The sequence below is a fragment of the Streptomyces sp. NPDC093598 genome (assembly GCF_044764825.1).
Classification (GTDB): Bacteria; Actinomycetota; Actinomycetes; order Streptomycetales; family Streptomycetaceae; genus Streptomyces.
Genome location: NZ_JBIWIV010000002.1, coordinates 115,344 through 172,029, shown reverse-complemented (window position 1 = coordinate 172,029; position 56,686 = coordinate 115,344). Strand labels below are relative to the sequence as shown.

Sequence of the window (56,686 nt, the reverse complement as noted above, 5' to 3'; positions counted from 1 at the left end):
GAAGGGGGTGATCTCGACTCGGATAGCCTAGGGTTACTGACGGCCTACCAGGGGGCTGTGATAGCGCAGTTGTGGAGATTCGAGTCAAGTGGCAAGCCGTAGGATTCCCTCAGGTGTCTGGATATCCGTGCTCATGCTCGGAGCGTTGGCAGTGGTGGTCGCATTGGGGCTACAAGCGCAGGGCAGCGTGCCTGAAGGCGGCTTGGCGGCAAGCTCACCCAAGCCGACTGCGAAGCCCTCTCCGACAAGGACTCCCGAACAGGGGAACCCTATTCCAGCCGATTCGGGGACAGGGCGCCGCATTGTCTATTCAGTGGAAGGCCGACGCGTCTGGCTCGTGAGTGAAGGAGAGACCGCCCTCCGGACATTCACGGCCTGGCCGGGAACGATCGCTCCCGCTCTCGGTGCTCACAAAGTGACCTTCAAGCGGGAGCAAGGCGTGGGGTCAGACGGTGTACAAGTCGAAAATGTGGTCTATTTCGGAAAGATTTGGGCCTTCTCGAACGCGTCCGACGGGGCGTCTCCGTCACCGAACCCCGATCTCCAGACCGGTGCAATACGGCAGCGCATCGATGACGGAGCCGCCATGTGGAAGTTTGCGGAGGTCGGAACGAGTGTCAACGTAGTGAAGTAGCCGTCAATCGCCTTCCATCACGACCTTTCGAGAATGCCGCGTACGGTCGCGTCACGTTCCTCGAGCCTCATTCGTATCCCCTCCAGGGCCTTCTTCCTCTTGGTGAGCTCTTTGTTTTGAATTTCAACTTCCCCTTGGAACCAGACTTGGGCGACGTTGAATTTCTGCTTGCACTGTGCGTCCCTGATGGCGACAGATACTTCAGATTTACTGGGACCGGCTGATTTCCAGTCCCACCGGGGGTCCCGCATTGCATCCATCGGCGTCTTGTACGTGAATCCGACGCTGGACATGCAATCTGACCATTTGCCGAACACTGACGACACCTCAGGCAGCTTCATCGACTCAACATAACTGAATTGCTTGATCTGGTCAGTCAGGCCGTTGTCCGTGAACGAGGGGACTTCCTCCGATGCCTTCCTTGAGCAGTTTCCGACCACTGCCTTCTCCTTTTCCAGAGGCGCCTCTGCTGAAGCTCCTCCGTCTCCCAGCGCCATCATGAAGTGGTAGCCATAGCGAGACTGTGCGTCGTTGGTCGGCCCATATCGGCCGGCCATCAGCGACGGCAGGCTCACCCTCTCCGAGGAGGGCATCCTGTACTTCGCCCGTTTCGATTTCAGGCACGCGTTGATGAGTGTCTGCCGGGCTTGCGAGACTCTTCGGCGCTGCGACTCGGTCTCCATGTACTCCTGGACTGGGAGGACGAGGTCAGGAAGAGGGTCCAAGAGGCTTTGTTGGTTGATTCGGGGAGCGGGGGAGGGGGAAATCTCTTCACGCGCGTCCGCCGGCTGCGGCCCCAGGGAACATGCTGAAGTCATGAAACTCAACGCCGAGCCCAGCAGGGCGGCTGCAACGTGGCTGTGCCTGGGCATTTTGATGCACCTTCACTGTCTTATCTGCGGTAGGCATAGAGAAGTGCCCGTCAGCATGGAGCGTGACGGGCACTTGGAAGACGTGTTCTAGATGTAGAAGCTCTGCCAGGAGGCGTTCTGGTTGTACGTGTTGACAAGCTGCTTGTTGGTGTTCGACGTGATCTGGTCGTAGTTGCCCAGGAAGCCCGAGTTGAAGTAGACGCGGACGAAGTCGCTTGTGCAGACGCAGCCGCCAGCCATGCTGTATGAGGCGGAAGCTGAATTATTCTTCACGGCCTGACCAGCACCAGCGCCGCTCCCGTTGTTCGGGTAGACGTAGCCCGCCAGATCGGAGACCCGGCCAGTGTTGCCGTTCCATCTGTAGTAGGAACCCGCTTGGTTCGAGTTGTAGTAGAGACAGAACCCGATACCCGTAGAGGAGTCTGTGGGGCACTTTCCTGTCGCTGCCTGCGCCGGTGTCAGAAAAGTGAAAATCGAGGCCATGGCGGCAATGAAGACGCCGAACGCGTACCCTGCCTTGCGCATTCTTTACTACCCTTCAGTACGAAAATGAACGCGTTCAGCCTAGCCGCAAGCGAGGTGAAGATCAACTTCATTCCAGCCACATTTTTCGAAATGACATATTGTCTATTATGTAAATTTGCAGCATTCGAGCCCGAATCGACCCATTGGGTTGCAGTATCGACTGGCGAGTTCCCTTTTGCGGCCATTAGGACATCTCGGTTACAGCTGGGCCCGCTGATCCGGACGGCGCATTTTGGGCTGACCTCGACGTCCGAGCGCCGTACGCCGAGGAATCATGTGGGCCGGAAAGGCCGGAGGACGGACGTCCTGCTCCTGATCGGTGGTGAGTGGCTGGCCTCGGATCGGGCTTGGTGGCGGCGTCGCCAGGCGGACCGGTTGGACGACCAGGTCGATGAAAGGCGTTGGATCTCGTTGCAGGTGAGCGGTATGAGGGCGTCTCGTGCAGAACGGCGGGCGTGCTCGTCTGCTCGGACGATGGCGAGGAAGGCGTGCGCGAGCATGCCCAGGGTGGCCCAGCGGGACAGGACGCGTAGCGGCGGACCTGATGCTCGTCCAGGGCGGCCAGGCCCTTTCCGGATTGGAAGAACTCCTCTACTCGCCATCTTGATCCAGCGACTGGCACCAGCGTGGTCGGCGGCACCGGTGTGGGCGAGTAGCAGCGGTAGTAGGCGAGTTCGCCGGTGCTGCGGTTGCGGCGGATCAGCAGTTGGCGACTGCCGGGCCTTGGGTCGGCGAGGTCGATGACGGCCCAGTCGTAGAAGCGATGGCCCTTGGTTCCGGCCCCGGCGGAGAGCTTCTGCCAGGCCCGTTTGGGCACCTTCCTGGCCAGCGTGTCCGCACGGAACTTCCCCGCGACGGTGGTGACTTCGTGCGAGCAGGCCACCGCGAGGATGTAGCGGGTGCCGCGTTTCTCCAGCGCGTCTCGCAGCTTGGGGTTGCCGCCGTAGACCTCGACGCCCGCGACCCATGCGGCCTGATGGCCGGCGTCGGCAGGTCCGACAGCAGCCCGAGCACCAACTGCCTCGCTCGACGCCGGGGTTCGACCCGCGCAAACCGCCCCGCTATCCGGCTCATCAGGCCCTCGAACGCCTCCTGCCAGCGGGCAGGGTCTACGCTGTGACCTGCGGCCACCGCATGATCTTCAGTCTTCACACACCGATGATCAACGGTGGCCGCACCGTCTCCACAGCGCGTCAGGGTCGCGCAGCGTCCGCCTGCCGTCCCGTGTCAGGAGGACATGTGCAACGTGGCGAAGTCTGGTGGGTCGAGTTCGACGAGCGGCGGTTGGTCGTACTGCTGTCGGGAGACGACGCGTCCGGGATCCGGGTGATGCAGGTCGTCGCTCCGGCGGGCGTCGACATCAGCGGTCTGGGCGTCGAAGTGGTAGTAGGCGCCATGGAGGGACTGCCCTTCGAAGGCGTGCTGCGGTTCGCGTTCCCGCGTCCAGGCTTTACCCCTTGCACGTGGCTGACCACCGTGTCCCGAGACGACCTGATCGAGCGGGCGGGCGCCCTGTCCTCAGCGAAGCTCAGCGAGATCGAGGATGCCCTCCGACTCGGTGAACAGGAGAAGGAGTGGACCCCGGCGACGACCGCGAAGCTCAGCGAGATGAGGGACGCCCTCCGTCTCGGCGGACTCGCCTAGGCCGAGAAGGAACGGACGCCCCCGATGGCGTGGCCGATCTCGTCCGGACGATCGACGCTGGCCACCTGTCTCCTCGGCGCCCCTCACCATCGAGATCACGATCTACGGCTGGAGTACTAGCGGCCAGCCGTCCATCGGCGCCAAGGTGACCTCGCCGTGTAGGGGCGTGCATTGCGCGCAGGGCGGTTCGTTGCGCGCCCTGCGGCAGCCGTAGCCGCCGACGCCGCCGTGTGGGAAGGGCCCTTGCGGTGGGCGGCGAGCCGGTAGAGGCCGTCGGATACGAGCTCGGTGCGCAGTTCAAGGTCGTCGGCTCAGAAGTCACCGGATGCCAAACGGTCGAGGGCGAGCGCCTTGCCCGAGGCGCTCACAGGTGCCCGAGGCCGTCACAGGTGCCCGTCCGGTCCTGGGCCGGCCGTGAACGCCTCCTCGATGGGGCGTTCGTCGACGAGGACGCGGCCTTTCGGCGGTCCGTCCAGCACCGCGCGGACGGCGGTGAGCAGGTCCGGCGCGACGTGGTCGGCCCGCGTGGTCTCCTCGGGGCGAGTGCGCCCGTTCGGGATGAGGATGCCGTGGGCGCCCGCCCGGCGCGCGGCCTCCGCGTCGGCGGCGGTCGCGCCGACGACGACGAGTTCGGCGGGCCCGGTGCAGATCCGCCCGCCCGCCCAGAGCAGCATGCCGGGGTTCGGCCTGCGGCAGCCGCAGCCGTCGTCGGGGCCGTGCGAGCAGACCGCGAACACGTCGAAGGGGCCGAGGAGTTCGTCGACACGGCGGTTGACGCGGCGGACGTCGGCGTCGGTGAGCAGTCCGCCGGCGACGCCGGGCTGGTCGGTGACGACGCCGGTGCGGATGCCGTGCTCGCGCAGCAGGGCGAGCGCCTCGCGGGCGCCGTCCACGGGGCGTACGCGGTCGGGGTCGGCGTTGTGCGGGACGTCGTCGACGAGTGTGCCGTCTCGGTCGAACAGCACGGCCTTGACCGGGCTCACGGGGTGGCCTCCTCCTGCCAGACGGGCGTGTGTCGGTGGCGCCGGGCACCTGCCGGCCGGTGCCAGGTCGCGGTGGGCGGGATGAGCGCACGGGAGGCGAGCGTCGTCGTCACCTCGTGGCGGGTCCGCGGGCCGGGGGCGATCCGGGCGCGGGCGAACTCCGCGGTGCCGGCCGCCCAGCCGAGGGCGCAGGCCGTCTCGGCCCGTCCGTGGCCGGTGGCGGCGAGGGCGCAGGCGGCGATCCCCGCGGTCGTGATGACCGCGTGGGTCAGCCCGGTGGTGCGGACGGCGGCGGGCCCACGACCGCCGCCGCCCAGCACGGTGGTCCGCTCCCGCAGGTCGCCGAGGACGCTCAACGGGTGCCGCAGCGGGCCGGGTTCGGGGTCGGTGCGGTCGTCGACGAGGACGATCTCCGCGGGGCGCGGCCCTGTCGCGGCGGCGAGCGCGGCGAGACAGTCGGCGAGGGTGTCCGGTACGAGGGTGGGGATCACGACGGCGTACGAGGTCATGCGTGCGGCCCTCCCTCCGGCGGCGTGCGGACTACCGTGCTGGCGAGTGCCGCGGTACGGCTCCCTCAAACACCAGGTCAGGCCCGTCGGGGCACGCCTCGGAGACTATAAATGGCGCGTATACACGCGATGTATAGTCCCGGCATGCCTTCTCCGACCAAGAAGATGAAGAAAACGGGGACCGCGTTCCGAACGGCCGGAACGCTCGCGGCGACCGCCGCCCTCACCCTCGCCCTGAGCGGCTGCACGGGGTCCGACACCACGGCTCCCAGCGCCGTGCGGGCCCGCCCGGCCTCGGACATGGAAGCGGTCCGCTTCGGCGCCGTCGACTGCCGCGAGGTCAAGTGCATCGCGCTCACCTTCGACGCCGGGCCGAGCGAGCACTCCGCCCGGCTGCTGGACATCCTGAAGGAGAAGCAGGTCCCGGCGACCTTCTTCCTCCTTGGCGAGCGGCACATCGAGAAGTACCCGGAGCTGGTGCGGCGCATGGCCGACGAGGGCCACGAGGTGGCCAGCCACACCTGGGACCACAAGATCCTGACCGAGCTGAGACCCGAGGAGATACGCGAGGAGCTGGAACGCCCCAACGAGGAGATAGAGCGCCTCACCGGCCGGCGCCCGACCCTGATGCGACCGCCGCAGGGCCGCACCGACGACACCGTGCACGCCATCTGCCGCGAACTCGGCCTCTCCGAGGTCCTGTGGAGCGTGACGGCCAAGGACTACCGTACGACCGACTCCGACCTGATCACCCGCCGCGTCCTCGACCAGTCCTCCCGGGACGGGATCATCCTCCTGCACGACCTCTACGACGGCACGGTGCCGGCCGTGCCGGGCATCATCGACGCGCTGAAGGAACGCGGGTACGTCTTCGTGACGGTGCCTCAGCTCCTCGCACCGGGGAAGGCGGAGCCGGGCGAGGTGTACCGGTGACGCCCCATGCGTTCCCTACGATCGGGGGGTGGCGAACTTCCTGCTCGAACGCACCGTCCCGCTCCCCCTCGACGAGGCGTGGCGGCGGATCACCCGGTGGCAGCGGCACGGTGACGCGGTGCCGCTGACCGTGGTCAGGGTCGTGCCGCCCGGTCCGACACGCGAGGGCACGCTCGTCGTGGCCCGCTCGGGGGTCGGGATGCTGGCCTTCGACGACCCGATGGAGGTGACGGTATGGCAGCCGCCGCGGGACGGGGCCACGGGGTTGTGCCGACTGGAGAAGCGGGGGCGGGTCGTCCTCGGGTGGGCGGAGCTGGAGGTGCGGCCGGGGCCGGGAGGGCGGTCCCGCGTGGTGTGGCGGGAGGAGATCAGGGTCCGGTTCGCGCCGTCGGTCTTCGACGGCGTGGTGCGGCGCTCCTCGCGGTACGTGTTCGGGCGGGCCCTGAACCGCCTGCTCAGACAGCCCTGACGCGCCGGCGCCGGTGGGGCGTTTCCCGACCGGGCCTCAGGCCACCGAGCCGATCCGCCCCACCGACTTCGCCTCCGGCTCATGGTGGATCGGCGTGTGCGCCCCGGTCAGGGAGAGGCCGCTGCCGCCACGCCGTCCGGCGACGATCTCCGACGCGATCGACAGGGCCGTCTCCTCGGGTGTACGGGCCCCGAGGTCCAGGCCGATCGGCGAGTGCAGCCGGCTCAACTCCAGCTCCGTGACACCGACTTCGCGCAGGCGGGTGTTGCGGTCCAGGTGGGTGCGCCGGGAGCCCATGGCACCGACGTACGCCACCGGCAGACGCAGCGCCAGCTTCAGCAGCGGCACGTCGAACTTGGCGTCGTGGGTCAGCACGCACAGGACCGTACGGGCGTCGACGTCCGTGCGCTCCAGGTAGCGGTGGGGCCAGTCGACGACGATCTCGTCGGCGTCCGGGAAGCGGGTCCGGGTCGCGAAGACGGGGCGCGCGTCGCACACGGTGACGTGGTAGCCGAGGAACTTGCCCATGCGGACCAGGGCGGAGGCGAAGTCGATCGCGCCGAACACGATCATGCGGGGTGCGGGGACCGAGGACTCGACCAGGACCGTGAGAGGTGTCCCGCAGCGGGAGCCCTGTTCGCCGATCTCCAGGGTGCCGGTGCGGCCGGCGTCGAGGAAGGCGCCGGCCTCGGCGGCGACCGTGCGGTCCAGTTCCGGATGGGCGCCGAAGCCGCCGTCGTACGACCCGTCGGGGCGGACCAGCAGGGCCCGGCCCGTCAGTTCGGGCGGACCCGACACGATCCGCGCCACCGCCGCCGCCTCCCCTCGGGCGGCGGCGGTGAGCGCGGACGCGACCACCGGGCGGACCGGATCGGCGGCCCGTACCGGGGTGACCAGGATGTCGATGACGCCGCCGCAGGTCAGGCCCACGGCGAAGGCGTCGTCGTCGCTGTACCCGAAGCGCTCCAGGACGGTTTCGCCGTCCCGCAACGCCTGCTCGCACAGGTCGTAGACCGCGCCCTCCACGCAGCCGCCGGAGACCGAGCCGATCGCCGTGCCGTCGGTGTCCACCGCGAGCGCGGCGCCGGGCATGCGGGGCGCGCTGCCGCCGACGGCCACCACGGTGGCCACCGCGAAGTCACGGCCCTGCTCGACCCACCGGTTCAGCTCCTCGGCGATGTCCAGCATCTGTCTCGGTCTCCTTGGGGTTGCGGCGGGCGGGGCGTCAGTGGACGCCCAGCCAGCTCTCGATCGGGTTGAGGGCGAAGTAGACGAGGAACACCGCCGTGAGGATCCACATGAAGGCGCCGATCTCGCGCACCTTGCCCTGGGCGGTCTTGATGGCGACGTAGGAGATGACGCCCGCGGCGACACCGGTGGTGATGGTGTACGTGAACGGCATCAGCACGACCGTGAGGAACACCGGGACGGCGGTGGCCCGGTCGGCCCAGTCCACGTGCCGGGCGTTCATCAGCATCATCGCGCCGATGACGACGAGGGCGGCGGACGCGACCTCCTGCGGCACGATCGCGGTGAGCGGGGTGAAGAACAGGCAGGCCGCGAAGAACAGGCCGGTGACCACGGAGGCCAGGCCGGTGCGGGCGCCTTCGCCGACACCCGTCGCCGACTCGATGAACACCGTCTGGCCGGAGCCACCGGACACGCCTCCGATCGCGCCGCCGGCCCCGTCGATGAACAGCGCCTTGGACAGGCCCGGCATGCGGCCCTTGTCGTCGGCGAGCTTGGCCTCGGTGCCGACGCCGATGATGGTGGCCATCGCGTCGAAGAACCCGGCGAGCACCAGGGTGAAGACGATCATGCCGACCGTCATCGCGCCGACCTCGCCCCAGCCGCCGAACCGCACGTCCCCGAAGAGCGAGAAGTCCGGCATGGAGACGGCGCCGCCGTGCAGTTCGGGTGCTCCGCCCGCCCACTGCCTGGGGTCGATGACGCCGGCGGCGTTCAGGATCGCCGCGACGACCGTGCCGCTGACGATGCCGATGAGGATGGCGCCCGGGATGTGCCGGGCCTGGAGCATGAAGATCAGCAGCAGGGTTCCGGCGAAGAGCAGCACGGGCCAGCCGGCCAGTTCGCCCGCCGGGCCGAGCGCGAGGGGCGTGGCCTTGCCCTGGTGCACGAAGCCGGACTTGTAGAAGCCGATGAGGGCGATGAACAGGCCGATGCCCATGGTGATGCCGTGTTTGAGCGCGAGCGGGATCGCGTTCATGATCATCTCGCGCAGGCCGGTGACGACCAGCAGCATGATGACCACGCCGTACATCACGCACATGCCCATCGCCTGCGGCCAGGTCATCTCGGGTGCGACCTGGGAGGCGAGGACTCCGGAGACGGACAGGCCGGCGGCGAGGGCCAGGGGCACCTTGCCGACGAAGCCCATCAGCAGGGTGGTGAAGGCCGCCGCGAACGCGGTCGCGGTGATCAGGGCCGGCTGGGCGAGCGTGTCCCCGGCCGCGTCCTTGCCGGACAGGATCAGGGGGTTGAGCAGGAGGATGTAGGCCATCGCCATGAAGGTCGTGATGCCGCCGCGCACTTCACGGGCGACCGTGGACCCTCTGTGGGATATGTGGAAGTACCGGTCGAGCCAGGACCGTCCGGCCGGGACGCGGGTGCCTTCACCCGCGTCTTCGGCTGTGGTCCTCGGCTCGGTCGACTGCTGGGTCATGGGTGCCGTCTCCCAAGTTTCAAAGGGGGTTGGGATGTTCACGACCCGGGGGACGGCCCGAGACGAACAAGGGACCTGGGGGACGAAGCCCCCAGGGGATCGTGACTGCTCAGCCTTCGGAGAGCTGCGTACCCGTCAGGTGCTCGGGCCTCACCGGGGTCCGGTTCAGCTCGAGACCGGTCGCGTTCCGGATCGCCGCGAGGACGGCCGGGGTCGACGACAGCGTGGGTGCCTCGCCGATGCCGCGCAGCCCGTACGGGGCGTGCTCGTCGGCGAGTTCGAGCACGTCGACCGGGATGGTCGGCGTGTCGAGGATGGTCGGGATCAGGTAGTCGGTGAAGGAGGGGTTCTTGACCTTCGCCGTCTTCGGGTCGACGACGATCTCCTCCATCACCGCCACGCCCAGGCCCTGGGTGGTGCCGCCCTGGATCTGGCCGAGCACCGACAGCGGGTTGAGCGCCTTGCCGACGTCCTGGGCGCAGGCCAGCTCGACGACCTTGACCAGACCGAGCTCGGTGTCGACCTCGACGACGGCCCGGTGCGCGGCGAAGGAGTACTGCACGTGTCCGTTGCCCTGTCCGGTGCGCAGGTCGAAGGGCTCGGTCGGCCGGTGCCGCCATTCCGCCTCGACCTCCACGGTCTCGCCCTCCAGGACGTCGACCAGGTCGCCGAGGACCTCGCCGCCGTCGGTGACGACTTTGCCGCCCTCCAGGAGCAGCTCGGCCGTCGCCCAGGCGGGGTGGTAGGAGCCGAACTTGCGGCGCCCGATCTCCAGGACCTTCTCGCGGACCAGCTCGCAGGAGTTCTTCACCGCGCCGCCGGTGACGTACGTCTGCCGCGAGGCCGACGTCGAACCTGCGCTGCCCACCTGGGTGTCGGCCGGGTGGATGGTCACCTGGGTGACGCCCAGCTCGGTGCGGGCGATCTGCGCGTGGACGGTGACGCCGCCCTGGCCGACCTCCGCCATGGCGGTGTGCACGGTGGCGACGGGCTCGCCGGCGACGACCTCCATGCGCACCTTGGCGGTCGAGTAGTCGTCGAACCCTTCGGAGAAGCCCACGTTCTTGATGCCGACGGCGTAGCCGACCCCGCGGACGACGCCCTCGCCGTGCGTGGTGTTGGACAGGCCGCCCGGCAGCTGCCGTACGTCGGCGCCCTCGCTGGACTCCCACTGGCGCTCCGGCGGCATCGGCATCGCCTTGACGCGGCGCAGCAGTTCGGCGACGGGGGCCGGGGAGTCGACGGGCTGCCCGGTCGGCAGGAGCGTGCCCTGCTCCATGGCGTTGAGCCGGCGGAATTCCACCGGGTCCATGCCGAGTTTCGCGGCGAGCTTGTCCATCTGCGCCTCGTAGGCGAAGCAGGCCTGGACCGCGCCGAAGCCGCGCATGGCGCCGCAGGGCGGGTTGTTGGTGTAGAGGGCGATGGCCTCGATGTCCACGTCATCCACCACGTACGGGCCGACGGACAGGGAGGAGGCGTTGCCGACGACGGCCGGGGAGGCGGAGGCGTAGGCGCCGCCGTCCAGGACGATCCGGCACTTCAGGTGGGTGAGCTTGCCGTCCTTGGTGGCCCCGTGCTCGTAGTGGAGCTTGGCGGGGTGGCGGTGGACGTGCCCGAAGAACGACTCGAACCGGTTGTAGACGATCTTGACGGGCTTGCCGGTGCGCAGGGCCAGCAGGCAGGCGTGGATCTGCATCGACAGGTCCTCGCGGCCGCCGAACGCGCCGCCGACGCCGGAGAGCGTCATCCGCACCTTCTCCTCGGGCAGGCCGAGCACGGGGGCGATCTGGCGCAGGTCGCTGTGCAGCCACTGGGTGGCGATGTAGAGGTGGACGCCGCCGTCCTCCTCCGGCACGGCGAGGCCGGACTCGGGGCCGAGGAAGGCCTGGTCCTGCATGCCGAAGGTGTACTCGCCCTCGACGATGACGTCGGCGCGCTCGCGGGCGGCCGCGACGTCACCGCGGATGATCGGCTGGCGGTGCACGATGTTGGGGTGCGGGACATGGCCGGCGTGGTGGTCGTCGCGGTTCTCGTGGACGAGGAGCGCGTCCGGGGCGGTGGCGGAGGCCTCGTCGGTGATGACGGGCAGCTCGCGGTAGTCCACCTTGATCTTCGCGGCGGCCCGGCGGGCGGTCTCCGGGTGGTCGGCGGCGACCAGGGCGACCGGCTCGCCGTGGTGACGGACCTTGCCGTGGGCGAGGACCGGGGTGTCCTGGATCTCCAGCCCGTAGTGCTTCACGTCGGTGGGCAGGTCGTCGTACGTCAGCACGGCGTAGACGCCCGGCATGGCCAGCGCCTCGCTCGTGTCGATGGACACGATCTCGGCGTGCGCGACGGTCGAGCGGAGGATCTGCCCCCACAGCATGTCCTCGTGCCACATGTCGGACGAGTACGCGAACTCGCCGGTGACCTTGAGGGTGCCGTCGGGGCGGAGCGTGGACTCGCCGATGCCGCCCTTGGTCCGGGAGCCCTGGGTGATCTTCGTGGGGGTTCCGCTGGGGGAAGCCATGATCAGACCGCCTCTGACTGCCGGGCGGCCGCGAGGCGGACCGCGTCCATGATCTTCTCGTAGCCGGTGCAGCGGCACAGGTTGCCCGACAGTGCCTCGCGGATGTCCGCGTCGGTCGGGGTCGGGTTGCGCTCCAGCATCTCGTCGGCGGCGACCAGCAGACCGGGCGTGCAGAAGCCGCACTGGACGGCGCCGGCGTCGATGAACGCCTGCTGGATCGGAGAGAGCTCGGTGCCCTCACCGGTCTGCGAGTCGGTTCCCTTGGCTTCCCAGTGCTGGGCGTTCTGAAGGGACGTACCGCAGGTGCCGGACGCGCAGCCGCCCTCGGCGCGCTGCTTGGCGTAGTCGGCGAGGCCCTCGACGGTGACGACCTCGCGGCCCTCGACCTGTCCGGCGGCGACCAGGCACGAGCACACCGGCACACCGTCCAGACGGACCGTGCACGAGCCGCACTCGCCCTGCTCGCAGGCGTTCTTCGATCCCGGCAGCCCGAGCCGCTCCCTCAGCACGTACAGCAGGGACTCGCCCTCCCACACGTCGTCGGCCTCCTGCGGCCGGCCGTTGACCGTGAAGTTGACGCGCATCAGGCAGCTCCCTCGGTGGTGCGGCGGGCGCCGCGGTAGGACTCCCAGGTCCAGGTCAGCGTGCGGCGGGCCATGACGCCGACCGCGTGGCGGCGGTAGCTCGCGGTGCCCCGGACATCGTCGATCGGGTTGCAGGCGGCGGAGCACAGGTCCGCGAACTGCTTGGCGACCGACGGGGTGATGATCTCCCCGTTGTCCCAGAAGCCGCCCTCCTCCAGCGCGGCGTTCAGGAACTCCTCGGCGGCCTTGGCCCGGACGGGTGTCGGAGCGGCCGACCCGATGCCGGTCCGCACGGTCCGCGTCCGCGGGTGCAGGGCCAGCCCGAAGGCGCACACGGCGATGACCATCGCGTTGCGGGTCCCCACCTTGGAGAACTGCTGCGGCCCGTCCGCCTTTTTCACGTGCACGGCGCGGATCAGCTCGTCGGCCGCCAGCGCGTTGCGCTTCACGCCCGTGTAGAACTCGTCGATCGGGATGCGGCGTGAGCCGCGTACCGACTCGACCTCCACCTCGGCGCCCGCGGCGAGCAGGGCGGGGTGGGCGTCACCGGCCGGGGAGGCGGTGCCGAGGTTGCCGCCGACGCCGCCGCGGTTGCGGATCTGCGGGGAGGCGACCGTGTGCGAGGCGAGGGCGAGACCCGGCAGCTCCGCGCGCAGGTTCTCCATGATCTTCGTGTACGGCACGGAGGCACCCAGCCGCACGCTCTCCTCGCCGACCTCCCACTCGGAGAGGTCGCCGATGCGGTTCAGGTCCAAGAGGTACTCGGGCCGGCGGTGGTCGAAGTTGATCTCGACCATCACGTCGGTGCCACCCGCAATCGGCACAGCTGTGGGGTGCTCGGCTTTCGCGGCGAGCGCCTCCTCCCAGCTGGCGGGGCGAAGGAAGTCCATGACCGGCTCTCTTCTTCGTCTTCTCGTGGGGCGTTCAGATTGAGCCAATCCGTGTGCGGCGGTCCCGGCTCGTTCATGTGCTGTTGACGCGTAGTGGACTCAGTACACAGCGCGCTACGCCGAGCGAGTCAGTCACGGAAACCATGAAGGGTTTGGCTGGCCAGGACAGGCATCTTGTAGATTCGTATGAACGGAGGCCCTCAGAAACCTCCTCGTTCTCCTGTGGAAACGCGCGACACAGCCGCGTGACCTGGGACACGACCGGGACATGGTCCGCGGGCCGGCGAGCATCGCTCACCAGCCCACCGAACAGGCGTTCCTCGCATACCCCTCCAAGATCCACCATAGATTTCGAGACAAAGAACGGCGGCGACGAGAATGCGGCTGCGCGCACTGCTGGACACCGACGCGCTGGGCCTCAAGCTGCTCGGCGGCGAGGACGAGCTGGACCGCACCGTGCGGGGTGTGATGACCACCGACCTCCGCGACCCCAGCCGCTACCTCGCGGGCGGCGAACTGGTGCTCACGGGCCTGGCCTGGCGCCGCGACGCCGACGACTCGGAGCCGTTTGTCCGGATCCTGGTGCAGGCGGGCGTGACGGCACTCGCCGCGGGCGAGGCCGAGCTCGGGGACGTGCCGCAGGACCTGGTGGTGGCCTGTGCCCGCCACCGCCTCCCGCTCTTCGCCGTGCACGAGTCGGTGGCGTTCGCGACGATCACCGAGCACGTCGTGCGGCAGGTCTCCGGTGAGCGCGCCGGAGACCTGGCGGCGGTCGTCGACCGCCACCGCCGGATGATGACCTCCGGCCCCGCGGGCGGCGGCCCCGACGTGGTCCTGGACCTGCTCGGCACGGACCTGGACCTGCGGGCCTGGGTCCTCTCCCCCACCGGCCGCCTGATCGCGGGCTCGAAGGCGGCGGGCCCCGCCCTGCCGACCGGGACGTGCGCCCGGCTCGCGGGCGAACACCTGGCCGCCACCCGCACCGGCCGCCGCGGCCCCCACCGCGCCGTCCTGGGCGCCACGACGTACTCCCTGTTCCCGGTCCGCTCCACGGGCCGCTCCCCGCAGCCGGCCCGGGACGTGCGCGAGACCGTGCTGTCGGACTGGCTGCTGGCCGTGGAGGCGGACGCCGGGGACTGGCCCGAGGAGCGCCTGGACCTGCTCTACGGCGTCACCCAGCTGATCGCGGTCGAGCGGGACCGCCGCGACGCGGCCCGCACGGTCCGCCGCCGCCTCGCCCAGGAGGTCCTGGAACTGGTCCAGACGGGCGCGGCGCCCGCCGAGATCGCCGCTCGTCTGCGCGTCGCGGCGCCGGTGCTGCTGCCCGGCCTGGGCGCCGCGCCGCACTGGCAGGTGGTCGTGGCCCGCGTCGACTGGGACGGCGAGGAGATCGAGGGCGGGCCGGTGGCGCAGGCCCTGCTGGAAGAGGTCCTCGTCGACCCCGCGGCCGCCGGGCCGGAGCACTCCGACCGCATCGCCGTGGCCCACACGGGCGGCGAGGCCATCGCCCTGGTCCCCCTGCCCGCCGTCTCGACGGAGCACGACGGCTCGGAGGCGGGCGTCCTCGCGGACGCGCTCCAAGAATCGGTACGGGACCCCCTCACGGCGGGACTCGACGACGACGGCCGGCTCACCCTCGGCGTCAGCGCGGCCGTCCACTCGGCGGAGGGCCTGCGCGGCGCGCTGGAGGAGGCCCGCCACGCCCGGCGCGTCGCCGCGGCCCGTCCCGGCCGGGTCTGCGCGGCGGGCCACCAGGAACTGGCCTCGCACGTCCTGCTGCTGCCGTTCGTCCCGGACGACGTCCGCCGGGCCTTCACGGCCCGCCTGCTGGACCCCCTGCGCGACTACGACCGCCGCCACCGCGCCGAGCTGATCCCCACCCTGGAAGCCTTCCTCGACTGCGACGGCTCCTGGACCCGCTGCGCCTCCCGCCTGCACCTGCACGTCAACACGCTGCGCTACCGGGTCGGCCGGATCGAGCAGTTGACGAGTCGTGACCTGTCGCGCCTCGAGGACAAGCTGGACTTCTTCCTGGCACTGCGCATGAGCTGATACGCGGGGTGTCCCGGTGGCAAACCCGGGACACCCCCGAGTCCCACGACTTTGTGAAATCCTTCACCCACCCTCTTGGCCCGGCCCGCCGATTCGTGCTGAGATGCCGCCACCACTCAACAGCTCGATGGCGTGCTCGGGGAGGGCAACGTGGCGCATACCGCCATGTCTGGTAACGGAACGACCGCCGGTGACGATCCCCTCCAGACCGCGGTATGGCGGCTGCGCTCCCGCGGATGCTGGGCCGACGCGGCCGCCCTGCTGCTGCCGGCCACACCGGCGGCGGCGCTCCAACGCGCGTCGTTGCTGGTGGAACGGTGTCTGTACACCGAGCAGGGCTGGGAGGAGGCCGAGGACGCGCTGCGCACGGCCGAGGCGATGGCCCACAGCGACGACGAACGGGGCGCGGCCGCTTGTGAACGCGGGTACTTGGCCTACGCGGCGACCCTGCTCGGGGTGCGGGACCGGGCCGACGAGGCGCGGGCCGCGCTCGGGCGGGCGGCGGCGCTGGTCCCTCCCGGGGCTCCGGCGCGCGCGCTGCTCGACTTCCGTCGCGGACTCCTGGCGGAGAACCTGACGAGCGCGCCCCAGGCCGCCCGCGCCGCGTACCGCCGGGCCCACGCGGGCGCGACGGCGCACTCCGACCCGCTGCTGCTGTCCTTCACGTGGCGTCATCTGGCGGGACTCGCCCTGCGGGACGGGGAGTTGGCCGAGGCACGGCACGGCTTCGCGGAGTCGCTGCGGATCCGGGAGGAGCTGGGCTATCTCGTCGGCACGGCGCCCGCGCTGGTCTCCCTCGCCGACACCGAGACGGAACCGGAGGCGTCCCGGCTGCGCGAGGAGGCCCGGCGGTTGTTCCGGCTGCTCGGGGGCGTACCGACGTGGCTGTCCCGCCAGCTGGCTCCGCCGGTACCGCCGGCTGCGACGGCCTGAGGGGGGCGTGGGGTACTCGGCGGTGTCGCTGGAGGCGGGGCGTTCCGCAACCCGGCGGTGCGGGGTGCCGCTGCGCCCACCCGTGCCGCCCTTAGCGGCACGCATGCCCGCAGCGGGGGCGCTGCCGCCGTACGACGCAAGGGGCCGTGCCGGGGGGCGTCCGACCCCATCGCGCCGTTCCGAGGACGGACACCCCCCGGCGCGGCCCCGACCCACCACCCGGCGTCAGGCGCCGGCCGCAGCCGCCCCCGCGAAGTGCTCGCCCACCAGCGCCCGGACCACGTCCAGGTCCCGGGCGATCAGCGCGTCCAGCAACGCCGTGTGCTCGTGCGCGTCGGCCACCAGGTCGGCCCGCCCCCGGCCCCCCGGCCCACCCCCGACCAGCGGCCACTGGGCCCTGCGGTGCAGATCCTCCGCGATCTGGACCAGCTGCCCGTTGCCCGAGAGGGACAGCAGGGCCCGGTGGAACCCGCGGTCGGACTCCGCGTAGGTCGCGCGGCAGCCGGAGGACGCCGCGCGGACCGTGGCCTCGGCGAGAGGGCGCAGCTCGGCCCAGCGTTCGGCGGGGACGGTACGGGCCAGCCGCAGCATCACCGGCACCTCGATCAGCGCCCGGACCTCGGCCAGTTCGGCCAGTTCCCGCACGCCCCGTTCGACCACCCGGAACCCACGGTTCGGCACGACCTCGACGGCCCCCTCGAGGGCCAGTTGCTGCATGGCCTCGCGGACCGGCGTCGCCGAGACCCCGAACCGCTCCCCGAGCGCCGGCGCCGAGTACACCTCACCCGGCCGGAGATCCCCCGCCACCAGCGCGGCACGCAGCGCGTCCAGGATCTGCCCCCGCACGGAGGCCCGCTGGACCACCGGCCGAACCCGCGGAACGACCGGGACGGGCGGCTCACTGTGGGTGTGCTCCCCCCGCACCGCCCCGGACTGCTGTGGCACGCGCGCCTGCCCGGCCGGCACACCCGCCGGTCCGGCCGAACCCGCCGCCCGCCACGGAGTCCCCGTTTCCGCGGAGCCCTGCGCTCCCTGCTTCACGGGTCCTCCTCCGGACGTATCGGTACTTGGGGTCATTACGGCGGGTTGTTACTCGTCCGTCAAGCACCATAAGCGCCCCGGCCCCCAGTTCAAATCCCAGTTCCATGTCCGGAGATCTTGAGTAAGGTTAGGCTTACCTTCAAAGCCCCGTTTCACCCCGACGGATCGGTGATCACATGCCCGCGCTCCTTTCGGCCGTCTCCGGCGCCTACACCCGCCTGGCCGAGATCCTGCCGGGGCTCGCCGTCACCGAACTGAACACCGAGGACGAAGTACCCCAGGGCGGTGGCTGGACCGCGGCGGCCGACCTCGCGGCCGCCGGTCCCGCCCTGGACCGCTTCCTGGCGTGGGACGTGGACCAGATCGAGCGGGACTACGGCCGACAGGCCCGCCCCGACGTCGTCGCGAGCTTCGGTCTGCACCGCTACGCCTGGCCCGCCTGCCTCCTGATCACCGTGCCGTGGTTCCTGCACCGCCGGGTCCCCCGCTATCCCGTGACACACGTCTCCTACGACCGCACGGCCCCCGGCCACGCCATCGGGCACCTGGCCGTGCGCCCCGCCGGCTTCGCCTGCCTGCCCGGCGACGAGGCGGCCGTGCTGCCCGGCGCCCGGGTCGTTCCCGACGAGGAGGCGCTGCGGGCGGAGGTGCGGTCGGCGGTCGCCGAGCACCTGGAACCGGTCCTGGCCGGTTTCGGCCCCCGGATGCGGCGCCGCGGACGCGCTCTGTGGGGTATGGCGACCGACGAGATCGTCGAAGGCCTCTGGTACGTCGCCCAATTGCTCGGGGAGACCGAGGAGCGGCGCGCGATGCGCGAGCTGGAGCTGCTGCTGCCGGGCGCGACCAAGCCGTACGTGGGCACGGCGGCGTTCCGGGAGCTGACCGGCCCCGGCGGCGAGCCGCTGCTCACCCGGGACCGCGCGAGCTGCTGCATGTTCTACACACTGCGCCCGGAGGACACCTGCGCCACCTGCCCGCGCACCTGCGACACGGACCGGGTCACCAAGCTGCTGGCCACGGCCAGTTGACGTACTCGCGGGGTCGATCACTCCGATCGTCCCGTAAGATCATCGCGGAACCGGACACCCACACGTCCACAGGCGATTCACACCTTCCTCACGCGCCACGGGAACTTTCCGGAGAACCACTCGTGTGGGTAGTCTTGTTCGAACTCAACTCCCGCCCCTCAAGCGGCAGTTCGAGCAGAACGCCGCCCTGGGCATTCCCTTGCACTTCCTTGGCGGCCTCTTGCCCCGAAACCCCCTGAGGGCCGATGGGATTGGGCCACTATGGCGGGCGTTACGCCCTATCCCAATGCAAGGGACCACCCAGATGAGACTGACCGACATATCGCTGAACTGGCTGCTTCCGGGCGCCGTGCTTCTCCTGGGCATGCTGGCGGCGGTGGCGGTGCTCGCGCGCGGCAAGCGCTCCTCGGTCAAGGACACGAGCGCGGACGACTCCTGGGAGCGCAGCGAGGAACGCCGCAGACGCAAGGAAGCCGTCTACGGCACCCTCTCCTATCTCCTCCTCTTCTGCTGTGCGGCCGTCGCCGCCCTGCTCTCCTTCCACGGCCTGGTCGGCTTCGGCGAGCAGAACCTCGGGCTGTCCGGCGGCTGGCAGTACCTCGTCCCGTTCGGCCTGGACGGCGCGGCGATGTTCTGCTCCGTCCTCGCGGTGCGCGAGGCCAGTCACGGTGACGCCGCTCTCGGCTCCCGGATACTGGTCTGGACGTTCGCCTTCGCCGCGGCCTGGTTCAACTGGGTGCACGCACCCCGGGGCATCGGCCACGCGGGTGCCCCCCACTTCTTCGCGGGCATGTCCCTGTCGGCGGCGGTGCTCTTCGACCGCGCGCTGAAGCAGACCCGCCGGGCCGCCCTGCGGGAGCAGGGCCTGGTGCCCCGCCCGCTGCCGCAGATCCGTATGGTGCGCTGGCTGCGGGCCCCCCGGGAGACCTACCGCGCCTGGTCGCTGATGCTCCTCGAGGGTGTGCGCAGCCTGGACGAGGCGGTCGACGAGGTGCGCGACGACAAGCGCAAGAAGGAAGAGGCCCGGCAGCGCAGGCGCGATCAGCAGCGCGTGGAGCGGGCCCAGTTGAAGGCGATCAGCCGTGGTCACCGCGGCCACTTCGGCCGTGGCGGCGGACGGCAGGTGGAGGTGCAGGTGGAGCGCGGCTCCTCGCAGGTCTCCGCGGAGCCTGCCATATCCGCGCCGGAGCCCCTGCCCGCCCGCTCGCGTCCCTCCCTTCAGCCGGTACGCAAAGGAGCTGACCCGGTGACCGTGGACCTCACCGCGGAGGACGACACCATGGCACTGCCGCGTCTCGACTCCCTGGAGCGCAAGCTCAAGGACCTCGAGCAGCAGTTCGGTTAGCCGAGCCGCAGCGCGACATCGAGGGGGCGTGGCCTGCGGGCCGCGCCCCTTCGGCGTTCACGCCGCCTCGGCCTCCAGCTCGAACCAGACGGCCTTGCCCACGCCGTGCGGCCGGACCCCCCAGGCGTCCGCGAGGGACTGCACCAGGAACAGACCCCTGCCGTTCGTACCGTCGTCGGCGACCGGTACCCGCACCCGAGGCCTGCGCGCCACGAAGTCCCGTACCTCCACCCGCAGCCCGCGGGGTCCGACGGTGGCCGTGAGGACCGCGTCGTGGTCGGTGTGGACGATCGCGTTGGTGACGAGCTCGCTGGTGAGCAGTTCCGCCACGTCCGACTGCCCCTGCTTCCCCCACTGTCCGAGCAGTTCCCGCAGGGCCCTGCGGGCCTCCGGGACGGCCCGCAGGTCCGCCCTCCCGAGTCTGCGCCTCAACTGCGGCGCCGGCGCCCGCTCCCTGACCTCGTCGGTCCTGTCCTTCACCGTCTTCGCCGAGAAGCCCCCGATCGCTATGGGACCGCCTCGTCGTGCCTGCCTCTCCATGACCCCCGCCCGCGCGCCGATGTCGGTTCCCCTCCTGCTCGAACATGTTCACGGGGATCCATGCCCCATCGGGAACGCGGCAGTCATGTCGAATCGTCGACGTCGGGTGTTCGGCCACCGGAACGGCGCGGGCGGCCCGGGCGGCAGGCCGCCGAGCGGTACGACGATGGAGAGGAAGGGGACAAGAGGGTAGCCGGTCATCGTCCCCCGGACGGATCCTGACCGCCGGAGATCGGACGATGGGCCGACGGCCGGCTGTCGATCCCTGCGTACGCGGTGCAGGGCCGGGGCTGCGGGCCGGAGTGCGCGGCGCTGCGGTGAAGTTGGCCGAAGTACGACGGTCTTGACGGGCGCCGAGACGAGTAGGGGCCGTCCTCCCCCACCCCCGTGGCGGGAGGACGGCCCCCGGTCTTCCGTCGGGCGCGGTCAGTACAGCTTGTTGACGGCGGTGGTCGTCGTCTTCTTGAAGGCGCCGACGGGGGCGTCCCCGAAGTCGCCCATCTGGCCCCACCCCACGACCGTGACCGTCCTGCCGTCGCGCCCGACGGACAGCAGCGAGATGTCCGTGGCGCCCCAGGACGTCTCGGTGTGCAGGCCGCGGACGCGGGCGCCCTCCTCGACCGGCAGCGAACCGTAGTCCCGGCCCTCCGCCTCGACGTCCGGGTCGTTCTTCTCGATTCGGTCGGCACAGCTGCGGATCAGGTCGTCGTAGTGCTTCGCCAGGGCCTTGGCCAGGGCGGCGGTGTCCGCCACGACGGTCAGCTGCACGGCGCTGGTGTCCAGGTCGGTCCGGAACTCCCGGTGCCGGTAGTCGTAGGAGGGCACGCCCTCCGTGCTCACGCAGGTGCCGAGCCCCTCCGGGAACCCTTCGGTGACCGGGCCGGCCGTCCAGGCGGAGGTCGGGTGCGGCGGCAGCTGGGACGCCGACAGGAACTTCGGAGCGGCGGCCTTCGGCGCGGCACCGGCGACCGGTGCCGTGAGGACCGTGCCCGCCGCGAGGGCGGCGACGGTGAGTGCGGTGAGCGCGCTCGCTCGGATGTGCTTGGGCATGGGTGTCCCCCGTGGGTGAATGCGTGGATGGTCGATGCCGCGGCGAGGCCGGCTGGTCGGCCCGGACCTGCTCGGTGCGACACCAAAAGCATCAGCGGTCACACCGGGCGGATGCAACAGCCCGCATCCGATCCGGCACGGTGGAACCATCCCAGCCCGTCTGACGTGCAGGTACATGGGGTGCCTGGGATGCCGTTCCGGGCCGGGTCGGACCGTGAGGACGGGGGAACGGTGTCGGCACAGAAGGACGTCGACGACGTCGGGGAGTTCGCGGCGCTGCTGAGGATGCTGAAGGAGCGCACGGACCGCAGTTACGGTTCACTGGCCCGGCGCCTGGCCATGAACACCTCGACCCTGCACCGCTACTGCGCGGGCGAGGCGGTCCCGGTCGACTTCGCCCCCGTGGAGCGTTTCGCGGCCCTGTGCGGGGCGTCCCCGGAGGAACGCCTGGAACTCCACCGCCGCTGGCTCCTGGCGGTGGCGGCGCGGCAGCGGCCCCGCACGGCGAGCCCTGCCGGTACGGCGGAGGCGGACACGGATACGGACGCCGCCACGGTGGACGGCCCTGTCGAAAGGCCTGCGGAAGCTGACCCGCTCCCCCGCCGCCCCTGGTACCTCCGCGGACGCGTCGCGGTCGGACTGGCGGCCGCTTGCGCGGTGCTCGCGGCACTCGGGAGCCTCGCCGCACTGCCGGACGGGCGGCGTGCGTCCGCCGACGTCCGTGTCCCGTCGGCGGGCCCGGCCCCGTCCGGTACGGCGGGGTCAGACGCCCCGGACCGCGAGAGCGCCTCCCCCGCTCCGAGCGGCGGCTCTCCTACGGCCAAGCCGCGCTCGCCCTCCGCCCCTCCGAAGAAGAAGCTCTCCCCCTCCTCCTCCGCACGCACCACCCCGCCCGCCGGCGCGGCCGCCCCCGCAGCCCCCCTCACCTGGTCGGCCGACTCCCAGGCCTGGAAGCTCGGCTGCGGTCACGACTACGTCGTCGCCAGGCCGCCCGGGCAGGTGGCGCCGCCGCCGGTCCCGCAGGACGCCGGCGTCTGGGCCGCCGCGCAGAACGCGGTGCACGGCGGTGAGACGCTCGTGCGGCTGTCCGTGCAGGGGCGGACCGACACGGCGGTCGTGCTGGAGGCGCTGCGCGTGCGCGTGGTGGGACGTTCGGCACCCGCCCCGGGCAACGCCTACGCCATGGACCAGGGCTGCGGAGGTTCGATCACTCCGCGCTCCTTCGACGTGAACCTCGACAAGGACCGCCCCATCGCCCGCGCGGTCGCCGGGAGCGACGCGGGTACGCCGATCCCGGCGGTGCGCATGCCCTACCGGGTCTCCGCCCGGGACCCCGAGGTACTGCTGGTCAACGCCAGGACCCAGGCGTGCGACTGCCGCTGGTACCTGGAGCTGGACTGGTCCTCCCAGGGCCGCACCGGCACGGTCCGGATCGACGACGACGGCCGCCCGTTCCGGACCAGCGGCATCAAGGACCTGCCCCGCTACGTGTACGACACCTCCGCGCGCGAGTGGACGCCCTACCGCTAGAACCGGGGCACGTTGCGCAGGTTGGAGCGGGCCATCTGCAGCATCCGGCCGACCCCGCCGTCCAGCACGACCTTCGAGGCGGACAGCGCGAAGCCGGTCACCATCTCGGCCTTGATCTTCGGCGGGATGGACAGCGCGTTGGGGTCGGTGACGACGTCGACGAGGGCCGGGCCCTTGTGCTTGAAGGCGTCCTTGAGGGCCCCGGGGAGGTCCTTGGGCTTCTCCACGCGCACCCCGTACGCACCGCAGGCGCGGGCGACGGCGGCGAAGTCGGGGTTCTTGTTGGCGGTTCCGTACGACGGAAGGCCGGCGACCAGCATCTCCAACTCGACCATGCCGAGGGAGGAGTTGTTGAACAGGACGACCTTCACGGGCAGGTCGTACTGCACCAGCGTCAGGAAGTCGCCCATCAGCATGGAGAAACCGCCGTCGCCGGACATCGACACGACCTGCCGTTTGCGGTCGGTGAACTGCGCGCCGATCGCCATGGGCAGCGCGTTGGCCATCGAGCCGTGGGAGAAGGAACCGATGACGCGGCGGCGGCCGTTGGGTGAGATGTAGCGGGCGGCCCAGACGTTGCACATGCCGGTGTCGACGGTGAACACGGCGTCGTCGGCGGCCACTTCGTCGAGCACGGACGCCACGTACTCGGGGTGGATCGGCGTGTGCTTCTCGACCTTGCGCGTGTACGCCTTGACGACCCCCTCCAGCGCGTCGGCGTGCTTCTTCAGCATCCGGTCGAGGAAGCGGCGGTTCTTCTTCTCCTTCACCCGCGGGATCAGGCAGCGCAGCGTCTCCCGTACGTCGCCCCACACCGCGAGGTCCAGCTTGGAGCGGCGGCCGAGGTGTTCGGGCCGGATGTCGACCTGGACGATCTTCACGTCGTCGGGGAGGAAGGCGTTGTAGGGGAAGTCGGTGCCGAGCAGGATCAGCAGGTCGCACTCGTGGGTCGCCTCGTAGGCGGCGCCGTATCCCAGCAGTCCGCTCATGCCGACGTCGAAGGGATTGTCGTACTGGATCCATTCCTTGCCGCGCAGGGCGTGCCCGACCGGGGACTTGATCTTCCCGGCGAACTCCATGACCTCGGCGTGCGCGCCCGCGGTGCCGCTGCCGCAGAACAGAGTGACCTTGCCGGCCTCGTCGATCATCTCGACGAGCCGGTCGATCTCGGCGTCGCCCGGTCGGACCGTCGGGCGGGAGGTGACGAGGGCGGTCTCGGCGGCCTGCTCCGGGGCGGGCTCGTCGGCGATGTCCCCAGGGAGGGTGACGACGCTGACGCCGCTGCGGCCGACGGCGTTCTGGATGGCGGTCTGGAGCAGCCGGGGCATCTGCTTCGGGCTGGAGATCATCTCGCTGTAGTGGCTGCACTCGGCGAACAGCCGGTCGGGATGGGTCTCCTGGAAGTAGCCGAGGCCGATCTCGCTGGAGGGGATGTGCGAGGCGAGGGCGAGGACCGGGGCCATGGAGCGGTGGGCGTCGTAGAGGCCGTTGATGAGGTGGAGGTTGCCTGGGCCGCAGGAACCGGCGCAGGCGGCGAGCCCGCCGGTGATCTGCGCCTCGGCACTGGCGGCGAAGGCGGCGGTCTCCTCGTGCCGGACGTGGATCCAGTCGATGGCGGAGTTGCGGCGGACGGCGTCGACGATCGGGTTGAGACTGTCACCCACGACGCCGTAGAGGCGTTTGACCCCGGCGCGGGTCAGGATGTCGACGAACTGTTCCGCGACGTTCTGTTTGGCCATGGTTCTCGTCTGCCCCTTCGGTCTCCTGGGATCCCTCCGGGTTCCATCAAGTCACACAGGGCCCTCTCACGCCTCCCACACCGCGGCGGCCGTACGATCGTCTGCATAACCTTTGACCCGCACTTGGGAGTCGGCGAGGAACGCGGCGAGGCCGGGCGGTTCGGGGCGGGACCATCGCTCGGCGAGGTACTCGCCCAGTTCGGGCTCACCGCGCAGGGGCTCGGCGAGACCGCTGCTGCACATCAGGAGCGTGTCACCCGGGCGGGCGACGGAGGTGCGGAAGCGGAAGGGCTCGCGGGGCGGCTCCGGCGCCGGTTCGTACGGACTGGGCGGGGTCGGGATGCCCAGGTCCATGGTGAGCCGGTCGCCCTCGGGGGTCTCGGAGGGCGGTGAGCCGAACCCCACCACGGGTTCGCCCTTGATATCGGCGGCCCGCGGCTCGATGTCCTGCCACTCCCCCTCCCGCAACCGGAACAGTCCGCCCGGCCCGACCCCGAAGAACACGCGGGTACGGCACGCGGGGTCGGCCGACAGCAGCAGGCAGCGCAGACTGGCCGCGTACTCCTCGGGGTCGACGCCCTGCTCGGAGGCGCTGGCCCGCAGCTTGCCGAGGCTGCGGTCGGTGAGCCGGTGCAGCCCGGACTTCAGGTCGCCGCGCCGGCCGTCCCTTATGTCCTCGACCAGGCGCGCGTGGCTGCGCCCGACGGCCCGCCCGATCCACTGACAGGCCTCGGCGGCGGCCCGGTGCGCGCCCGGCGTGGCCCGGGCCCCGGTCGCCATCGCCACCAGCAGCAGCGCGTGGTCCCCCGCCCCGAACCGTGCGGTGAGCAGCGCATCCCTGCGGGGCTCCCCCCGATACCGCGCGGAGTCCCCGCGCACGGAGACGGCCCGCAACGTACAGGCTCCGTACCGGGCCCCGTCGAGCACGGTGTCCGCCACGAGGTCGTCGAGATCATCCGGATCGGCGGCCGGGAGAGCGGTGGGTTCGGCGTCATAGGTCGGCGGCCGGGTGCCGACGTGGCCACGGGGCCGGGGGGCCGGCACGGGGCGCTCGATCCGGGGGCCCGCTCGGTCGGGCGCGGGGCTGGTGGTGGGTGGCGAGGACGCAAGGGGAGGCGTCGCGGGGCGAGGCGGCGCCGAGGGATCCGCGGGGCGGTACGCCTCGGGCGGTGCGTCGGCGGGCCGGTGCCCCTCGGGCGGCGGTTCAACAGGGCGTGGGGGCACGGGCGGCTGACCGGGAGCGTTCGACGGCCAGGTGCTGGGCCGTGGAGGTACGGGCGGCCGGTCGGCCGGATCAGGGTGGGCCGTGAAGGGGGGCTCGGCGGCGGGCAACGCCGCTTCGCTCGGGCCGGACGGTGCGGGTGCGGGCCCGTCGGGCTCGGTGGCGGGTGCGGTAGGGGTGGGACTCGCCGGTGCGCCGGCCGCCGTGGCCGGTTGAGCCTCGGGGTCCGGCCAGGACGGAGGGGCCGTGGGGGGTGGGGGCGCGGGGGGCGTCCGTGCGGCGGGTGTCGCCCCGGCGGGCTGACCCGGGCTCGCCGAGGACGCGCGAGGGCCGGCTACGGGCGGGGTTGCGTCGTCGGTGAGCCCGGCCGGAGGCGTATGCGCGCCTGCCGGCGAGGCTGCGTCCCCTGTGCGCGCGTCCGTGGGGGCGCGGTCGGGTGGGTGCCCGGCGCGGCCCGGCGGTTTCGTCGTGGCCGGGAAGCTCACGGGCCCGGGTGGCTGGGTCGGCGGCGGCTCCCAGGGGGCGCGCCCCGGGGTCCGGTCGGTCGGACGGAGCGCGTCCAGCATGTCATCGGCCCCGGCCCGGGGCGCCGGAACCACAGGCTCCGCACCGACGGGCCGCGTCACCGCCCCGTCCGAGGCACCGGAGCGCCCCTCCGGCCCGTCCCCCACGGCCCCGGACGCCGAAGCGAACCGGTCGTCCAGGGAATCCGGTGCCGGTGTGGGGCCCGTGTCGTCGGTGGAGTCGTCGTACAACTGCCTCCACCAGTCGTCCTCATGACCGGTGGGCCTTCCCCCCTGCTGGCTCATGCCCTCAATTGTCCACCGCACGAGCGGGATGAAAACGGGGCTTGTGGAAAAAACCGGCCGGCCACGGGGCGGCGACCGGCACGTCGAGTGAGCCGTAGAACGGTCATGCGATATCGGGCGCCCGGTCGGCGGCGAGCGGCTGACCTGCGGGTCTGGACCCCGGCCACGCTTCTGACCTGCGCGTTCTCGCGTGTTCCGGCAGGCTGGTCAGATGGGAGTGTGGGACCTCCTGCTGGTCGGGCTGGTCATCCTGCTCGGTCTGTGCGGAGTGCTGCTGCCCGCCATGCCGGGATCGTGGCTGGTGTGGGCCGCGGTCATGTGGTGGGCGCTGAAGGATCCGCAGCCCGTCGCCTGGTGGGTGCTGGTCGGAGCCACGGTCCTGCTGCTCGTCTCACAGGCCGTCCGCTGGGCGTTGCCACCCCGGCGGCTGCGTATGAACGGCACCACCCGCCGCATGCTGGCCTGCGCCGGCGCCGGTTCCCTCCTCGGCTTCGTCCTGGTCCCCGTCCTCGGGGCGATCCCCGGATTTCTGGCCGGTGTCTACCTCTTCGAACGGCGCCGCCTCGGCCGTCACGCCGACGCGGTCGCCGCCCTGCGCACGGTCCTGCGCGCGGGCGGCTCCAGCATCCTGGCCGAACTGTTCACCTGCCAGCTGATCGCGGCGGCCTGGGTGAGCGCGGTCTTCTGGAGCTGAGCCTCAAGCCGGCAGCACACCCTCGTGCGTCAGCAGCCGCACCTTGCGGTCCAGGCCCCCCGCGTATCCGGTGAGGGCGCCGCCCGCCCCGATCACCCGGTGGCACGGGCGGACCACGAGCAGCGGATTCGCGCCGATCGCACCGCCGACGGCCCGCACGGCCGCCCGGGGCGCCCCGATGCGCGCGGCGATCTCGCCGTACGTCGTGGTCGAGCCGTAGGGGATGTCGTCCAGCGCGGCCCAGACCTTCTCCCGGAAGGCGGTGCCCTCGGTGCGCCAGGCCAGGTGGAACTCCTTCAGTTCGCCGGCGAAGTAGGCGGCGAGCTGCTCCTCGGCCTCCCGGAAGGGCCCGGGGTCGCGCCGCCAGTCGTCACGCACCTGACGTCCGCCCTTCTGGCCGGGCACGGACAGGGAGGTCAGCTCGCCGGTCGGGGCGGCGGTGAGGAGCAGCGGCCCGAGGGGGCCGGTCACGCTCGTCCAGTAGGTCGGGTCGGTCATCGAAACTCCCACTCCCCTGCTGCGCGCAGGTGGTTCACAGCGTACGAGCGCCAGGGGCGCCAGTGGTCGGGGACGCCGAGGCCGGGCGGGGCCACGTCCGGATCGCCGAGGGCGCGGGTGCGGATCTCGGCCACGGTACGGGCGTCCAGGCCGGGCACGGCACGCAGAGCGTGCTGCGCGTGGTCCCGGTCGGCGCCGGGGTCCAGACGGACGGCGTGGTCGGCGAGGGCGGCGGTGAGCGCGCCGAGGGTGCCGCCGGGTTCGGCCCCGGCGAGGACGGCGGGCTCGGGGAAGAGGTGGGTGAGGCTGCCGCAGGGGGCGTCGAGGGTTTTGCCGTAGCGGCGTACGAGCCGTTCCGCCTCGGCGGGGCCGGTGAGCGCGCGCACCGCGAGTTCCTCCGGGTCGGCGGTGCCCGGTGAGCGCAACCCGGGCCGGGCGGCGACCAGGGGTGCCAGCCGCGGGTCGGCGGCGAGGCGCTCGTCGACGGCGTAGGGGTCGGCGTCGAGGTCGAACAGCCGCCGCAGGCGCTGGACGGCGGTGGTGAGGTCGCGCGGGTCGGTGAGGTGCAGCCGGGCGTCGAGCCAGCCGCCCGGGTGGGCGCCGAGCCCGGTCCGCGCGGTGGCCGGGCGTTCGTCGACGGCGACGATGCCGGTGCCGTACGGGAGGCGGAGGGTGCGGCGGTAGGTGCGGGTGCCGGGCGGGCCGCTCACCTCCTCGATGCCGGGTACGGCTTCGCGTTCCAGCAGGTCGAAGACCGGTCCGGCCTGGTAGGGGCCGCGGTGGGCGAGCCGGAGCGGGATACCGGCGTTCGGGGTGGCCGTGCGGCGGTCCCGGCCGTGTCCCGGCGCGGCGGCGCGCAGCTCGCTCGGGGTCGACGCGTACACGGCCCGGATCGTGTCGTTGAACTGCCGCACGCTGGCGAAGCCCGACGCGAACGCGATCTCCGTGATCGGCAGCTCGGTGGTCTGCACGAGGACGCGCGCGGTGTGGGCCCGCTGGGCCCGGGCGAGGGCGACCGGCCCGGCGCCGAGTTCGGCGGTGAGCTGCCGCTGCACCTGCCGTGCGCTGTAGCCGAGGCGTCCGGCGAGCCCGGCGACGCCCTCCCGGTCGACCACGCCATCGGCGATCAGCCGCATGGCCCGGCCCACCACGTCCGCGCGGACGTTCCACTCGGCGGAGCCGGGCACGGCGTCCGGGCGGCACCGCCGGCAGGCCCGGAATCCCGAGCCCTGCGCGGCGGCGGCCGTGGCGAAGAACCGTACGTTGGCCCGCTTCGGGGTGACCGCGGGGCAGCTCGGCCGGCAGTAGATGCCGGTCGTCTCGACGGCGAAGAAGAACACGCCGTCGAAACGGGCGTCGCGACTGCGTACGGCCTCGTACCTGGTGTCTTCGTCCGTTCCCTGGTCCATCACAGGTCCAGTCTCCGCCGTCGGCCGGGCGGCCGCTGGCGGAAATCGGACACCACGATCGGACCGGGGCCCGGGCGGTGGGGCGGCGCGGTCACGAACGCCGTTGCGGTCCCCGCTTCGCCTCCATCGCGGCCTTGCCGATCGCCCCCTTCCGCTTCCAGTCCTTGCGGATCTCGGCCCGGAGGCGGGCGTCGGTCTTGGCGACGATGCGCCGGTTCTCCCGCAGGAGCTTGCGGTAGCTCTGCAGCCGTCGCTCCGGCAGCTCACCGGTCTCGATGGCGGCCAGCACGGCGCAGCCCGGCTCGGCCTCGTGGGCGCAGTCGTGGAAGCGGCACCGCTCGGCCAGTTCCTCGATCTCGGAGAACACCTGCCCGACGCCGGTCTCGGCGTCCCACAGGCCGACGCCGCGCAGCCCGGGAGTGTCGATCAGGACGCCCCCGCCGGGCAGTGCGAGCAGGTTGCGCGTGGTCGTGGTGTGACGGCCCTTGCCGTCGACGTCCCGGGTGGCCTGGACGGTCATGACGTCCTCGCCGAGCAGCGCGTTGGCGAGGGTCGACTTGCCCGCGCCGGACTGCCCGAGCAGCACGGACGTCCCCCCGCCGACGATCGCGGCGAGCACGTCGAGCCCGTCCCCGTCGACGGAGCTGACAGGCACGACCGGCACGCCGGGCGCGCTCGTCTCCACGTCCTGGACGAGGTGCGAGCGGGTCACGGCGTCCGGCACGAGGTCGGCCTTGGTGAGGACGACGACGGGCTGGGCCCCGGACTCCCAGGCGAGCGCGAGGAAGCGCTCGATGCGGCCGAGGTCCAGCTCGACGGCGAGGGACACGGCGATGACGGCGTGGTCGACGTTGGCCGCGAGGATCTGCCCCTCCGAGCGCTGGGAGGAGGTGGAGCGGACGAAGGCGGTGCGGCGCGGCAGGCAGGTGCGGACGTAGCGCGGATTCCCACCGGGTTCGACGGCGACCCAGTCGCCGGTGCACACGACCCGCAGGGGGTCGTGCGGGGTGACGAACGCGGTGTCGGCCCGCAGCGGCCCGTCGGCGGTGACGACGTCGCACTGCCCGCGGTCGACCCGGACGACCCGGCCGGGCAGCAGCCCTTCCGTCGCGTACGGGGCGAACGTCTCGGCCCAGGCCTCGTCCCAGCCGTAGGGAGCGAGAGCGGTGGAAACGGATGAAGCAGAGGAGGAAGACAAGGGTGACCCTTCCAAGGTCGGCCCCCGGCCCGACCGTCGGTCGGATCAGCCGGCGGCCACGGAGGTGGACTTGATGAACCGGATGCGGGCAGCGCTCATCGCAATGACAGCCATCGGTCGACACCTCCTCGTCCTTCTGCTTCTTCTCTTCGCGGACCGTGTGCGCGGTACCGCCGAATGCACGGTCCCGCCGTGTGCGCGGAACCGCCGTAACGCTATCCCGTCACCGCCGAGGCACGTCAACTGCTTTTCGCGCAGGCGTGGCCGTTCAGCTCGAAGTCGTACGGCGGGGTGTTCTTGCCGTGCCATGAGGCGATGAAGCCGAAGGCCACGTCGCCGCCGACCGGGACGGACTTGTTGTAGTCGGCGGCGGTGGCGGTGACGCGGGAGCCGTCCTGGGCGACGGAGGCGTCCCACATCTGGCCGACCTGCTGGCCGTCCCGGAAGGACCAGGCGACACGCCAGGAGTCGAGGGACTCGGCGCTGGTGACGGTGACGGTGGCCTGGAAGCCGTCGGGCCACTGGTTGACCAGGTCGTACTCGACCCGGCAGACGGGGTCCTCGCTCTCCTCGTCGGGTTCGGGCCGGTCGGTGGGCGAGGAGGTGCCCTGCGGCTCGGTGTGGCGGTTCTCGTCCTCCGGCTTTCCGGTGCTGTCCGGCTGTTTCGTGCCGTCGGCCTTCCGGTCGGCCGGCTTCGAGGTCGCAGGCGGCAGGGACGGGGCGGACGGCAGGGACGGGCCGGGGTCGGCCACCGGCTGACGGTCGACGCCACCGCGCGCGCCGAGGTCGTCGCCCTCGCCGCCGAAGGGCATCAGCGAGACGCCGAGGGCCAGCGCGGAGACCAGGACCGCGGCGACGAGGAGGCCGTTGCGGGCGACGCGCGCCTTCTGCTCCCCGTCCTCCGGTTCTCCTGCCGTCTGTCCGGCCGAGCCGGGGCGGCCGGCGCCGAGCCGCACTTCGGCGGCGCGGCGGCGGCGCTCCAGGTAGGCGAGGCCGCCCCAGCCGATCACCCCGCCGGCCAGCGCACCGGGCAGTCCACCGCCGTGCAGGCGCAGACAGGCGGCGGCCTCGGCGCACTGCACGCAGGTGGCGAGGTGGCGGGAGAGGTCGCCGGGGGTGTCGGCGGCGGAGGAGCGGGTGACGGCGTCCAGCAGCCGGGCGTAGCTGCGGCACCGGGCGTCCATCGGCGTGTCGAGGTGGTTGCGGTGGCAGCGGTCCCTGAACAGGGTGCGCACCTGCTGGAGTTCCTCGGCGGCGCCGGCCGGGTCGAGGCCCAGACGGCGGGCGACCAGGGGCAGCGGCAGCGCCTCCACCTCGGCGAACCACAGCAGTTCCGCGTCGGGCTGCTGGAGATCGCGCAGGCCGCGCAGCGCGAGCGGGCGCTGCAGGGGCGGGCCGGTGTAGCGGGCGGCCTTGTCCGAGTTGAGCCACAGCCGCAGGTCGGGGTCGAGCTTGTGGCCCTGCCCCTCCTCTTCCCAGGCCGCGGCCACGGTGCGTACGGCGGTCAGCAGCAGGGGTATACGGGGCAGCCGGGCCGGGCGGCGGCCGGTGCCGCGGACGGGGCCGGTTTCGGCGGCCCGGGCCTCGCGTATGCCGTGTGCGAACGCCTCGCGGCCCAACTGTGCGGCGGCGGTGGAACCGGACGTGCACAGATCGGCGTACGCGAGGACCGCGTCCCAGCACTCGGAGAACAGCGCGGCCTCGGTGGCGTCCTGAGGGGTCGGCAGGTCGGGCATGAGACTCCTGCATCCACAAGCGAGGTCAACTCACCACAGCGGCATTGGAGTTGGGGGGAACCTCGCGGCAGGGCAAGAGCTTTTCACGCCTCCCACACAACTGACAAGCGCCCTGTTCAGATATCACGACAGGGCGGCCGCACCCCTACGACTCCGGTTTCGGAGTGGCATACGGATGCGGCCGCCCTGCGACTCAAAGCTGTGCCGCCACACGGGACGACGTCATCGAAGCGTTATCAGACGGCGGTCGGTTCGTCGGCCGGGAGGCTGTCCATGAAGGAGCTGACGGAGAAGACCGCGTTGCCGGCTCCGGGCGGGCCGTAACCGGGGGGCGAGGAGAGTCCGAAGTCCTCCATGGTCTGCCGGTAGGCCTGGAGCAGGCGGATGTGGTACTCCAGCGGCGCGCCCTGCGGGTTGGCCTTGCCGAGCGGCGTCGTGGGCTCCGGGCACCAGGTGGTGAAGCGGGGCGTGATGCCGTGCGACATGAAGAAGCGCAGACCCTCGGTGGTCGAGTCGATGGCCTCGTCGACCGTCTTGAAGCCGAACGGCTCGGCCATCTCCACACCCGCCACGAAGTTGGGGATGACGTTGCGCGCGCCGAAGATCTCGGCCGAGTCGAGGATGCGCTTGTGCCACTCGTCGCGGCCGACGTACCGCTCCTTGCCGGGGCAGTACATCTTGAACAGGTACTCGTCCCACACCTCGTAGTTGGGGTGGTAGATCTGCACGCCGTAGTCCTTGAAGCGCTGGACGTCGTCGCGCGGCAGCGCCTGGGCGACGACCTTGCCGATCCAGCGGCCGGGGAAGCGCTCCTCGATGGCCTTGGCGTAGTGGCCGTAGAAGTCGGCCTCGTCACGGCCGGAGACCGTCTTGGTGATGGCACCGCCGGTGAGGGTGTAGGCGGTGGAGGTCTTCGCCGTGTCGTAGCGGTCGATGATCTCCAGGGCCTCGAGGACCTCCTCGACGTCCTTGACGCCCGTGTAGGGCCGGCCGGCGGCCTTGTGCTGGCGCCAGTTGTGGTTGATGTCGCAGTACTGGCACTCCTCCTTGGCGCCGAAGTACTGGCAGACCCGGAAGACGGTCAGGTAGATCAGGTAGCCCCACTGGATGGTCGGGGCGACCTCCATGACCGACTTCCCGTTGGCGAGGGTGTGCCGGTAGTACTCGGGCATCGGCGGCACGCCGACGTCGGAGATCCGCTTGCCGTCGAGGTAGAGGCCGAGCACGCCGTCCTCGTTCGCGGCGACACGGTAGGGCGAGGAGGGGTTCACCCGGACCGAGACGACGGTGCGCCGCAGGTCGTAGGGGCCGCCGGTGAGGATGATCTCCTCGGGCGGCCGGCGCAGCGCGGCCTCGCCCAGCTCGGGCAGGGTGCCGTGGTCGAAGGAGAAGATGAAGTACGACTTCGGCTTGACCTCGCCGCCCTCGTTGTCGCTGAGCGCGGACGGGTCGAAGGCGACACCGCCGCGGAGCAGGTCCTCCTTGAAGACGGCCTCCCGCGGCACGTGCGGGAACCGCTCCATCAGATCCTCGACCAGCGCGGTACGGCTGCCCATCCCGTTACTCCTCCCGGTTCGGACGTACGACTCCTCACGGTATGCCCATGGGTGTACGCGGCCGGTACCGGGTCCCCCCGAGCCAGGGGAATGTCCCGTTCACGACGTTCACCGGGGCGGTTGTCAGGCTTCGCGTGCGAGCGCCGCCCAGTCGACCGCGTACGCCGGTTCCTCCCCGGCCAGCAGCCGTTCCGCCTCCTCCGTGACCGTCAGGCCGAGCCGGGCCAGCTCGTTGCCCTGGGAGCCGGCGAGGTGCGGGGTGACGAAGGCGCCGGGCAGGTCGTAGAGCGGTGAGTCGGCGGGGAGCGGCTCGGGGTCGGTGACGTCGAGGATCGCGGTCAGGCGCCCGGTGCGCAGTTCCGCGACGAGGGCGTCGTGGTCGACCAGCGCGCCGCGGGCGGTGTTGATCAGCACCGCCCCGTCGGGCATCAGGGCCAGCTCGCGGCGGCCGATCATGCGGTGGGTCTCGGGTGTCTCGGGGGCGTGGACGGTGACGATGCCGGACGTGCGCAACAGCTCGTCCAGGGGCAGCAGGGGGACGCCGAGCGCGGCGGCCTGCCGCTCGTCGACGTACGGGTCGGTGAGGGCCGGCCGCAGGTCGAAGGGGCGGAGCAGTTCGAGGACGCGGCGGCCGATGCGGGAGGCGCCGATGACGCCCACCCGGCGGCCGTAGTTGCCGATGCCGGGGATGACGCCCCAGCCTGCGCAGACGCGGGACGTGCGCATCCGGTCGCGGGCGGCGAGGACGTCCTTCCCGGCGAGCAGGATCATGGCGAGGGTGTACTCGGCGACCGGCAGCGCGTTGGCGGCGGCCGCCGTGGAGACGGCGATGCCGCGCTCCCGGAGGGCGGGTGTGGCGAAGGACTTCACGGAGCCGGCGGAGTGCAGCACCGCCCGCAGCCGGGGGGCGGCGTCGAGGACCGGCTCGTCGAGGCGCGGGCACCCCCAGCCGGTCACCAGGATCTCCGCCCGGGCCAGGGCGCCGAGGACGCGCGGGTCGCTGAAGTCCTGGGCCACGAGGTCCGGATCGATGTCCAGGGACTTCCGCAGTCGCGCCAGCACCTCGGGCGGGAAGACCTGTGGCACGTTCTCGGCGGCCATGGCGAACAGTGCCTGGGGGCGCTGACTCAAGGAGGTGACCTTCCGGCTCGGGGGACGCTGCTGAACGGCTCCCGCGACACCTGTAGAAACCGCTCTCTACAGCGCCTACGGTAGGCCGAGCCGGCGGCAGCGGCAATGGACACCGGGCCTGGGTAGGTTCCGGCGGGGGCTTCCCGGTCCCCGCTGCCTCGGGGAAGGACTGCGCGATGAACGGGACCGTGACCAACTGGGCGGGCAACATCACCTACGCGGCCAAGGAGCTGCACCGACCGCGCTCGCTCACCGCGCTGCGCGCGCTGGTCGCGGACAGCGGCCGGGTGCGGGTCCTGGGCAGCGGGCACTCCTTCAACGAGATCGCCGAACCCGGCCCCGAGGGCGTTCTGCTGTCGCTGGCCGACCTGCCCCCCGAGGTGGACGTCGACACGGCCGCCCGTACGGTCCGGGTCGGCGGCGGCGTGCGCTACGCGGAGCTGGCCCGCCGGGTGCACGGGCAGGGGCTCGCACTGCACAACATGGCGTCCCTGCCGCACATCTCGGTGGCCGGGTCGGTCGCCACCGGCACCCACGGCTCGGGGGTGCTCAACGGCCCGCTCTCGGTGTCCGTGCGCGAGGTGGACCTGGTCACGGCCGACGGCTCGACGGTCACCATAGGCCGGGACGAGGAGCGGTTCGGCGGGGCCGTCACGTCACTCGGCGCGCTCGGTGTCGTCACCGCGCTCACCCTCGACCTGGAGCCGGCCTACGAGGTCGAGCAGTACGTGTTCACCGAACTGCCGCTGGAGGGCCTGGACTCCGGGGCGTTCGAGACGGTGATGGCGACGGGGTACAGCGTCAGCCTGTTCACCGACTGGCGGGAGCCGGGCTTCCGGCAGGTGTGGCTCAAGCGGCGCACCGACCAGCCGCTGCCCGCCTTCCCCTGGGCCGCTCCCGCGACCGAGAAGATGCACCCGGTGCCGGGCATGCCCGCGGTCAACTGCACCGAGCAGTTCGGGGTGCCCGGGCCGTGGCACCAGCGACTGCCGCACTTCCGGGCGGAGTTCGTCCCGAGCAGCGGGGCGGAGCTGCAGTCGGAGTACCTGCTGCCGCGCGGGCACGCCGCGGAGATGCTGCACGCGCTCGACGCGATCCGGGAGACGGTCGCCCCCGTCCTGCAGACCTGCGAGGTACGCACGGTCGCCGGCGACGACCAGTGGCTGAGCCCCTCGCACGGCCGGGACACCGTCGCGGCGCACTTCACCTGGGTCGAGGACACGCGGGCGGTGCTGCCGGTGGTGCGGCGGGTCGAGGAGGCGCTGGCCCCCTTCGAGGCACGGCCGCACTGGGGCAAGGTGTTCACCGTCCCCGCCTCCGCCCTGCGCGACCTCTACCCGCGGCTCGGCGACTTCCGGGCGCTGACGCAGGAGCTGGACCCACGGGGAAAGTTCGCCAACGCCTTCGTGCGGGACGCTCTGGCGGAGGCGTGACGGGCGCTCACGCGGTGGGGGGACACCGGCCGGCCGGTCGGGCGTGTGCGGTTGGCCTGCCGGTCAGGCCGTGGCGTGCGGCCGCGCGGGCACGCCCGTGGAGAGCCCCTCCCCCGGCCGGGACACCGTCGCGACCCACGGGGACGCGCCACCGCCCTCCGTGCGGGGACGTGCCCGCGCGGATGCGGGTGGTCCGTCGGTCAGGCCGTGGCGTGGGGGCGGCCGCGGGACGCGAAGGTCGTGGCGCGGTCGGCCTCGTCCTTGACGAGCAGGGACATCAGGGACGCCACGGTCAGACCCGCCTCGGCCGGGTGGCGCAGCACCTTGCCGGGGTCGATCCGGTACGTGTTGGAGCGTCCCTCCCGGGTGTGGGAGAGGTATCCGTCCTGCTCCAAGTCGGCGATGATCTTCTGCACGGCTCGTTCGGTGAGCCGGCAGTGGGCCGCGATGTCCCTGATGCGGGCGCTGCGATTGTCGGCAATGGCGGCCAGCACGCGCGCATGATTGGTGAGGAACGTCCATCCGGTGTGTGGCTCGGGCACTCCATCCATGCTCCAACTCTAGCGACAGAACATTCACGCACCCAAAAACACGTACTACGTTTCATGTATCAGTTGACGTGTGTGGGGTAGAGGGGCAACGCTGGAAGCGGAGGCAAGGCGAACAGAGCAAGGGAGAACAGGGCCATGCCGGAGCCTGCGTACTCTGCGCGGTCTCACACGCAGGAGGACGCCGCACCCGTAGCGGTCGACAGTGCTCCGGCGGCGATCCCGCCCTGCATGGCGACCGTGGACGTCGTTCCGGACGGCGACCGGATGACCGTGACGATGTGGGGCGAACTGGACCTGGGCAGCCGGCGGTTGCTGCCCGAGCTGTACGACATGCTCACCTTGTCCGGCGGCGGCATCGACCTGTGCCTGGACGCGGTCGGGTTCTGCGACTGCTCCGGCCTCAACGCACTGCTGGACCTGCGCACACGCGCCGTCGACCAGGGCAAGACGGTCACCGTCCGGTCCTGCGGCGTCGCGGTCCAGCGCCTTCTCGACCTGACGGGCACGCGGGAGCTGTTCGCGGACACCGCCCCGCCGGGGAACGCCTCGCCCGAGAACACCGCGCCCCCGGCCGTGCCCGCCGCGACCCCGCCGCAGGAGGACGACCAGGACCTCCGAGCCGAAGTCGCCCAGCTGCGCCGCGCCATGCAGACCCGGCCCACCATCGACCTGGCCCGGGGCATCCTGATGGCCTCCTTCGGCCTGAGCCCCGAGGCGGCCTGGAGCGTGCTGGTCAGGACCTCCCAGAACACCAACACCAAGCTCCACAACCTGGCCCAGGACCTGGTGGGCACCGTGCGCGGCACCACACTGCCGGAGCAGGTGCAGGAGCAACTGGCCGCCGCGGTCGCCGGCACGAGCCGCCCGGGCGAGGTGCCGGTGTGCCCCACGGGCGGAGCCGCCGAGAACGCAGACTGACCCGCGCCCTCCCGCCCGCACCCGCACCCGCACCCGCACCCGCACTAAGGCATCACGGCCGGGCCACGGTCGGCCACCACCGGTCCTCACCAGGAGCGCACTTTATAAAGCCCCTTTCCTAACCCCTTGTCGAAAGTCCCGGCAGCCCATAGCCTTGCGCCGCGCCGGTGCCGACGTCCGACCCCGGCCCGGTCGGTCTGGGAAGGAATGGGGCACCCCGGTGAAGCGCACATCACGAGACATCCGCACCGCGAACCGCTACGAGGTGCTGCGCCAGATCATCGCCGAGTCACCCACCTCACGCCAGGAACTGGCGGCGGCCACGGGGCTCAGCCTCGCGACGGTCGCCACCCTCGTCGGCGAGCTGCTCGACCTCCGCATGATCACCGAGGTGGGGTTCGAGGACTCCGCGGGCGGCCGCCCCCGGGGCCTGGTCGCGGTCAACACCTCGGGCGGCGCGCTGATCGGCGTCGACATCGCCGAGACGTACGTCCATGTCGAGCTGTTCGACCTGGGACTGAACGTGCTGGCCCGCGCCGAGGAGGACGTCCGGCCCGGCGAGAGCCTGCCCGAGCAGGTGGTGGGCCATGTCGCCACCGCCGTCGGCTCGGTGGTCACGCAGGCCGGCATCGAGGGCGCCCGGGTGCTCGGGGTCGGCGTGAGCGTGCCGGGGCAGGTGGACCGCGCGACCGGCATCTCGGAGTACGCGCCCAACTGGGACTGGCACGACGTACCGCTGCTCGACCTGCTCACCGAGCACATCGCCTACCCGCTGTACCTGGACAATCCGTTGCGCGCCAGCGCGGTCGCCGAGCTCTGGTTCGGGGCGGCGCGCGGGCGCGGCAACGCCGTGGTGGTCAACCTCGGCACCGGCGTGGGCGCCGGGCTCGTCCTCGGCGGCGGGCTGCACCGAGGGGTCAGCAACAGTGCCGGCGAGTGGGGCCACACCACGATGGTGCTGGACGGACGCCTGTGCCGCTGCGGCAACCACGGTTGCGTGGAGACGTACGTCGGCGCCCGCGGCATCATGCTGAACCTGCGCGAACTCAGCCCTGACAGCCCACTGTTGCATCCCGAGGACCAGACGGCGACCATCGACGCCCTGGCCCGCGGGGTGGCGGCGGACGACCCCGTGGCGCGCCGGGTCGTCCACGACACCGCCCGCTATCTGGGCGCCGGTGTCGCGGACCTCGTCAACCTGTTCAACCCCGAGATCGTCGTGCTGAGCAGCTGGGTGGCCCGCACCCTGGGCGAGCCGCTGCTGCACGAGGTGCGCGAGGCCGTGACCCGGCACGCGCTGCCACGGCCGCTGGCTGCCACCGAGGTCGTCCTCTCCCCGATCCCCACCGACCCGGTGTGCCTGGGCGCGGCCACGTTCGCACTGGAGGGCGCGCTCCAGGCCGTCGGGCAGAAGAACGGCAAACGCACCGCCCACGTGAGGAGCCGCACCACCACCCCATCCGGGTAGCGGTGGAACCAACTCCTCCACAAGCTCCGCGTGTTCGAAATCGCGAACCGGACACAACGCTTCGCACAGACTTCGTCCAACCCCTTGCCGAAGCCTTAGCCGAAGCTCTAGCGTCCCGCACCGCACCTCTCTTTGAGCCATCTGGCGCGAGCCTTCGGGCCGTGAGCCATCAGGCAGTGAGCCGCAGAGCCGCAGCCGCACTCGAGACAAGGACGTCAGCATGTCGGCATTCAGCAACACCAACATGGACCGCCGAACCCTTATGCGGGCCGCGATGGGCCTGGCCGCCGCCGGCGGACTGGCCGCGTGCGGCAGCAACACCGGGCGGGGCGGCGGGTCCGGTTCGGGCAAGAACCTGGTCCAGTACTTCCACGCGTACGGCGAGGCCGGCGTCGAGCAGGCCGTCAAGAAGTACGCCAAGGCCTACAAGGGCGCCAACGTGACCACGCAGTGGATCACGGGCAACAACTTCGAGCAGAAGCTCTTCGCGGCGCTGCTCACCGACAACGCGCCGGACGTCTTCGAGTTCCACCCGCAGATCCAGCTCATCAAGAGCGGTCAGGTGGCCGACCTCACTGACATCATCGAGCCGGTCAAGAACGACTTCAACCAGGCCGACATCAAGTCGCACACGGTCGACGGCAAGATATACGGCGTCCGGATGATCGACGACCCGCAGTTCTTCTTCTACCGCCCCTCGATGTTCGAGAAGGCCGGCGTCAAGGTGCCGACCACGCTGGAGGAGCTGGTCGAGGCCGCGGCCAAGCTGAAGACCAGCAAGGTCAAGGGCGCCTACCTCGGCAACGACCTCACCCCCGTGCAGCACAACCTGATCTGGTCGGCCGGCGCCGACACCCTCACCGCCGACAACAAGCCCGCCTTCAACACCGACGCGGTCGCCGACGGCCTCAAGCAGCTGCGGGGCCTGTTCACCAGCGGCGACCTGCTGCTCGGCGCCCCCGCCGACTGGTGGGACCCGTCGGCCTTCACCCAGGGCCTGACGGCGATCCAGTGGTGCGGCATGTGGGCCATGCCGGTCATGCAGAAGGCGCTCGGCGACGACATCGGCATCTTCCCCTTCCCGAAGGTCGGTTCGGCCGGCAAGGAGTCCGTCTACAACGGCGGCTGGTCGATGTTCGTCAACGCCAAGGGCAAGAACGTCGAAGCGGCCAAGGAATACGTCAAGTGGCTGTGGATCGACCAGAAGGAGTACCAGGAGGACTTCGCCACCTCATACGGCTTCCACATCCCGCCGCGCACCTCCCTCGCCCAGTCCGCGGACAAGCTGAAGTCGGGCCTGCCGGCCGAGGGCGTCAAGCTCTTCAACGAGTTCGGCCACTTCGACAACATCGGCTGGACGCAGGCCATGATCGCCGCGTTCAACGACGTCATGGCGAACTCGGTGCGCAAGAACGGCGACCCGAAGGCCCAGCTCGCCGCCTGCGAGAAGAAGGTCGACGCCGAACTCAAGAAGCTCTTCGGTTAGACCACCGGACGGATCTCGACATGTCGACCACCACCACGCGCGGGGTCGCCCAGCCCGCCCCGGCCAAGGTCTCCAAGCCTCGGCCGCGGCGGGGCCTGAGGGCGAGCAGCACCTTCAACTTCTGGCTGTTCACCGGGCCGTTCCTGATCGGCCTGATCATCTTCGTCTTCGTGCCCATCGGCTGGAGCGTCTGGCTCAGCTTCTTCGAGGCACGCTTCACCGTCACACCGAGCCAGTTCGTCGGCTTCGACAACTACCGGCAGGTCCTCACGGACGAGGACTTCCTGAACTCGCTGGTCACCTTCACCGTCTTCGCCGCGTTCATCGTGCCCGCCACCTGGGCGATGTCACTGGGTCTGGCGCTGCTGGTGAACCGGCTGCGGTTCATGCGGGCGTTCTTCCGGTCGGTGTTCTTCCTGCCCACCGCGGTCAGCTATGTCGCCGCCGCGCTGATCTGGAAGATGTCCCTCTTCAACGGCGTCCGCTTCGGTCTGGCCAACACCGTCATCGGCTGGTTCGGCGTGGACAACATCGCCTGGCTGGCGAGCCCCGACCCGCCCTGGTACTGGCTGGTCATCGTGACCGTCCGCCTCTGGCTCCAGTCGGGCTTCTACATGATCCTCTTCCTCGCGGCGCTGCAGAACATCCCGCGGGAGCTGTACGAGGCCGCCTCCATCGACGGTGCCAAGCCGGGCTGGCAGACCTTCCGGCACATCACGCTGCCCCAGCTGCGGGCCACGTCGACCGCGGTGATCCTGCTCCTGCTGATCGCCGCCTACCAGGCCTTCGACGAGTTCTTCAACCTGCTGAGCAAGGCCACCTGGGGCCAGCCCCCGCTGGTCGAGCTCTACAAGATGGCCCTCGGCGAGAACCAGAACTACGGCGCGGGCAGCGCGGGCGCGGTCGTCCTGACCCTGCTCATCTGCGTCGTGACCCTGCTGCAGGGCAAGATCATGGGCTTCGGAAGGGGTGAGGAGTCCAAGTGACCATCACAGCACCCGACATCGACAAGAGCACGAAGCCGGTCAAGGCCAAGCGCGGCGGTGTCATCGGGAACACCGGCCTGTACCTGGCGACCGGCGTCGCCGCCCTGCTCTTCCTGATCCCCTTCTACTTGATCGTCCGCAACGCCTTCATGACGGACCCGGAGATCACGGGCGAGGAGTGGAAGTGGTTCCCCACCGCCATCCAGTGGGGCAACATCGCCGAACCCTTCAACGACCCCACCGTCGACTTCGCCCGGTCCCTGTGGAACTCCGTCGTCGTCGCCGTCCTGCACACCGCCGGCATCCTGCTGATCTGCTCGCTCGCCGGGTACGGCCTCGCCCGGATCCCGTACCGGCACGCCAACAAGGTGTTCTACGCCGTGCTGGCCACCCTGATGGTGCCCACGGCGGTCACCTTCGTGCCGAGCTTCGTCCTGGTCTCGTCCCTCGGCTGGGTGGACAGTTACCGGGGTCTCATCATTCCGGGCCTGTTCAGTGGTTTCACCTGCTTCCTGTTCCGGCAGTACTTCCTGGGGTTCCCCAAGGAGCTGGAGGAGGCGGCACGCGTGGACGGGCTCGGCTACTGGGGTGCGTACTGGCGCGTCGTGGTGCCGAACTCGCTGAACTTCTTCGCGGCCATGGCCACGATCACCTTCATCAACGGCTGGAACTCCTTCCTGTGGCCCCTGGTCATCGGACAGGATCCGAGTGCCTGGACCGTCCAGGTGGCGCTGTCGTCGTACATGACGAACCAGACCGTCAACTACCACCTGATCTTCATGGCCACCGCCATCTCGATCCTGCCCCTGATCTTCGTCTTCCTCTTCCTCCAGCGCTGGCTGGTGCAGGGGATCGCACAGACCGGCATCAAGGGCTGAGCTAGGAGACCGATGTCTTTCCGCACGACCCCATCCGTCGACTACGTCGAGGACGTCTCTCCGGGCAGCGGTGCCCTGCCGCCCCGTGCCTGGTACGCGTCCTCGGACACGCGGTCCCTGTCGCTGAACGGCAGCTGGCGCTTCCGGCTGTCGGCCACCGCCGGCGCCGAGGACGACTCGTTCGCCGAGGAGGGCTACGACGCCGGGAACTGGGCCGAGGTCACGGTCCCCGGGCACTGGGTCCTCCAGGGCGACGGGGCGTTCGGCTCCCCGATCTACACCAACCACCTCTACCCCTTCCCGGTGGACCCGCCGTACGTCCCGACGGAGAACCCCACCGGTGACCATCTGCGCGTCTTCGACCTGCCGTCCGACTGGCCGTCGGACGGCGGGGCGGTGCTGCGTTTCGACGGTGTCGAGTCCTGCGCCCGCGTCTGGCTGAACGGCACCGAGCTCGGCGAGTTCAAGGGCTCCCGGCTGCCGCACGAGTTCGCGGTCGGCGAGCTGCTGAAGCCGGGCGGCAACGTGCTCGCCGTGCGCGTGCACCAGTGGTCGGCGGGGTCGTACCTGGAGGACCAGGACCAGTGGTGGCTGCCGGGCATCTTCCGTGACGTGACGCTGCTGCACCGCCCGGCGGGCTGCGTCGCCGACTTCTTCGTGCACGCCTCCTACGACCACACCACCGGGGAGGGCACCCTGCGCGTCGACTCCGACGTCGAGGGCCGGGTGACCGTGCCGGCCCTGGACATCGATGTCGCCACCGGCGAGCCGGTGACGGTCGCCGTCGAGCCGTGGACCGCCGAGACGCCCAAGCTCTACGACGCTGTGCTGGCCACGGACGGGGAGCGGGTGCCGCTGCGGATCGGTTTCCGTACGGTCGCCCTCGAGGACGGGCTCGTCAAGGTCAACGGCAGGGCGATCCTGTTCAAGGGCGTCAACCGGCACGAGTGGCACCCCGAGCGGGGCCGCGCGCTCGATCTGGAGACCATGCGCGAGGACGTGCTGCTGATGAAGCGGCACAACCTCAACGCCGTGCGCACCTCGCACTACCCGCCGCACCCGGCCTTCCTGGACCTGTGCGACGAGTACGGCCTGTGGGTCATCGACGAGTGCGACCTGGAGACCCACGGCTTCACCGAGCAGGACTGGCGGGACAACCCGGTCGACGACGACCGCTGGACCCCGGCCCTGCTGGACCGCGCGGCGCGCATGGTCGAGCGGGACAAGAACCACCCGTCGATCGTGTTCTGGTCGCTGGGCAACGAGGCCGGCACCGGCCGCGGGCTCACCGCCATGGCCGAGTGGATCCACGACCGCGACCCCGAGCGGCTGGTGCACTACGAGGGCGACTGGAACTGCCGCGACACGGACGTGTACTCGCGGATGTACGCCTTCCACGACGAGGTCGAGAAGATCGGGCAGCAGCTCGACGGCGGTACCCACAAGCGCCGCGAGCTGCCGTTCATCCAGTGCGAGTACGCGCACGCCATGGGCAACGGCCCGGGCGGGCTCGCCGACTATCAGGAACTGTTCGAGAAGTACGACCGGCTCCAGGGCGGGTTCATCTGGGAGTGGATCGACCACGGCGTCCGGCACGCCGAGTTGGGCTACGCCTACGGCGGTGACTTCGGCGAGGAGCTGCACGACGGGAACTTCGTGTGCGACGGGCTGGTCTTCCCGGACCGGACGCCGTCGCCGGGCCTCGTCGAGTACAAGAAGGTGATCGAGCCGGTCCGCCTCGAGGGCGACGGCGCCAACGGCACGGTGCACGTCACCAACAAGCAGGACTTCGCCGACCTGTCCGCGCTGGCCTTCGAGTGGTCGTGCCAGGTGGACGGCGAGACGGTCGAGTCGGGTTCACTGTCGGTGCCGGCGCTCGCGCCGGGCGAGAGCGCCGAGGTCAAGTTGCCGGAGCCGCCCGTGGACGGCCGGGGCGGCGAACGCCAGTGGACCGTGCGGGCGCTGCTCGCGGACGACACGCTGTGGGCTGCGAAGGGCCACGTCGTGGCCTGGGGACAGTTCGCCGCGGGGGCACGGCCGCTGCCGTCCTTCCCGGCGGCCGACCGGCCCGTGCTCGGCGACGACCGGATCACGCTCGGCCCGGCCCGGTTCGACGCCCGCACCGGTGCGCTGCTCTCGATCGACGGGGTGGAGGTCACCGCATCGCCCCGGCTGGACGTGTGGCGGGCTCCGACCGACAACGACGACGGCGCCGAGTGGCAGACCGACACCCGCTACGGAATGCTGTGGCGCACGCTCGGCCTGCACCGCATGCGGCACCGCCTGGTGTCGGTCGAGGGCGGCGAGGACGCGCTGACGGTCCGGACCCGGGTGGCGCCCGCCGCCCGCGAGGTGGGCCTGGACACGGTGTACCGCTGGACGTCCGACGGCGAGCGGCTGCGACTGTCCGTGTCCGTGACGCCGCAGGGCGACTGGACGGTGCCCCTGCCCCGGCTCGGGGTGCGCTTCGGGCTGGCGGAGGCGGACCGCGTGGAGTGGTTCGGCGGCGGTCCCGGCGAGGCGTACCCGGACACGGCCAAGGCGTCCATGGTGGGCCGCTGGCAGTCGACGGTGGACGGGCTGCAGACGCCGTACGTCCGTCCACAGGAGAACGGTGCCCGCGCCGACGTCCGGTGGGTGGAGCTCGGCGGCCTGCGGATCGAGGGCGACCCGGAGTTCTGGTTCACGGCGCGGCGCTGGACGACCGAGCAGCTGGACGCGGCCCGGCACCGCACCGACCTCACGCCCGGCGACACCGTGTGGGTCAACCTGGATCACGGGCTGCACGGCATCGGCTCCCAGTCCTGCGGCCCTGGTCCGCTGCCGCAGTACTTCCTGAAGGCGGAGCCGGCGGAGTTCTCGTTCGTCATCTCGACCACCAGGTAAGAAACTGATTAATCGATTGACCGATTGATCGACATTCCGACAGTGTCGGACTGTCATCCGCGGCCGGTCGGCCCTCGTGCCGACCGGCCGTTGCTGCGTTCACCGCAAGGGAGTTGGTGGGTCAGTTGAGTGTCGCCATCGAGGTCCGCGGGCTGTCCCGTACCTTCCACACCACCGTCCGCCGCCCCGGCTTCACGGGCGCCGTCCGTTCCCTGGTCAGCCCCGAGCGAGTGGCCAAGCACGCCGTCTCCGACATCACCTTCGACGTGGCGAAGGGCGAACTCCTCGCCCTGCTCGGCCCGAACGGCGCCGGCAAGTCCACCACCATCAAGATCCTCACCGGCATCCTCACCCCCACGTCCGGCGAGGCCCGGGTCGCGGGCGTGGTGCCGTACCGGGAGCGGGAGCGCAACGCCCGCAACGTCGGCGCGGTGTTCGGGCAGCGCACCCAGTTGTGGTGGGACCTGCCGGTGCGTGAGTCGTTCGCGATCCTGCGGGACATCTACGAGGTGCCGAAGGCCGAACACGCCGCCCGGCTGAGGGAGTTCGACGACATCCTGGACCTGTCGTCATTCTGGGACACCCGGGTCCGCCATCTCTCCCTCGGGCAGCGGGTGCGCAGCGATCTGGCCGCCGCCCTCCTGCACGACCCGCCGGTGGTCTTCCTCGACGAGCCGACCATCGGCATGGACGTGGTCGTGAAGGAGCAGGTGCGGGAGTTCCTGCGGCACCAGGTGGAGCAGCGTGGCCGTACGGTGCTGCTGACCACGCACGACATGACGGAGGTGGAGCGGCTCGCCGAGCGGGTCGTGCTGGTCAACCACGGCCGGCTGATGCTGGACGGCACGCTCGACGAGATCCGCCGGAAGTTCGGCTCGACCTGGCAGGTGCGGGCCACGCTGGCCGATCCGCACGCCGAAGTGGTCCCGCCGCCCGGCACCACGCTGCTGCGGCACACCGGCCAGCAGGTCGTCCTCGGCCCTGACGGGCCGGACGCGCCCACCCTCCAGCAGGCACTGAAGGCGGTGATCGAGCGGTTCGAGGTGACGGACATCGCCCTGGACGAGGCGGACCTCGAGGACGTGATGCGGGCCGCGTACGAGCACGCCGGGGAGGCCTGAGGTGGCCGTGCTCCATGCCTGGCGCGCCGCCCGGGTCACCCCGCTCGGCGAGCTGAACGCACCGCCCCGGATGACCGCCGTCGCCCTCCGGCTGGCCGTGCAGGTGGTGCTGGTCTGGTCGCTGTGGAGGGGCCTGTACGCGCAGACCGGCACGACCGCGGGGCTGAGCCGCGACCAGGCGGTCACGTACGCCGTGCTGGCCGTACTGGCCTCCCGGCTGCGGGAGCTGGACCAGTACGCGGGCCGGGACACGGTCCTTCAGCACATGCACTTCGGCACCATCGTCTACTGGTACCTGCGGCCGCTGCCGCCGCAGCGCTACTACGCCCTGCGGGCCGCCGGAGAGCAACTGTACGGGCTGGCCTGGGCGTTGACGGGATACCTGGTCTGCCTGGCCGCGGGCGTCGTCGAGCCGCCCCGGTCGCCCGCCGTGGCGGGGGTGTTCCTGCTCAGCATGCTGCTGGGCCAGTGGGTGCTGTACTACGTGATGCTGGTCCTGGACCAGTTGTGCTTCTGGACGATCCGCAACACCGCGGCCATGCTGATCCTGCTGTTCGCGCAGAACCTGCTGTCCGGGGTGTACGCGCCGCTGTGGTTCTTCCCGGACTGGTTCGTGACGATGAGCGCGTTCCTCCCCTTCCAGGCCACGCTGAGCGTTCCGCTGTCGCTGTACGTGGGGCGCATTCCCCTGTCCGACGCGGCGTTCCAGCTCTCCGTGCAGGCCGCGTGGGTCGTGGCGCTGGCGTTGTGCACCCGGCTGCTGTGGCGGCGGGCCGCCCGGCGCGTGATCTCGCAGGGAGGCTGAGATGTCGCTGAAGGCACTGCGGATCGTGTGGCGCGTGACGGCGCTCAACTTCCGCGCGCAGATGGAGTACCGCACCGAGTTCCTGCTGATGATCGCGATCGGGGCGATCTGGCAGGTGTCGGTGATCGTGTTCGCGACGGTGCTGCTGTCGCGGTTCGCCGGGATGGGCGGCTGGGACAGCTCCGACGTGCTGCTGATCCCGGCGACACGGATGCTGGCGCACGGGCTGTTCGTCCTGTTCCTGGGACGCATGCACTGGGCCGGACGGCAGATCCAGGAAGGCCGGATCGACATCTACCTGATGCGCCCGATGCCGGTCCACCGCCAGATCCAGCTGGCGTTCTTCCCGACCAACGCGATCGGGGACCTGACGGTGGCGGCCGGCCTGATGGCGGGCGCGCTCTCCCGCAGCGATCTGGACTGGACGACGGGCCGCGTCACGTACCTGGTCGCGGCCGTACTCGGCGGCATGCTGCTGGAGGCGGCCCTGTTCACGGTCGTGGCGAGCGCGTCCCTGCGCTTCCCGGCCGCCGACCTGTGGGGCCGCTGGCTGGAGGAACTCCTCGGCACCTTCGGCAGCTACCCCCTGAACGTCCTGCCGAAGGCGGTGGGCGGCTTCCTGACCTTCGGCCTCCCGCTCGCGTTCGTCGCCTACTTCCCGGCGGCGGTCCTGACGGGCCACGGCCACACGACCGGAGTCCCCTACTGGCTCGCGGCGGCCTCACCCCTGCTCGGGCTGCTGGCGTATCTGGCGGCGCGGGTGCTGTGGAAGTGGAGCCTGCGGCACTACAGCGGGGTCAACGGCTGACGGTCCGGCCCGAGCCGCGGATCGGCGTGAGCAGGGCCGTGGCCGCCAGGACGACGCAGGTCGCTCCGGCCACCAGGGCCACGGGGGTGGTGCCCTGCTCCTCCGCGGCCCAGGTGAGGACGGCCGCGCCGACGGGGGCAGCCGCGTACTGAAGGGTCCAGAAGGCGGAGGTGACGCGGCCCAGGAGGTGTTCCGGGGTGACCTCCTGGCGGAGGGACATCGAGCAGGTGCCCGCCATGCCGGCGCAGGCGAGGAAGGCGGCGCTCAGGGCCGCGACGACCGGGACGTCGTGGGCCCGGCCGAGGCCGGCGAAGGCGAGGCCGCACACCGCGACCGAGCCGGTCCACGTCGGGCCGAAGCCGAACCGGCGGCGGATCCGGGCCACCAGCAGGGCACCGGCGATGGTGCCGAGCGCGCCGGCCGCCATGACCGTGCCGACCGTGCCGTCGTCATGGCCGAGGTCGTGTTTGAGGTGGTAGATGACCAGGTCGTTCAGGCCGAGGGTGAGGAAGCTGAAGACGAAGAGGAGGGCGGTGAGGGAGCGCAGTACGGGATGGCCGTAGAGAAAGGCGATGCCGGTGCGCAGGTCCTGCCGGAGGCCGGCCCGCCTGCCCTGCCGGTCGTCGGGTGTGTGCTTGCGGAAACGTACGAAGAACAGGCAGGAGGCGGAGATGCCGAAGCTGGCCGCGTTCACACCGACGGCCGCCGCCGGGCCGGACCAGGCCGCGACCATTCCGGCGCACAGGGGGCCCAGGACACCCGCGGCGGCAGCCGTCGCGTTCAGCCTCCCGTTGGCCTCCGTGAGGTGCCCGGTGCCGACCAGGCCGCGCACGACCGTGACGTAGCCGACCGCGAACAGCATGCCGACCGCCTCGCACAGCGGCAGCACCCCGTACAGCAGCCAGATCTGCGGGCCGGACAGCCACACCAGCGGGATCACCCCGTACAGCCCCATGCGCACCAGGTCGCAGGCGATGAGCAGCCGGCGCCGGTCCACCCGGTCGACGACCGCCCCCGCGAACACCGCCGCCACGACCGCCGCCGCCCCGCCCACCGCCGTCAGCAGGCCCATCCGCGCGACCGAACCCGTGGCCTCCAGCACCAGCAGGGGCAGGGCGATCAGCGCGAAGGAGTCGCCGAGCACGGAGAGGGTCTGGGCGGCCCAGAAGATGCCGAAGTCGCGCTGCCGCCACAGCGGACGCCCGCCGCGTAAGCCCTCGCCGGCGACGTCCCCGGCGCTGCCGGGTCCGTCCTCGCGCCGCTCCGCACCGTGCGTCATGCCGCCTCCCCCACGTCCCGCCCATCCCACCCTACGGCTGTCCGCGGCGGCGGCCCGCTGCGCGCCGGGTCCGCCCGACGCGCTGAACTCACAGGCCTGAACGGGTAACCTCGGCACCGTGAAGTGATCTCTCCGGCGGTGCTCCCCGGCGCCGCAGAAGCGAACCGATCCGTACCCGCGGCTGCCCGACGCGCGCGAGCCGCGGACGTTTCCGCATGGAGAGATCCCCATGGTGCGCGACAGCTACGCCCCCGTCCCCGGCCGGACCCCCGAGGAGACGCTGCGGGCCTTCACCTCACGGGCGACCGCCGATCCCGGCGTCGTCGGGCTCGTCCTCAGCGGCTCCCGGGTCCACGCCGGCATGCCGACGGTCCACTCCGACCACGACCTGCACGTCGTCGTCCGCGACGAGAGCGTGCCGGCCCTGGCCGCACTGGACCGCTTCCGCTCGGCCCACCTCGACCTCGTCGTCATCACCCTCGCGGAGTTCCGCACCCGTGGGATGCCCGGCCGCCCGGACAGCTTCGCGCGGTACTCCTACGTCCACGCCGAGGTGCTGTTCGACCGGCTCGACGGGGCCATCGCCCGCATCCTCGACGAGAAGCGGACGCTCGGTGCCGACGAGGCCCGGGACGCCGCCGCCGGCTGGCTCGACGCCTACGTCAACCAGACCTACCGCTCCCTGAAGAGCTACCGCGACCACCGCCCCGACCTGGGCCATCTGGACGCCGCCGAGACCGTCCCGTACGCCCTGGAGGTGCTCTTCGCGCTGCACCACCGCGTCCGGCCCTACAACAAGTACCTGCGGTGGGAGCTGGAACGGCAGCCGCTGGGCGACCCCCGCTGGGACGTGCACCGGCTCCTGCCGGTCCTGCGGCGCATCCTGGCCGACGGCGACCCGCCCACCCAGCGCGCCCTCTTCACCGGCATCGAGGAAGCGGCGCGCCGGGCCGGTCACGACCGGGTCCTCGACTCCTGGGGCGAGGACCTGGAACTGCTGCGGCGGCGCTGACGTCAGGCGTCAGTGGTCCGCGCAGCAGGGTGTCGGGTCGGGGACCTCGAAGGGGACCAGGGTGCCGCCCGCCGCGGGCATGGCGGTCAGGACGAGAGCGCCGTCGCGCCACTGCGGGCGGACGTGGTCCCGTGTCACGAGCGTCGTGCCGGGGACGGGCCGGTCCGGCGAGCCGAGGACGGTCACGCGGTCGATCGCTGACCCGGACAGCACCTCCGCGACGGTCAGCGTCCCGGTGAGCGAGGTGACGCCCGGGTAGAGGACCGCGCGCCCCACCGGGTCCGGTACGCCGGGCGACACCTCGTACCCCCCGCCCGTGAGCCGCTCCAGGGCGGTGCGCCGGAGCGGCTCCGAGGGCAGGGCGAGGGACAGGACCACGCGGGGCCGTTCGCCGCGCACCAGGTGAGTGCAGCCGAACGCGTCCTCGGGCAGGGCGAGGTCGGCCGCCAGGGCGTGCAGCAGGTGGTCGGCCGCGCGCAGTTCCCCGACCCCCGCGTCCACGGTGAGGGCGTACCGCGTCACGAGGGCAGGACCCACACCGGGTTGGTGTAGAACCACAGGTCGCGCCAGGGGTCGGCGTCGCCGACGACGTCGAGGGCCGGGCCCGCCGGGTCGACGGCCGCGCCCATCGCGCCGACGGCGGACCGGTTGCCGTCGGTGCCGCGCAGCCGGACGTACACCGGCTTCTCCACGCGGCCGAGTTCGAGGGTGAGGCGGATGACACCGGTGGACTTGCTGACGTCGTACGCCTTGACGACCTTCGCGGTCGGGGCGGTGAAGGTGTCCCGGTCGGCGACCGGGCCGGTCACATCACCCTGGATGACGTCCACGCGGGCCAGGTCGGGGAGGAAACCGGCCCAGTTGGGGCCGCCGGCGGGGGCGACCGCGACGGTCAGCGTGACCTTGGTGCCCTTCTTCACGTGCAGCGCGCCGCCGAGCGTGGCCCAGCGGCCGCCGCCCGTCACGCGTACGTCCACGGAGTCGACGAGCTGCCCGTGGTCGACCCAGACGCGGCCGGCGCGGATGCCGTCCATGACGGCGGCGTAGGAGAAGCCGTCGGCGCCCACGTGGGTGCGGCTGTACTGGCCGGGCCAGTAGTCGCCCTGGGTGAGGTCGATCTTCCCGCCGTAGACGGGATCCGGGTAGCGGCCGTCGGCGTTGAAGTCGCCGCCGGGGCCGCGCACTGCGGTGTCGGCGTAGACCTGGTGGGAGTCGGAGTTGGCGGTGATCCACCACGGCTTGCCCTCGGCGAGGAGGCTGTCCCACAGGCCGCCGACGGTGGCGGTCATCCAGTCGAAGCCGCCCCAGGTGCGGTAGCTCTCCGGCGGGTAGCCGGGAAAGGAGTTGGCGCCGGGGCTGTTGTCGTAGATGCCGCGGGCACGGGCCATGCCGAGCGGGGCGGGCAGGCCGGCGGCCTGGTGGCCGGGGGCGCCCTCGAAGCCCACGGCGATCTGGCGGCTCGCGGGGGTGGCGTCGCGCCAGGCGCGGATCTCGTGGGGGGAGTCGACGCCGCGCCGCGCCGGGTGGTTGGCGAGCATCAGCGCGTCCTTGACCTTGCGCCGCTTCACCTGGTCGTGCAGGAAGGCCAGGCCCGCGACGGCGAGAGCCTCGTTGGCCGGAGTGGAGTCGGAGGCGTTCTTGACGCTGCCGTCGTAGTCGGTCTCGAACTGCTTGAGGACGGCGACCTCGTTCCTGCCGGGGTGCACGAAGACGGTGCCGTGCTCGGCGGCCGGGATGTTCCACTCCAGGCCCTGGAAGACGAGGGTGTCCTCGTAGGCGTCGCGGGCAGCGCGGATGTCCGGGTTGACCTTCTCCACGCCGATCCTGGCGTGGGTGGCGCTGCCGTGGTCGGTGATGACGAGCCAGTCCATGCCGTGCCTGGCGCCCTGGCGGACCTGGTCGACGACGCGGTACTTGCCGTCGCTGCTGTACTGGGTGTGGATGTGGTGGTCGCCGGCGAGCCAGAGGAAGCCGTCCCTGCGGCGGCCGTCGGACGAGGCGGCGGCAGGCGTCGCCTGGGCGAGGACGCTGCCGGCCGCGAGGCCGGCGCCGAGCAGGCCGGCACGGCGCAGCAGCGAGCGGCGCGAGGCCTGTTCGGGGGTGAGGGCCTCGTCGGGTACGGAGGTGTCGAAGGCCGCGGGCAGGTCCGCCGGGGCCCGGTGCTCGTGGTCGTGCCCATGGTGGTGATGGCCGTGTGCGTGCCCGTGTCCCATGAAACGCCTCCTGTGTGCCGCTGCCGTCCGCGGCTGCCTTCCGCGGCGCATGACTGCGCCGCGTGTGGAGGATCGAGGCGAAACGTGAACGTTGAACGACTGTGGGGTGAGCAGGGGGCGGCCCGGACGCGGCGGCTCGTCCCGTGTCTCACTGTTTCCTCAACCGGCCTTGTACGCCACACTCGTCGAGATCGAAGCTGAGCCCCGTTCACGTTCTGCTCCGCCTCCTCAGACCGGAGACACCCCCCATGAGACGACTCCTCGGCACGCTCGCCGCCGCATCCCTCACCCTCACCGGCCTCACCACCGCCGACGCCACCCCCGCCGCCGCCGCGGACTCCGGCTCCTTCAGCGTCCTGACGTACAACATCGCTGGTCTGCCCCTCGGCCTCGGTGACAGCGACCCTGAGACCAACACCCCGCTCATCGGGCAGCGTCTCGGGCCGTACGACATCGTGAACGTGCAGGAGGACTTCAACTACCACGCCTCCCTGTACGCCAACGACAAGCACCCGTACCGCACGGCGACCAGCGGCGGCGCGGCCTTCGGTGACGGCCTCAACACCCTCTCGGACCACCCCTTCGAGGACTTCCAGCGGGTGAAGTGGGACAAGTGCACCGGCACCAACTGCTTGACGCCGAAGGGGTTCTCCCTCGCGCGCATGCGGCTCGCCGAGGGCGTCTACGTCGACCTGTACAACGTGCACACCAACGCCGACTCGACCGACGACGCCCTCGCGGCCCGCCGCGCCAACGTCGAGCAGCTGTCCGGCTTCATCCGGGCGAACTCGTCCGGCAACGCGGTGATCGTCATGGGCGACACCAACACCCGGTACACGCGCACCGGGGACAACATCCGCACCCTGCTGTCGCAGAACGGCCTCACGGACGCGTGGGTGAAGCTGGTCAGGGGCGGTACGCCCCCGGCCCAGGGCAGCGACGCGCTGGTCTGCGACGCGGCGGCGCCCACGGACGACTGCGAGGTCGTGGACAAGGTCCTCTACCGGAGCAGCAAGCTCGTTGACCTCACCGCCACCCGCTACCACAACGACTGGGCGTCCTTCCTCCGCTCCGACGGCAAGCACCTGTCCGACCACTTCCCGCACACGGTCGGCTTCTCCTACACGCTCAACTCCGCGCTGCGGGCGAGCGACTTCTTCGGAGGCCCGCACGGCACGGCCTTCAACGACGCGGACGACCTGCCGCCGGTCCCCTCTCCCCGCACCCTCACGCTGCGGGGCAGCGCCCGGCTGGACGCCGTGTCCCTCACCCACGACGGAGGCACGACCCTCACCCACGGCGGCACGGGCGGCACCGCGACCTCCCTGACCCTGGCCGCCGGTGAGCACCTGACCTCGGTCAAGCTGACGCAAGGTCAGAAGGACGGCCGTACGCGCCTGTTCTCGGCGGCCTTCACGACGGACCGGAACCGCAGCTTGTCCGTCGGCACGGCCACGTCCGACACGAAGACCTTCACGGCCCCCTCCGGCTGGCAGATCGTGGGCTTCACGGGCCGCGCGGGCGACGAGCTCGACAAGCTCGGGGTGGTGTACGCGCCGGTCCGCTGAGCGGGCGGGCCGACGCCGATCGGCCCCGCCCGTCCGTCCGTGGTCGGGGCCGTCGCCGAGGGGCCGGGACGTGGTCCCGGCCCTGGGCGACGGCGCACGGCACGGATCTCCGGCGACCGCGTCGCCATCGCCGAGGCACTGGCCGCCGAGCGCGGTCTCATCCTCATCCCCCCGTACGAGCACCCGCATACCGCCCGGGCCGCTGCCGGATCGACCGCAACGCCGTGGACATCCCCGTGCACACCCCGGCCGTGGCCTTCGACGCCCGCGACCGGGCCGCCTCGGGCTTCAGGCTGCTCACGGCAGGGTGGGGGGCCACCCGCGGGCACGGACCCGGCGGTGAAGGCGCCGGGCGAGCGACCCGCCGCACCGTCCGACGGCTCGTGAGACGGGTCGCGTGATCACGCAAGAGCCGCCGTGACCGACGGCGCGTGACGCCCCCACGCCACCCCTGGCGGCTACGATCGCTCCCTGCGCCCCCGGGGGCGCCGCCCCCGACTCGGCCGTCTTCGAGAGGTGACCCCCCACCCCCATGCCCAGAGCCGGTCTCACCCCCGAGCGTCTCGTCGCGGCCGCGGCCGATCTCGCCGACGAGGTCGGGTTCGAGGGCGTCACCCTCTCCGCGCTGGCCCGTCGCTTCGGGGTGAAGGACGCGAGTCTGTACACCCACGTCCGGAATCTGAAGGACCTGCGAACTCGCGTGGCCCTCCTCGCCGGTGGCGAGATGATCGACCGGATCGCGGAGGCGGTCGAGGGGCGGGAGGCCGGCAGGGACACGCTCGCCGCCTTCGCCGCCGCCTACCGGGCCTTCGCCCTGGAGCACCCCGGCCGGTACGCGGCGACGCAGATCCGGATCGACCAGCGGCTCGTCACCGGCTCCCCCGCGACGCGCCGCACGGCCGACGTCACCTACGGCATGCTCCGCGCCTACGGCCTGGAGGAACCCGACCTCACGGACGCCGTGCGCCTGCTGCGCAGCACCTTCCACGGCTACTGCGCCCTGGAATCCACCGGCGCCTTCGGCGCGCCCCGTGACGTGCAGGCTTCCTGGGACAGGGCGATCGACGCCCTGCACGTGCTGCTCCGCAACTGGCCCCGCGACAAGAGGACACCCGATGGCAGAACGAACCCGACCCGATGAGACGGCCGGTGTCATAGCCGAGACCTACTCCCTCGGCAGCGGCCCCTGGAACATGACACCCGTCACCCGGGGCGCCCTCGGCCAGATCTGGAAACTCTCCGGAAACGGCCGGTCCTGGGCCGTGAAGGAACTCCTCTTCGGCTGCGACCCGGCCCAGGTCGCCCGCGAGGCCGCGTTACGGGACTCCGCGGCGGCCCTGGGCATCGCCTCGCCCCGGCTCCACCGCGACCGGCACGGCGCACACGTCTGCCGCCTCGCCTCCCCGAGCGGCGGGTCCTGGGTGAAGCTGTACGACTGGATCGACGGCTCCGGGGCCGACGCCTCCGACCCGGAGGTCCTGGAATGGTTCGGCCGGACCATGGCGCTGCTCCACCGGGCCGGTGAGGGGGCCGTCGGCACCCCGGGCGACTGGTACGAGCGGTGCCCCGACGACGCCGGCTGGGAGGACGTCCTCAAGAAGGTGCGCGATGCCGGCCTGCCGTGGTCGGACGAACTGGGCCGGTTCATCGCCACCTCCGCGCCCCGGCTCGCCCACTGGGTGACCCCGTCGGATACCGGCGACCTGGTGACCTCGCACCTCGACCTCCAGCCCCAGAACGTCCTGGTCGGCCCCGACGGGCCGGTCCTCCTCGACTGGGACAACGCCGGACCCGTCTCGGCGGAACGGGAGTTCGCCCGCGCCCTCTACACCTGGTCCGGCGGCAACGACGTGAACATCGCCTCCGCGCGACGCCTGGCCCGGGCCTACCGCGAGGCGGGCGGCCGAGCCGTCCTCACCGGCCCGGGGTCCTTCTCGATGCTCTTCGCCACGGCCCTGAACTACATCCACGTGCAGGCCGAGACGGCCGTCGACCCCGAAGTGACGGCAGAGCAGCGCGACTTCGGGGCCAGACAGGCGCTGACCTGCCTGCGCGACCTGCCCGACCTCGCCGCCGTCTCCCTGCTGGTCGCCGCGCTCGACGGGCGGTCCTAGGTCGTGTCCGCACAGTCCCGTCGTCCGCCCGGAGGTCTTCGCGATGTCCAGGACCCGCCCGTGTCGACAACGCTCGTGATCAATACACCTGGCGGGCGGCAAGCCCCGCCACAACGGCGTAGGAAGGTGTCGCGCCCGTCGGTGCCCGGCCGGCGCGCAGGTCCGTCATCGCCTCCAGGGCCGCGCCCAGCGCCCGCCGGTACAGCAGCGAGCCGAGGCTGATGCGGTGTACGCCTGCGTCGGCGAGGTGCGGGACGGGCGGGCCGTCGGACGAGTAGAGGGTCGCCGCCGCCCCGTCGGACAGACCGGCCGCCGCGGCGGCCCCCCGACTCGTCGTCCCGATCGCCGGAAAGCCCTGCCCCGCGAGGGCCCGGGCGGATGCGTGATCCCAGGCGTTCGGCAGGAGCAGGGGCT

At 71.4% G+C, this 56,686-nt stretch carries 48 protein-coding genes and 1 pseudogene (1 of these 49 running past the window's edge); 23 read left to right on the top strand and 26 right to left on the bottom strand.

The annotated features are described in order from the left end of the window. Positions 1-651: 651 nt before the first annotated feature. The 3 genes and pseudogenes from ACIRDU_RS06780 to ACIRDU_RS06770 all read right to left on the bottom strand — a co-directional run. Positions 652-1,506, bottom strand: coding sequence for a hypothetical protein (locus ACIRDU_RS06780; RefSeq protein ID WP_403575519.1), 855 nt, complete (start codon positions 1,504-1,506; stop codon positions 652-654). Positions 1,507-1,593: 87 nt separating this feature from the next. Beyond that, positions 1,594-2,031 carry a hypothetical protein gene (locus ACIRDU_RS06775; RefSeq protein WP_403575517.1) on the bottom strand — a complete coding sequence of 146 codons (438 nt, stop codon included), beginning with the start codon at positions 2,029-2,031 and terminating at the stop codon, positions 1,594-1,596. Between the two features lie 272 nt (positions 2,032-2,303). Further along, positions 2,304-3,022: pseudogene (locus ACIRDU_RS06770) on the bottom strand (transposase); the annotation flags it as partial. Positions 3,023-3,270: 248 nt separating this feature from the next. Here ACIRDU_RS06770 and ACIRDU_RS06765 point away from each other — a divergent pair. Continuing rightward, complete coding sequence (locus ACIRDU_RS06765) at positions 3,271-3,675, top strand: type II toxin-antitoxin system PemK/MazF family toxin (protein WP_403575515.1); 405 nt, start codon at positions 3,271-3,273, stop codon at positions 3,673-3,675. A 383-nt stretch (positions 3,676-4,058) separates the two neighbouring features. On the opposite strand, the gene ACIRDU_RS06760 is transcribed toward ACIRDU_RS06765, so the two are convergent. Both ACIRDU_RS06760 and ACIRDU_RS06755 read right to left on the bottom strand, forming a co-directional pair. After that, positions 4,059-4,658 carry an HAD-IIIA family hydrolase gene (locus ACIRDU_RS06760; RefSeq protein ID WP_403575513.1) on the bottom strand — a complete coding sequence of 200 codons (600 nt, stop codon included), beginning with the start codon at positions 4,656-4,658 and terminating at the stop codon, positions 4,059-4,061. Beyond that, positions 4,655-5,167, bottom strand: a complete 513-nt coding sequence (locus ACIRDU_RS06755) for a hypothetical protein (protein ID WP_403575511.1) — start codon at positions 5,165-5,167, stop codon at positions 4,655-4,657. The genes ACIRDU_RS06760 and ACIRDU_RS06755 overlap by 4 nt, the downstream gene beginning before the upstream one ends. Before the next feature lie 144 nt (positions 5,168-5,311). Here ACIRDU_RS06755 and ACIRDU_RS06750 point away from each other — a divergent pair, with 144 nt between their 5' ends. Then, positions 5,312-6,100 (top strand): polysaccharide deacetylase family protein, encoded by a 789-nt coding sequence (locus ACIRDU_RS06750; RefSeq protein ID WP_403575509.1) that lies wholly within the window; start codon positions 5,312-5,314, stop codon positions 6,098-6,100. A 28-nt stretch (positions 6,101-6,128) separates the two neighbouring features. Next, positions 6,129-6,569, top strand: a complete 441-nt coding sequence (locus ACIRDU_RS06745) for an SRPBCC family protein (protein ID WP_403575507.1) — start codon at positions 6,129-6,131, stop codon at positions 6,567-6,569. Positions 6,570-6,605: 36 nt separating this feature from the next. Here ACIRDU_RS06745 and ACIRDU_RS06740 read toward each other — a convergent pair whose 3' ends face one another. The 5 genes from ACIRDU_RS06740 to ACIRDU_RS06720 form a co-directional block, all read right to left on the bottom strand. Next, a complete protein-coding gene (locus ACIRDU_RS06740) occupies positions 6,606-7,757 on the bottom strand; it encodes an XdhC family protein (RefSeq protein WP_403575505.1) in 1,152 nt (383 codons plus the stop codon). A 37-nt stretch (positions 7,758-7,794) separates the two neighbouring features. After that, complete coding sequence (locus ACIRDU_RS06735) at positions 7,795-9,252, bottom strand: NCS2 family permease (protein WP_403575503.1); 1,458 nt, start codon at positions 9,250-9,252, stop codon at positions 7,795-7,797. A 109-nt stretch (positions 9,253-9,361) separates the two neighbouring features. Next, positions 9,362-11,761 carry a xanthine dehydrogenase family protein molybdopterin-binding subunit gene (locus ACIRDU_RS06730; protein WP_403575501.1) on the bottom strand — a complete coding sequence of 800 codons (2,400 nt, stop codon included), beginning with the start codon at positions 11,759-11,761 and terminating at the stop codon, positions 9,362-9,364. A 2-nt stretch (positions 11,762-11,763) separates the two neighbouring features. After that, positions 11,764-12,345: a (2Fe-2S)-binding protein gene (locus tag ACIRDU_RS06725; protein ID WP_403575499.1), complete on the bottom strand. Its 582-nt coding sequence runs from the start codon at positions 12,343-12,345 to the stop codon at positions 11,764-11,766. Beyond that, complete coding sequence (locus tag ACIRDU_RS06720; protein WP_403575497.1) at positions 12,345-13,235, bottom strand: FAD binding domain-containing protein; 891 nt, start codon at positions 13,233-13,235, stop codon at positions 12,345-12,347. Before ACIRDU_RS06720 ends, ACIRDU_RS06725 begins: the two co-directional genes overlap by 1 nt. Before the next feature lie 378 nt (positions 13,236-13,613). Between ACIRDU_RS06720 and ACIRDU_RS06715 the strand changes: the two genes are divergently transcribed. Further along, positions 13,614-15,287, top strand: coding sequence for a PucR family transcriptional regulator (locus ACIRDU_RS06715; protein ID WP_403575495.1), 1,674 nt, complete (start codon positions 13,614-13,616; stop codon positions 15,285-15,287). Between the two features lie 165 nt (positions 15,288-15,452). Further along, positions 15,453-16,220: a hypothetical protein gene (locus ACIRDU_RS06710; protein WP_403575493.1), complete on the top strand. Its 768-nt coding sequence runs from the start codon at positions 15,453-15,455 to the stop codon at positions 16,218-16,220. 225 nt (positions 16,221-16,445) lie between these two features. Here ACIRDU_RS06710 and ACIRDU_RS06705 read toward each other — a convergent pair whose 3' ends face one another. Then, positions 16,446-17,261 carry a GntR family transcriptional regulator gene (locus tag ACIRDU_RS06705; protein WP_403575491.1) on the bottom strand — a complete coding sequence of 272 codons (816 nt, stop codon included), beginning with the start codon at positions 17,259-17,261 and terminating at the stop codon, positions 16,446-16,448. A 176-nt stretch (positions 17,262-17,437) separates the two neighbouring features. Here ACIRDU_RS06705 and ACIRDU_RS06700 point away from each other — a divergent pair, with 176 nt between their 5' ends. Further along, positions 17,438-18,289 (top strand): (2Fe-2S)-binding protein, encoded by an 852-nt coding sequence (locus tag ACIRDU_RS06700; RefSeq protein WP_403575489.1) that lies wholly within the window; start codon positions 17,438-17,440, stop codon positions 18,287-18,289. A 304-nt stretch (positions 18,290-18,593) separates the two neighbouring features. Then, positions 18,594-19,634 carry a DUF2637 domain-containing protein gene (locus tag ACIRDU_RS06695; RefSeq protein ID WP_403575487.1) on the top strand — a complete coding sequence of 347 codons (1,041 nt, stop codon included), beginning with the start codon at positions 18,594-18,596 and terminating at the stop codon, positions 19,632-19,634. A 57-nt stretch (positions 19,635-19,691) separates the two neighbouring features. On the opposite strand, the gene ACIRDU_RS06690 is transcribed toward ACIRDU_RS06695, so the two are convergent. Together ACIRDU_RS06690 and ACIRDU_RS06685 are read right to left on the bottom strand one after the other, a co-directional pair. Continuing rightward, complete coding sequence (locus ACIRDU_RS06690) at positions 19,692-20,174, bottom strand: ATP-binding protein (protein ID WP_403575485.1); 483 nt, start codon at positions 20,172-20,174, stop codon at positions 19,692-19,694. Between the two features lie 426 nt (positions 20,175-20,600). Further along, positions 20,601-21,224 (bottom strand): hypothetical protein, encoded by a 624-nt coding sequence (locus ACIRDU_RS06685; protein ID WP_403575483.1) that lies wholly within the window; start codon positions 21,222-21,224, stop codon positions 20,601-20,603. Positions 21,225-21,455: 231 nt separating this feature from the next. Between ACIRDU_RS06685 and ACIRDU_RS06680 the strand changes: the two genes are divergently transcribed. Then, complete coding sequence (locus ACIRDU_RS06680; RefSeq protein WP_403575481.1) at positions 21,456-22,754, top strand: helix-turn-helix domain-containing protein; 1,299 nt, start codon at positions 21,456-21,458, stop codon at positions 22,752-22,754. Here ACIRDU_RS06680 and ACIRDU_RS06675 read toward each other — a convergent pair. Beyond that, entirely contained in the window at positions 22,751-24,493 is a 1,743-nt protein-coding gene (locus tag ACIRDU_RS06675; RefSeq protein ID WP_403575479.1) for a pyruvate dehydrogenase, read from the bottom strand. The two genes, ACIRDU_RS06680 and ACIRDU_RS06675, sit on opposite strands and share 4 nt — an antisense overlap. A 66-nt stretch (positions 24,494-24,559) precedes the next feature. Continuing rightward, positions 24,560-25,537: a protein phosphatase 2C domain-containing protein gene (locus tag ACIRDU_RS06670; protein ID WP_403575477.1), complete on the bottom strand. Its 978-nt coding sequence runs from the start codon at positions 25,535-25,537 to the stop codon at positions 24,560-24,562. Positions 25,538-26,735: 1,198 nt separating this feature from the next. Between ACIRDU_RS06670 and ACIRDU_RS06665 the strand changes: the two genes are divergently transcribed. Then, complete coding sequence (locus ACIRDU_RS06665; RefSeq protein ID WP_403575475.1) at positions 26,736-27,218, top strand: DUF456 domain-containing protein; 483 nt, start codon at positions 26,736-26,738, stop codon at positions 27,216-27,218. Positions 27,219-27,221: 3 nt separating this feature from the next. On the opposite strand, the gene ACIRDU_RS06660 is transcribed toward ACIRDU_RS06665, so the two are convergent. The 6 genes from ACIRDU_RS06660 to ACIRDU_RS06635 form a co-directional block, all read right to left on the bottom strand. Beyond that, entirely contained in the window at positions 27,222-27,716 is a 495-nt protein-coding gene (locus ACIRDU_RS06660; RefSeq protein ID WP_403575473.1) for a methylated-DNA--[protein]-cysteine S-methyltransferase, read from the bottom strand. Further along, the gene (locus tag ACIRDU_RS06655; RefSeq protein WP_403575471.1) at positions 27,713-29,125 is read right to left on the bottom strand and encodes a DNA-3-methyladenine glycosylase 2 family protein; all 1,413 of its coding nucleotides are present in this window, start codon (positions 29,123-29,125) and stop codon (positions 27,713-27,715) included. The genes ACIRDU_RS06660 and ACIRDU_RS06655 overlap by 4 nt, the downstream gene beginning before the upstream one ends. Before the next feature lie 91 nt (positions 29,126-29,216). After that, the gene (rsgA, locus tag ACIRDU_RS06650; RefSeq protein ID WP_403575469.1) at positions 29,217-30,323 is read right to left on the bottom strand and encodes a ribosome small subunit-dependent GTPase A; all 1,107 of its coding nucleotides are present in this window, start codon (positions 30,321-30,323) and stop codon (positions 29,217-29,219) included. A gap of 239 nt (positions 30,324-30,562) precedes the next feature. After that, entirely contained in the window at positions 30,563-32,059 is a 1,497-nt protein-coding gene (locus tag ACIRDU_RS06645) for a cellulose binding domain-containing protein (protein WP_403575467.1), read from the bottom strand. A 236-nt stretch (positions 32,060-32,295) separates the two neighbouring features. Then, positions 32,296-33,615 (bottom strand): radical SAM protein, encoded by a 1,320-nt coding sequence (locus ACIRDU_RS06640; protein ID WP_403575465.1) that lies wholly within the window; start codon positions 33,613-33,615, stop codon positions 32,296-32,298. Positions 33,616-33,738: 123 nt separating this feature from the next. Further along, a complete protein-coding gene (locus ACIRDU_RS06635) occupies positions 33,739-34,746 on the bottom strand; it encodes a hydroxyacid dehydrogenase (protein ID WP_403575463.1) in 1,008 nt (335 codons plus the stop codon). A gap of 176 nt (positions 34,747-34,922) precedes the next feature. Here ACIRDU_RS06635 and ACIRDU_RS06630 point away from each other — a divergent pair, with 176 nt between their 5' ends. After that, positions 34,923-36,179, top strand: coding sequence for a D-arabinono-1,4-lactone oxidase (locus ACIRDU_RS06630; RefSeq protein ID WP_403575461.1), 1,257 nt, complete (start codon positions 34,923-34,925; stop codon positions 36,177-36,179). A 200-nt stretch (positions 36,180-36,379) separates the two neighbouring features. On the opposite strand, the gene ACIRDU_RS06625 is transcribed toward ACIRDU_RS06630, so the two are convergent. Then, positions 36,380-36,730, bottom strand: coding sequence for a helix-turn-helix transcriptional regulator (locus ACIRDU_RS06625; protein WP_403575459.1), 351 nt, complete (start codon positions 36,728-36,730; stop codon positions 36,380-36,382). 228 nt (positions 36,731-36,958) lie between these two features. Between ACIRDU_RS06625 and ACIRDU_RS06620 the strand changes: the two genes are divergently transcribed. From ACIRDU_RS06620 to ACIRDU_RS06580, 9 genes are all read left to right on the top strand, one after another. Then, the gene (locus ACIRDU_RS06620) at positions 36,959-37,648 is read left to right on the top strand and encodes an ANTAR domain-containing protein (RefSeq protein ID WP_403575457.1); all 690 of its coding nucleotides are present in this window, start codon (positions 36,959-36,961) and stop codon (positions 37,646-37,648) included. Positions 37,649-37,868: 220 nt separating this feature from the next. Further along, the gene (locus ACIRDU_RS06615; protein ID WP_403575455.1) at positions 37,869-39,116 is read left to right on the top strand and encodes an ROK family transcriptional regulator; all 1,248 of its coding nucleotides are present in this window, start codon (positions 37,869-37,871) and stop codon (positions 39,114-39,116) included. Between the two features lie 220 nt (positions 39,117-39,336). Further along, positions 39,337-40,602 carry an ABC transporter substrate-binding protein gene (locus ACIRDU_RS06610; RefSeq protein WP_403575453.1) on the top strand — a complete coding sequence of 422 codons (1,266 nt, stop codon included), beginning with the start codon at positions 39,337-39,339 and terminating at the stop codon, positions 40,600-40,602. A 20-nt stretch (positions 40,603-40,622) separates the two neighbouring features. Further along, positions 40,623-41,588: a carbohydrate ABC transporter permease gene (locus tag ACIRDU_RS06605; protein WP_403575451.1), complete on the top strand. Its 966-nt coding sequence runs from the start codon at positions 40,623-40,625 to the stop codon at positions 41,586-41,588. After that, positions 41,585-42,466, top strand: coding sequence for a carbohydrate ABC transporter permease (locus tag ACIRDU_RS06600; protein WP_403575449.1), 882 nt, complete (start codon positions 41,585-41,587; stop codon positions 42,464-42,466). Before ACIRDU_RS06605 ends, ACIRDU_RS06600 begins: the two co-directional genes overlap by 4 nt. Positions 42,467-42,478: 12 nt before the next feature. Next, positions 42,479-45,352 (top strand): glycoside hydrolase family 2 TIM barrel-domain containing protein, encoded by a 2,874-nt coding sequence (locus tag ACIRDU_RS06595; protein WP_403575447.1) that lies wholly within the window; start codon positions 42,479-42,481, stop codon positions 45,350-45,352. Positions 45,353-45,477: 125 nt separating this feature from the next. Next, positions 45,478-46,473 (top strand): ATP-binding cassette domain-containing protein, encoded by a 996-nt coding sequence (locus tag ACIRDU_RS06590; protein WP_403577277.1) that lies wholly within the window; start codon positions 45,478-45,480, stop codon positions 46,471-46,473. Position 46,474: 1 nt separating this feature from the next. Next, positions 46,475-47,278, top strand: coding sequence for an ABC-2 family transporter protein (locus tag ACIRDU_RS06585; protein WP_403575445.1), 804 nt, complete (start codon positions 46,475-46,477; stop codon positions 47,276-47,278). A gap of 1 nt (position 47,279) precedes the next feature. Then, positions 47,280-48,086, top strand: coding sequence for an ABC transporter permease (locus ACIRDU_RS06580; protein WP_403575444.1), 807 nt, complete (start codon positions 47,280-47,282; stop codon positions 48,084-48,086). Here ACIRDU_RS06580 and ACIRDU_RS06575 read toward each other — a convergent pair. Then, complete coding sequence (locus tag ACIRDU_RS06575) at positions 48,076-49,365, bottom strand: MFS transporter (RefSeq protein ID WP_403575442.1); 1,290 nt, start codon at positions 49,363-49,365, stop codon at positions 48,076-48,078. The genes ACIRDU_RS06580 and ACIRDU_RS06575 overlap by 11 nt on opposite strands. Before the next feature lie 229 nt (positions 49,366-49,594). Here ACIRDU_RS06575 and ACIRDU_RS06570 point away from each other — a divergent pair, with 229 nt between their 5' ends. Continuing rightward, positions 49,595-50,377 carry a hypothetical protein gene (locus ACIRDU_RS06570; protein ID WP_403575440.1) on the top strand — a complete coding sequence of 261 codons (783 nt, stop codon included), beginning with the start codon at positions 49,595-49,597 and terminating at the stop codon, positions 50,375-50,377. Positions 50,378-50,386: 9 nt separating this feature from the next. Here the strand turns inward: ACIRDU_RS06570 and ACIRDU_RS06565 are convergent, their stop codons facing one another. Next, entirely contained in the window at positions 50,387-50,914 is a 528-nt protein-coding gene (locus ACIRDU_RS06565; protein ID WP_403575438.1) for a hypothetical protein, read from the bottom strand. Next, on the bottom strand, positions 50,896-52,590 hold the full coding sequence (locus ACIRDU_RS06560) for a PHP domain-containing protein (protein ID WP_403575436.1): 1,695 nt from the start codon (positions 52,588-52,590) through the stop codon (positions 50,896-50,898). The genes ACIRDU_RS06565 and ACIRDU_RS06560 overlap by 19 nt, the downstream gene beginning before the upstream one ends. A 248-nt stretch (positions 52,591-52,838) precedes the next feature. Between ACIRDU_RS06560 and ACIRDU_RS06555 the strand changes: the two genes are divergently transcribed. The 3 genes from ACIRDU_RS06555 to ACIRDU_RS06545 all read left to right on the top strand — a co-directional run bounded on the left by ACIRDU_RS06555 (position 52,839) and on the right by ACIRDU_RS06545 (position 56,272). After that, complete coding sequence (locus tag ACIRDU_RS06555; protein ID WP_403575434.1) at positions 52,839-54,158, top strand: jacalin-like lectin; 1,320 nt, start codon at positions 52,839-52,841, stop codon at positions 54,156-54,158. A 532-nt stretch (positions 54,159-54,690) separates the two neighbouring features. After that, on the top strand, positions 54,691-55,299 hold the full coding sequence (locus ACIRDU_RS06550) for a TetR/AcrR family transcriptional regulator (protein WP_403575432.1): 609 nt from the start codon (positions 54,691-54,693) through the stop codon (positions 55,297-55,299). After that, positions 55,274-56,272: a phosphotransferase enzyme family protein gene (locus ACIRDU_RS06545; protein WP_403575430.1), complete on the top strand. Its 999-nt coding sequence runs from the start codon at positions 55,274-55,276 to the stop codon at positions 56,270-56,272. The genes ACIRDU_RS06550 and ACIRDU_RS06545 overlap by 26 nt, the downstream gene beginning before the upstream one ends. 79 nt (positions 56,273-56,351) lie before the next feature. On the opposite strand, the gene ACIRDU_RS06540 is transcribed toward ACIRDU_RS06545, so the two are convergent. Further along, on the bottom strand, positions 56,352-56,686 hold the 3' portion of the coding sequence (locus ACIRDU_RS06540; RefSeq protein ID WP_403575428.1) for an isocitrate lyase/phosphoenolpyruvate mutase family protein. It continues 73 nt past the right edge of the window; 335 of the gene's 408 nt are visible here — the last part of the coding sequence; the start codon falls outside the window, past its right edge; its stop codon occupies positions 56,352-56,354.

What these genes read in the sequence shown, in the direction of transcription:
- ACIRDU_RS06570 (WP_403575440.1), top strand. Translation starts at nt 49,595, where the DNA reads ATGGTGCGCGACAGCTACGCCCCCGTCCCCGGCCGGACCCCCGAGGAG.
- ACIRDU_RS06695 (WP_403575487.1), top strand. Translation starts at nt 18,594, where the DNA reads ATGAGACTGACCGACATATCGCTGAACTGGCTGCTTCCGGGCGCCGTG.
- ACIRDU_RS06640 (WP_403575465.1), bottom strand. Translation starts at nt 33,615, where the DNA reads ATGGGCAGCCGTACCGCGCTGGTCGAGGATCTGATGGAGCGGTTCCCG.
- ACIRDU_RS06625 (WP_403575459.1), bottom strand. Translation starts at nt 36,730, where the DNA reads ATGGATGGAGTGCCCGAGCCACACACCGGATGGACGTTCCTCACCAAT.
- ACIRDU_RS06730 (WP_403575501.1), bottom strand. Translation starts at nt 11,761, where the DNA reads ATGGCTTCCCCCAGCGGAACCCCCACGAAGATCACCCAGGGCTCCCGG.
- ACIRDU_RS06775 (WP_403575517.1), bottom strand. Translation starts at nt 2,031, where the DNA reads ATGCGCAAGGCAGGGTACGCGTTCGGCGTCTTCATTGCCGCCATGGCC.
- ACIRDU_RS06620 (WP_403575457.1), top strand. Translation starts at nt 36,959, where the DNA reads ATGGCGACCGTGGACGTCGTTCCGGACGGCGACCGGATGACCGTGACG.
- ACIRDU_RS06555 (WP_403575434.1), top strand. Translation starts at nt 52,839, where the DNA reads ATGAGACGACTCCTCGGCACGCTCGCCGCCGCATCCCTCACCCTCACC.
- ACIRDU_RS06740 (WP_403575505.1), bottom strand. Translation starts at nt 7,757, where the DNA reads ATGCTGGACATCGCCGAGGAGCTGAACCGGTGGGTCGAGCAGGGCCGT.
- ACIRDU_RS06720 (WP_403575497.1), bottom strand. Translation starts at nt 13,235, where the DNA reads ATGGACTTCCTTCGCCCCGCCAGCTGGGAGGAGGCGCTCGCCGCGAAA.
- ACIRDU_RS06560 (WP_403575436.1), bottom strand. Translation starts at nt 52,590, where the DNA reads ATGGGACACGGGCACGCACACGGCCATCACCACCATGGGCACGACCAC.
- ACIRDU_RS06605 (WP_403575451.1), top strand. Translation starts at nt 40,623, where the DNA reads ATGTCGACCACCACCACGCGCGGGGTCGCCCAGCCCGCCCCGGCCAAG.
- ACIRDU_RS06750 (WP_403575509.1), top strand. Translation starts at nt 5,312, where the DNA reads ATGCCTTCTCCGACCAAGAAGATGAAGAAAACGGGGACCGCGTTCCGA.
- ACIRDU_RS06700 (WP_403575489.1), top strand. Translation starts at nt 17,438, where the DNA reads ATGCCCGCGCTCCTTTCGGCCGTCTCCGGCGCCTACACCCGCCTGGCC.
- ACIRDU_RS06735 (WP_403575503.1), bottom strand. Translation starts at nt 9,252, where the DNA reads ATGACCCAGCAGTCGACCGAGCCGAGGACCACAGCCGAAGACGCGGGT.
- ACIRDU_RS06595 (WP_403575447.1), top strand. Translation starts at nt 42,479, where the DNA reads ATGTCTTTCCGCACGACCCCATCCGTCGACTACGTCGAGGACGTCTCT.
- ACIRDU_RS06575 (WP_403575442.1), bottom strand. Translation starts at nt 49,365, where the DNA reads ATGACGCACGGTGCGGAGCGGCGCGAGGACGGACCCGGCAGCGCCGGG.
- ACIRDU_RS06715 (WP_403575495.1), top strand. Translation starts at nt 13,614, where the DNA reads ATGCGGCTGCGCGCACTGCTGGACACCGACGCGCTGGGCCTCAAGCTG.
- ACIRDU_RS06675 (WP_403575479.1), bottom strand. Translation starts at nt 24,493, where the DNA reads ATGGCCAAACAGAACGTCGCGGAACAGTTCGTCGACATCCTGACCCGC.
- ACIRDU_RS06725 (WP_403575499.1), bottom strand. Translation starts at nt 12,345, where the DNA reads ATGCGCGTCAACTTCACGGTCAACGGCCGGCCGCAGGAGGCCGACGAC.
- ACIRDU_RS06545 (WP_403575430.1), top strand. Translation starts at nt 55,274, where the DNA reads ATGGCAGAACGAACCCGACCCGATGAGACGGCCGGTGTCATAGCCGAG.
- ACIRDU_RS06755 (WP_403575511.1), bottom strand. Translation starts at nt 5,167, where the DNA reads ATGACCTCGTACGCCGTCGTGATCCCCACCCTCGTACCGGACACCCTC.
- ACIRDU_RS06630 (WP_403575461.1), top strand. Translation starts at nt 34,923, where the DNA reads ATGAACGGGACCGTGACCAACTGGGCGGGCAACATCACCTACGCGGCC.
- ACIRDU_RS06580 (WP_403575444.1), top strand. Translation starts at nt 47,280, where the DNA reads ATGTCGCTGAAGGCACTGCGGATCGTGTGGCGCGTGACGGCGCTCAAC.
- ACIRDU_RS06655 (WP_403575471.1), bottom strand. Translation starts at nt 29,125, where the DNA reads ATGGACCAGGGAACGGACGAAGACACCAGGTACGAGGCCGTACGCAGT.
- ACIRDU_RS06685 (WP_403575483.1), bottom strand. Translation starts at nt 21,224, where the DNA reads ATGCCCAAGCACATCCGAGCGAGCGCGCTCACCGCACTCACCGTCGCC.
- ACIRDU_RS06710 (WP_403575493.1), top strand. Translation starts at nt 15,453, where the DNA reads ATGTCTGGTAACGGAACGACCGCCGGTGACGATCCCCTCCAGACCGCG.
- ACIRDU_RS06645 (WP_403575467.1), bottom strand. Translation starts at nt 32,059, where the DNA reads ATGCCCGACCTGCCGACCCCTCAGGACGCCACCGAGGCCGCGCTGTTC.
- ACIRDU_RS06660 (WP_403575473.1), bottom strand. Translation starts at nt 27,716, where the DNA reads ATGACCGACCCGACCTACTGGACGAGCGTGACCGGCCCCCTCGGGCCG.
- ACIRDU_RS06780 (WP_403575519.1), bottom strand. Translation starts at nt 1,506, where the DNA reads ATGCCCAGGCACAGCCACGTTGCAGCCGCCCTGCTGGGCTCGGCGTTG.
- ACIRDU_RS06665 (WP_403575475.1), top strand. Translation starts at nt 26,736, where the DNA reads ATGGGAGTGTGGGACCTCCTGCTGGTCGGGCTGGTCATCCTGCTCGGT.
- ACIRDU_RS06550 (WP_403575432.1), top strand. Translation starts at nt 54,691, where the DNA reads ATGCCCAGAGCCGGTCTCACCCCCGAGCGTCTCGTCGCGGCCGCGGCC.
- ACIRDU_RS06690 (WP_403575485.1), bottom strand. Translation starts at nt 20,174, where the DNA reads ATGGAGAGGCAGGCACGACGAGGCGGTCCCATAGCGATCGGGGGCTTC.
- ACIRDU_RS06610 (WP_403575453.1), top strand. Translation starts at nt 39,337, where the DNA reads ATGTCGGCATTCAGCAACACCAACATGGACCGCCGAACCCTTATGCGG.